General features: G+C 62.0%; 31 protein-coding genes and 1 pseudogene (2 of these 32 only partly in view). 9 read left to right on the forward strand and 23 right to left on the reverse strand.

The window, feature by feature from the left end; all coding sequences use genetic code 11:
- Positions 1 to 344: the 5' end (the start) of a GntP family permease gene (locus tag LKK40_RS01705; RefSeq protein ID WP_304308657.1), read on the reverse strand. 1078 nt of this gene lie to the left of the window's left edge; only the first 344 of its 1422 coding nucleotides appear in the window; its start codon is at positions 342 to 344; its stop codon lies off the left edge, out of view.
- A 163-nt stretch (positions 345 to 507) separates the two neighbouring features.
- Between LKK40_RS01705 and LKK40_RS01710 the strand changes: the two genes are divergently transcribed.
- The gene (locus LKK40_RS01710) at positions 508 to 1269 is read left to right on the forward strand and encodes a FadR/GntR family transcriptional regulator (RefSeq protein ID WP_304308659.1); all 762 of its coding nucleotides are present in this window, start codon (positions 508 to 510) and stop codon (positions 1267 to 1269) included.
- Positions 1270 to 1300: 31 nt separating this feature from the next.
- On the opposite strand, the gene dapB is transcribed toward LKK40_RS01710, so the two are convergent.
- The 5 genes from dapB to LKK40_RS01735 all read right to left on the reverse strand — a co-directional run bounded on the left by dapB (position 1301) and on the right by LKK40_RS01735 (position 13968).
- Positions 1301 to 2053 (reverse strand): 4-hydroxy-tetrahydrodipicolinate reductase, encoded by a 753-nt coding sequence (gene dapB / locus LKK40_RS01715; protein WP_304308661.1) that lies wholly within the window; start codon positions 2051 to 2053, stop codon positions 1301 to 1303.
- 246 nt (positions 2054 to 2299) lie between these two features.
- Complete coding sequence (locus tag LKK40_RS01720; RefSeq protein ID WP_304308943.1) at positions 2300 to 3874, reverse strand: MFS transporter; 1575 nt, start codon at positions 3872 to 3874, stop codon at positions 2300 to 2302.
- A 5-nt stretch (positions 3875 to 3879) separates the two neighbouring features.
- The gene (locus LKK40_RS01725) at positions 3880 to 4788 is read right to left on the reverse strand and encodes a GNAT family N-acetyltransferase (protein ID WP_304308663.1); all 909 of its coding nucleotides are present in this window, start codon (positions 4786 to 4788) and stop codon (positions 3880 to 3882) included.
- Positions 4789 to 4918: 130 nt separating this feature from the next.
- Positions 4919 to 9247 (reverse strand): ATP-dependent DNA helicase, encoded by a 4329-nt coding sequence (locus LKK40_RS01730; protein ID WP_304308664.1) that lies wholly within the window; start codon positions 9245 to 9247, stop codon positions 4919 to 4921.
- Positions 9244 to 13968: a PD-(D/E)XK nuclease family protein gene (locus tag LKK40_RS01735; protein ID WP_304308666.1), complete on the reverse strand. Its 4725-nt coding sequence runs from the start codon at positions 13966 to 13968 to the stop codon at positions 9244 to 9246. Before LKK40_RS01735 ends, LKK40_RS01730 begins: the two co-directional genes overlap by 4 nt.
- 359 nt (positions 13969 to 14327) lie before the next feature.
- Here LKK40_RS01735 and LKK40_RS01740 point away from each other — a divergent pair, with 359 nt between their 5' ends.
- The 5 genes from LKK40_RS01740 (at position 14328) to LKK40_RS01760 (ending at position 28022) form a co-directional block, all read left to right on the forward strand.
- Positions 14328 to 15986 carry a serine/threonine-protein kinase gene (locus tag LKK40_RS01740; protein WP_304308668.1) on the forward strand — a complete coding sequence of 553 codons (1659 nt, stop codon included), beginning with the start codon at positions 14328 to 14330 and terminating at the stop codon, positions 15984 to 15986.
- A gap of 92 nt (positions 15987 to 16078) precedes the next feature.
- A complete protein-coding gene (locus LKK40_RS01745; protein WP_304308670.1) occupies positions 16079 to 22180 on the forward strand; it encodes an Ig-like domain-containing protein in 6102 nt (2033 codons plus the stop codon).
- Complete coding sequence (locus LKK40_RS01750) at positions 22177 to 23550, forward strand: AAA family ATPase (protein WP_304308672.1); 1374 nt, start codon at positions 22177 to 22179, stop codon at positions 23548 to 23550. Before LKK40_RS01745 ends, LKK40_RS01750 begins: the two co-directional genes overlap by 4 nt.
- 249 nt (positions 23551 to 23799) lie before the next feature.
- The gene (locus tag LKK40_RS01755) at positions 23800 to 25158 is read left to right on the forward strand and encodes a DUF58 domain-containing protein (RefSeq protein WP_304308673.1); all 1359 of its coding nucleotides are present in this window, start codon (positions 23800 to 23802) and stop codon (positions 25156 to 25158) included.
- Positions 25155 to 28022, forward strand: a complete 2868-nt coding sequence (locus LKK40_RS01760; protein WP_304308675.1) for a transglutaminase-like domain-containing protein — start codon at positions 25155 to 25157, stop codon at positions 28020 to 28022. Before LKK40_RS01755 ends, LKK40_RS01760 begins: the two co-directional genes overlap by 4 nt.
- Before the next feature lie 112 nt (positions 28023 to 28134).
- Here LKK40_RS01760 and LKK40_RS01765 read toward each other — a convergent pair whose 3' ends face one another.
- The 4 genes from LKK40_RS01765 to LKK40_RS01780 form a co-directional block, all read right to left on the reverse strand.
- The gene (locus tag LKK40_RS01765; RefSeq protein WP_304308677.1) at positions 28135 to 32142 is read right to left on the reverse strand and encodes a DNA-directed RNA polymerase subunit beta'; all 4008 of its coding nucleotides are present in this window, start codon (positions 32140 to 32142) and stop codon (positions 28135 to 28137) included.
- Positions 32143 to 32250: 108 nt separating this feature from the next.
- Positions 32251 to 35802: a DNA-directed RNA polymerase subunit beta gene (gene rpoB, locus LKK40_RS01770; protein WP_304308678.1), complete on the reverse strand. Its 3552-nt coding sequence runs from the start codon at positions 35800 to 35802 to the stop codon at positions 32251 to 32253.
- Between the two features lie 365 nt (positions 35803 to 36167).
- Entirely contained in the window at positions 36168 to 36875 is a 708-nt protein-coding gene (locus LKK40_RS01775) for a hypothetical protein (protein ID WP_304308679.1), read from the reverse strand.
- Positions 36876 to 36950: 75 nt separating this feature from the next.
- Positions 36951 to 37934, reverse strand: a complete 984-nt coding sequence (locus LKK40_RS01780) for an A/G-specific adenine glycosylase (RefSeq protein ID WP_434735022.1) — start codon at positions 37932 to 37934, stop codon at positions 36951 to 36953.
- A gap of 210 nt (positions 37935 to 38144) precedes the next feature.
- On the opposite strand from LKK40_RS01780, the gene LKK40_RS01785 reads away from it, so the two are divergent.
- Positions 38145 to 38813, forward strand: a complete 669-nt coding sequence (locus tag LKK40_RS01785) for a tRNA (cytidine(34)-2'-O)-methyltransferase (protein WP_304308681.1) — start codon at positions 38145 to 38147, stop codon at positions 38811 to 38813.
- Between the two features lie 89 nt (positions 38814 to 38902).
- On the opposite strand, the gene LKK40_RS01790 is transcribed toward LKK40_RS01785, so the two are convergent.
- Both LKK40_RS01790 and LKK40_RS01795 read right to left on the reverse strand, forming a co-directional pair.
- Entirely contained in the window at positions 38903 to 40267 is a 1365-nt protein-coding gene (locus LKK40_RS01790; RefSeq protein WP_273328273.1) for a PFL family protein, read from the reverse strand.
- Positions 40268 to 40289: 22 nt separating this feature from the next.
- The gene (locus LKK40_RS01795; protein ID WP_024462676.1) at positions 40290 to 40562 is read right to left on the reverse strand and encodes an ACT domain-containing protein; all 273 of its coding nucleotides are present in this window, start codon (positions 40560 to 40562) and stop codon (positions 40290 to 40292) included.
- 588 nt (positions 40563 to 41150) lie between these two features.
- Here LKK40_RS01795 and LKK40_RS01800 point away from each other — a divergent pair.
- Positions 41151 to 42362, forward strand: a pseudogene (locus LKK40_RS01800) (DEAD/DEAH box helicase); the annotation flags it as partial.
- A gap of 144 nt (positions 42363 to 42506) precedes the next feature.
- On the opposite strand, the gene LKK40_RS01805 reads toward LKK40_RS01800, so the two are convergent.
- The 8 genes from LKK40_RS01805 to LKK40_RS01840 all read right to left on the reverse strand — a co-directional run bounded on the left by LKK40_RS01805 (position 42507) and on the right by LKK40_RS01840 (position 52265).
- Positions 42507 to 43028 (reverse strand): hypothetical protein, encoded by a 522-nt coding sequence (locus LKK40_RS01805; RefSeq protein WP_304308686.1) that lies wholly within the window; start codon positions 43026 to 43028, stop codon positions 42507 to 42509.
- 713 nt (positions 43029 to 43741) lie between these two features.
- Positions 43742 to 44911, reverse strand: coding sequence for a hydroxymethylglutaryl-CoA synthase (locus LKK40_RS01810; RefSeq protein WP_304308688.1), 1170 nt, complete (start codon positions 44909 to 44911; stop codon positions 43742 to 43744).
- A 116-nt stretch (positions 44912 to 45027) separates the two neighbouring features.
- Entirely contained in the window at positions 45028 to 46542 is a 1515-nt protein-coding gene (locus tag LKK40_RS01815; RefSeq protein WP_304308690.1) for a hypothetical protein, read from the reverse strand.
- On the reverse strand, positions 46539 to 47762 hold the full coding sequence (locus LKK40_RS01820; protein ID WP_304308691.1) for a thiolase family protein: 1224 nt from the start codon (positions 47760 to 47762) through the stop codon (positions 46539 to 46541). The genes LKK40_RS01815 and LKK40_RS01820 overlap by 4 nt, the downstream gene beginning before the upstream one ends.
- A 289-nt stretch (positions 47763 to 48051) precedes the next feature.
- Entirely contained in the window at positions 48052 to 49302 is a 1251-nt protein-coding gene (galK, locus tag LKK40_RS01825; protein WP_304308692.1) for a galactokinase, read from the reverse strand.
- Between the two features lie 70 nt (positions 49303 to 49372).
- Positions 49373 to 50662 (reverse strand): galactose-1-phosphate uridylyltransferase, encoded by a 1290-nt coding sequence (gene galT / locus LKK40_RS01830; protein ID WP_304308694.1) that lies wholly within the window; start codon positions 50660 to 50662, stop codon positions 49373 to 49375.
- A complete protein-coding gene (locus LKK40_RS01835; RefSeq protein ID WP_152581090.1) occupies positions 50659 to 51468 on the reverse strand; it encodes a DeoR/GlpR family DNA-binding transcription regulator in 810 nt (269 codons plus the stop codon). Before LKK40_RS01835 ends, galT begins: the two co-directional genes overlap by 4 nt.
- 92 nt (positions 51469 to 51560) lie before the next feature.
- Positions 51561 to 52265, reverse strand: a complete 705-nt coding sequence (locus tag LKK40_RS01840) for a polyprenol monophosphomannose synthase (RefSeq protein ID WP_304308947.1) — start codon at positions 52263 to 52265, stop codon at positions 51561 to 51563.
- A 431-nt stretch (positions 52266 to 52696) separates the two neighbouring features.
- Between LKK40_RS01840 and LKK40_RS01845 the strand changes: the two genes are divergently transcribed.
- On the forward strand, positions 52697 to 53845 hold the full coding sequence (locus tag LKK40_RS01845) for a quinone-dependent dihydroorotate dehydrogenase (protein WP_304308697.1): 1149 nt from the start codon (positions 52697 to 52699) through the stop codon (positions 53843 to 53845).
- A gap of 162 nt (positions 53846 to 54007) precedes the next feature.
- Here LKK40_RS01845 and LKK40_RS01850 read toward each other — a convergent pair whose 3' ends face one another.
- The 3 genes from LKK40_RS01850 to LKK40_RS01860 all read right to left on the reverse strand — a co-directional run.
- A complete protein-coding gene (locus LKK40_RS01850; protein WP_304308699.1) occupies positions 54008 to 55120 on the reverse strand; it encodes an NADH:flavin oxidoreductase/NADH oxidase in 1113 nt (370 codons plus the stop codon).
- 139 nt (positions 55121 to 55259) lie between these two features.
- Positions 55260 to 57461: a transglycosylase domain-containing protein gene (locus LKK40_RS01855; protein ID WP_304308701.1), complete on the reverse strand. Its 2202-nt coding sequence runs from the start codon at positions 57459 to 57461 to the stop codon at positions 55260 to 55262.
- A gap of 189 nt (positions 57462 to 57650) precedes the next feature.
- Positions 57651 to 57671, reverse strand: partial view of a Crp/Fnr family transcriptional regulator gene (locus tag LKK40_RS01860; RefSeq protein ID WP_304308702.1) — the final stretch only. Its footprint extends 702 nt past the window's final position; only the last 21 of its 723 coding nucleotides appear in the window; its start codon lies beyond the right edge, outside the window — the gene reads right to left on this strand; it ends in the stop codon at positions 57651 to 57653.

The raw sequence follows: 57671 nt of genomic DNA on the forward strand, positions 1-57671 counted from the left end.
ATCATCGCCTTCGAGGAGCGCGATACCAAGGTGTCGACGATGCTGTCGGCCGCCCCGGTGTCCATCAGCACGCGGCCGAGCATTGCACCCAGTCCGATGAGGATGCCGACGCTGGCCATCGTCGAACCGAAGGACGTACTGAAACTGGTGATGGTGTTAACAGGCCCGTATCCCGATCCGATGCCGACGACAAGGCCGGCCAGAATCAAGGATACGAAAGGATGCAGCTTGGCTACGGTGACCAGCAGTATCAGCACGATAATGCTGGCGATCACGCTCACGCCCAGTTGCGTTGTATTCAGATGCGGTGCAGCAGTCACTGCAGCAGCAAGCACAGTATTCATCCGTTACCTCTTCTTCGAGCACTCATGAATAAACGTATTGATATGTTATATACCGGCAAACAACGTTGTTTTGTATGCCATAAGGATAATATATACGCATATTGCATGTTTACGCAACGCGAGACACGCAGTGTTTTCTGTTATCTGCGCCATACTTGAAGGCATGACGGATAGGTACTCGACCGAAGCTGCAGCGGGCAGCCATATCAATGCTTCGTCTGCTGCGCAGGACGAGGCCAGCCTGCACGACCGACTGCTTGAGGAATGGGGATCGGATATCGCCGCAGGGCGCATCGGGGCCGGCGAACGGCTGCCGCAGCCAAGCGCGGAACTCGGCGTGCCGTCACGCACCGTCACCCGCGAGGTGACCCGCGTTTTGGAGTCAAAGGGCATGGTGAACGTCCGGCGCAAAACCGGCGCGATCGTCACTCCATCAGCCCAGTGGAATCCTTATGACCGGCAGATCATCCGCTGGCGACTCAAGGGGCCGGAGCGGCTCGCCACCTTGCACGAGCTGTCGCAGCTGCGTGTGGCGGTGGAGCCGGCCGCGGCATTCCTGGCCGCGCAGAATGCGACTCCGAGCGACTGGGCACGACTCACGCAGGCGACTATGGACATGGTCGCCTATTCGAATCATGCCAACGAATCCGAATATTTGCAGGCCGACATCATGTTCCATCGCACCTTGCTCACGGCAACCGGCAATCGGATGTTCGCGGCGCTGGACGGCATCATCGTCGCCACGCTCGAAGGACGCACCGAGCATCAGCTCATGCCGAGCATTGCAAACGCTGATGCTCTGCGCCGGCACACCGATGTCGCCGCCTTCATCCGCAAGGGCGACGGGATCGCGGCACGCAAGGCTATGGAGGATATCGTCAACGAATCGGATGAGGCCATGACGCAGATGACCGGCGGCGAATGACGGATGTGTCTGTACCTACAGCTGCCGGCATTTAAAGGTCGAGGAAGGTGTCGAGGCCGACGTTCAGCCCCGGGTAGCCGCCATCGCGCAGCTTGCGCACGGCAAGCAGCACGCCCTGCATGAAGGATCCGCGGTCGAAGCTGTCGGCGCGGATGACCAGCTGCTCCCCCGCGTTGCCCAGCAGAATCTCCTCATGCGCGTTCAGGCCGCGCAGACGCACGGCATGCACATGCACTCCGTCGACCACCTGGCCGCGCGAACCGCCGTCAGTCACCGTGCCGTCGGGCATGGGGCCGAGCCCCGCCTCGCGACGGGACGCGGCGATGGCCTGCGCAGTGTGGATGGCGGTGCCCGAAGGCGCGTCGATCTTGTCGGGATGATGCAGCTCGACGACCTCGACCGATTCGAAATACCGCGCGGCCTGTGCAGCAAAGTGGTCGGCCAGCACGGCAGATATCGCGAAATTCGGCGCGATGAACACGGACTGGTCCGCGCGGGGCGCGTTCGCCAAGGCCTGACGCACCTGCTCAAGCTTGTCGTCATCCCAGCCGGTGGTGCCAACCACGACATCGACGCCATGCGCGACCAGTGTCAGCACATTGCCCAGCGAAGCCGAAGGAATGGTGAATTCGACTGCGACATCCGTATTGCCTGAATTGATCTGCGCGGGATCCTGTCCGTGGTCGATGGTGTGCGAAAGCTGCATGTCGCTCGCGTCGTTCACCGCCTGCACCACGCTGGCCCCCATGCGTCCCTTCGCGCCTACCACTGCGACTCTGATCATCCGTTCACACTTTCCACATGCCGTTCGCAGCCGCGAACGCAATTCCTGTAACTACCTACGTACTCTTGTATACTACTGGACCGTATGCCGCTGACGGCTTTCAGCGTACGTTCTATGTCATGCTCACGAGGGCCGTATCGGAAAACGTACGCTGAGCTGACGTTATCGTACGTTTTCCGATTCACAGGGCTGTTTCGATACAGAAAACGTACGCTGAGCGTGAGTCAGCGCTCTTCTTGCACCCGTTCACGCCTGTGCCTTCGCCGCGCGTCGCCGCGCCAGCGTCCAGCCCATAACCGCCAGCACCAAGGTCACGAAGGTCGTGGCGCAGGGCAACAGCATGCCGGTATGGTAATCGGCGACGTCGAGCACGATGCCGCCGAATGTCGACCCCAGCGAAGCGCCGACCTGCCCAGCCGTGGTGATCCACGACAGGCCTTCAGTCAGCGAGCGCGACGGTACGGTGTTCTTGACGATCAAGTTGCCGGTGGCGAACACCGGCGCGACGCACAATCCCGAAAGCACCGACAGGAAGCCGAGCAGGATCAGATTGCCCATGGCGAAGCGGATCAGCACGTATCCAAGCGTGAGCAGGGTCAGAAACTCGACCATATGCCGCCAGTTCGAGCCCTTCAACTCCTTGACGCCGAAAATCAGCCCGCCGACGCACGAGCCGACCGCGAACATGGCCAGCTGCAGGCCGAGCAGCTGCTCCCTGCCCATCGCCTTCATCATGGCCGTCACCGAAACATCGAAGGCGCTGAAGCTCATGTTGAAGGTCACGAACACCAGCAGCAGAGGGAGAATGCCCTGATACAGCAGCACGCTTTTAGGCCTGGGGCCGTGCCGATGCAGCTGGTGGATGCTGAACTCGGCTGATTCGGTGGCGTTCTTTGCTGCGGCGTTTTCCGCAGCAGCGGCCGTTGCGACAGTGCCGTTTGCGACAGTGATTGCCGCAGCGGTGTTGTCAACGTCAGCGTTCCCGACTCCGCCATTGCTCATCGCGTCGCGTACGTCGACGTCATCATGCGAAGCGGCAGTGACCTCGACCATCTCCACGACCGACGGCTGCGTGCCCTTGAGCGAGAAGAACACCGCACCGCCGATTCCACAGGCGAGCGTGGGTACGAAAAGCTGCGAAACCGGGTGCACGGAAGTCGCCAGGAAGGCTGCCAGAATCGGCCCCAAGATGAACACCATCTCGTCGATGGCGGATTCCAGGGCGTAGGCGGTGTTGAGCCTCTTCGCATTGGCTGGCCCGCGCAACGCGTACGCCCAGCGGGTGCGCACCAGCGCGCCGAAGGAGAACTGGGTCAGCCCCATCAGCACAGCCAACGCGAACAGCAGCGCAATCGGCACGCGCAACAAGGCCGCGAATGCGAAGACCAGCATCGCGATAACCTGCAGCACCAGCGCGACACGTCCGACGCGCCGCTGTCCGAAACGGTCGAACAGCCGCGCATAGAGCGGCGTGACGGCTGCGAGCGCCAGAATATAGGCCGCGCTCATCGTGCCGGCAGTCGTCCAGTTGCCATGCAGATGGTTCAGCGCCAGCACGATGCCCAGGCTCATCATGGACATCGGCAGTCGCGCCACGGCACCGGAAAGGCAAAAGGCCTTCGACCCGGGGACAGTGAAAAGCTCGGCGTAGGGCGAGGAACCGCCGGTCGAAGGGTTGCTTGCGGCGGGTTTGCTGGCCGGCCTGCGATGCGAAGACACGCCATCGGCGAATTTGCCATCTGAAGGCTTATCGCGCGAAGCGGCAAATGTCGCCGAGGCCGCAGTTGAACGCCGACGTGCGAGCCGTGGTATTCGGAACATCGCGTTCACCGCGCACCATCCTTTCGTACTGCTGCCGTGTGATTCGAATGCCTGGTGTTATCCGGCTGTGCCGTGTGATCTGCTCGCGATATATGGCTTGTTTCCGTGTGATCTGTTTCAGTGCGGTCCATGTGCTGTACATCGCCTAGGATCTGCTCTGTTTCGCCGGCATAGATGCGTGAGATTTCCGGAGCGAACAACACCAGATCGGTGTCATCGGCATCCGAGATGTTGCGCTGCGCAACACGGGTCATGCGCTGGTGGTCATAGAAGCCCATATCGCAATCGCTATCGGTATGCAGGTGGAAGCGCTGCACGCCTGCACTGGCAAAGTCTTCGAGCATGGCGTGCCATAGACCGCCGCCGACCCCATGCCCACGAGCATCTGCCGCGACGAGGAACAGCTCAAGCTCAGCATCCGAGTCGCGGTCGACGCCTGAATCTTGCTCCATCTGCGTATCGATATCACGTTGGAGCGCCATACCGTGCAAGGCATGCCGGCCGGCGTCACTGAGCGCCAGCTCGCGGTCCAGCTCTCGCAGCTCTTCTTCGGCGCGAGGAAACAGCGGAGTTTGGCCGACTGCCCGCACGAGGGTGACCCCCATGAATCGCCCGTCGAGGCAGGCGGTTCGCGTGCTTGTGCTCGGCGCGAGATAGCGCAGCACGAAACGGCGCGATATCATCTTGGAAAGCTGCGGGCTGTCCGTCGGCTCTGCGCGGCCCCAGGTGCGGTCGAACTCTTGCGTAATCGCCTCGATATCGTCCCAGCTCATGGGTCGGTACTCGACACGGCTGGCGCTGCGCACTCCGTTTGCTGCGCCTTTCCGGTTTGCTGCGTTCCTCTGGTTCGTTACGCTTTGGCTCGTCACGTTCCGGTTCGTCACGTTTTGCTTCGTCACATTCTGCGCGGGCATGGCTATGCCCCTCCTTCGTTGCATCACCATGTATGCCGCCCACACATGAGGCACGAGGGTCGCAGCTCCCCTCCGCAACGGCATTGCGACGCGGTTTCCAGTCGCAGGGCCTTACCGCTCGCGCGGTCGCCTAGTCATTGTCGGATTGCTGGGGGATGCCGGAGCTCAACTCGGCCAGAATCTCCTGTTCTGTTTTCGCGCGAGCATGCAGCTCGCGACTGCCCTCTTCGGGCTCATCCAGATAGTACAGCGTAGCGTCAATGCTGGCCAATGGCACGTCCTCAATCGCCGAGAGCAGAAGACGATACATGTCCAGCTGACGCAATTTGCGCTCGGCATCCTCTGCCGTACGGGGTTTCGCACCCGTCTTCCAGTCGACGATGGTGAAGCGTTTCGGCTCATCATGGCTGTCACGCCCATATTGCCCACCATGCTGGTCAGCCCGCCCATGTTGTTCGTTGGCAGTATCGCTCTGCTCGTCTAGTCCTCCGAAGAAGACCGCATCGAGCTTGCCTACGACGATTTGATCGCCCAGCTGCGGCAGCGCGACGACGATCTGCCGCTCCGCCCAAGCTGGGCGTCGGCGCGCCCATCGCGAATCGGCCAGCCGGCGCTCCCACAACGCAATTCGCCGTTGCTTGGCGTCGCTAGCACCGCGTTCGACGCGTCGTTCTACGATGCTGAGCTCTTCCAGCATTTGCGCCCGAGTCTGGCTGGACGTCTCGGCGGCAATCGTGTTCGTATCCGCATCCCACGCATTGTCGGGCACGTCGTCGCGTCCGAAGGCATTAACGAAGCGCTCAGCCCACGCATGCAGCATCGTGCCCGACTGCGCCGCAGGAGAGGCGACCTGCGGTATCGGGCGAACCAGCGCACGCCAGAACCGCTGCTCTTCACGCGCATTCATGGAGCCGGAACGCGCCTGCAGCGCGGTGACATTCTGCCGCCGATTGGCCAGAATCCGCTTGCCCCGCTCGCGGACGACGTCATTCAATGTGCGGGTCGAAGTCCCATCGCCGCCGGCGGTCCACGGCATGAGGTCCTCGTCCTCGACCAGCAGCTGAGCCCTGAACAGCAAGGATTGCGCAGGGGGCAAAGTACTGTCGGCAGATGCCTTCGCAAGATATGGCATCGTCCGATGAGCTGACGTCGTTTGCGATTGTTGCGGCACGGGAAGATCTGATGCTGGGTTCCGGCGGCGAGCCAGCGCTGTGCGCACTGCGTCGGCGGAGAGACGCAAAGCGCTCGATACGTTCTCGCTCATCGCGCTGGGCCACGGCAGTCCCTCCGGGTCCTCATCGTCCGCCAACTCGGACTGCCAGGCCTCACTGACTACGAGCCGCTGATACCATTGGGCATGCTCGCCAGCGAAGAAGCCCTCAGGCAGCACGGCTTCAGTGGCGGCAAGACTGCGTTCGGCGGCCTGGTCGCTATCGGTCTGCGGCTTGGCGATATCCTCGTGATGGCACAGCGAATCGCGCACTTCAACCCAGAAGTTCGAAGGTTTGGCACGTCGTCCCTTCGCCTCTTCCGGCTCGCGGCCAGTCTCGTTCGTGGCGCTGTAGGTGAGCAGAACCTCCTCGCGCGCACGCGTCAACGCCACATATGCAAGCCGTCGTTCGTCGGCGTGCAAACGTCTGCCGTACTCCTCTCGCTGGGTCAGGTACCATGCCTCGCGATCCTCCTCTCCGACGCCTTCGTTCAAAGGCGCGGCGGCCCGCATATCGCCGAAGATCTCATCGTCGATCTGCTCGACGTCATCAAGAGAGCGCAGGACCTCGATCGGGTCTGCGCCCTGCTGCGCATCATGCGGGAACCGTGGCAGAATACCCGCATCCGCGCGAATCGGCACTGGCACAGCGGCGGGGTCGGTCAGCCAGGTGTTCGCGGTCTGCGCGTATTGCGGGGCGACCCACGCGCCGCCCTGCATGCCGCCGGGATGCTCCTCATCCAGGCTGATGCTCAGATTGTCGCCTTGGCTGCTGGGGAATGTGCGTTCGGCGAGGCCGACCACCGCCACCGAATCCCATTCCAATCCCTTCGCCTGATGGATGGTCATGAGCACGACATCCGCCGATTCATCCGGCGCCGCTGCGGTCTGGTCCTGTATGGCAGCGAGCGCATCAACCCAGGAGACGAAGCCGCGTAGGGTGGCCCGCTGCCCTTCGGCGATCTCCTGCGTGTAGGTGTCGATCAGTTGGACGACCGCGTCCATCGGCGCACGGGCCACCGACGGGGAAACCGGCTTATCCGGGTATGCGAGCGCCTGAGCCACAACGGCATCGATGTCCAGATCCAGCGCCTCGACCGCTGTGCGCACCACTTCGGCCAGCGGATGGTTGAGCACGCGATGCACCTGTCGTATCGCGGCACCGGCACGCGCTATGGTTTGCCGACTGCGCGGCGTCAGCGATGGCATGCGTTCAAGCTGCTGCGGCAAATCGGGATCGACGAGCACATCGCCGAGGAACACCGCATTGGGCACTTCGTCGCGATGCTCACTGACACATTGCGCCCATTGCTCCTGAGGAAGATCGGCGCTTGCCACTCCGGCCTGCACCAGTGCGCGGAAGCGGAATTCGGTATTGCGTCGTTCGGCGGCATCCGCAAGCGCCTGCAGCTCATGCGTCGAAAGCGCATATCTCGGCGTGGCGAGCAGCCGCATCAGCGACGCAGAATCCGTGTGATCGGCGACCACATGCAGCAGCGCAAGCAGGTCGCGCACCTCGGGGCGTTCAAGCAGCGCGGAGTAGCCGACAATCTGCACCGTGAGTCCGGCTTTCTCAAGGCTTTGCGCGAATTGCGGCATCAGCGATTTCGTGCGGAACAGCACGGCCACATGGGGTCCATTGCCTGCGGAGCTGCTGGGAGCATCGGTTCCTGCACTGTCGAGCCCGTCGCCATGCCCGGAGTGTCTGGCAATCGAGGCGAGCGCGAATCTCGCCACGGCATCGATTTCCTGGCCGAGCGTCTCGTATCCCAGGACCCCCAACGTGCCGGTTGGCGCATTGTCCATCGCCTGCAGCCGGTCGACGTCGACTTCATGCATCAGCGAACTGCTGGGGCGCTGCTGCCGCCCAGCCGCACGCAGCGGCGCAGTGAGATTATTCGCCGCCTCGAGCACGATGCGCGCATTGCGACGCGTGACACTGAGCGCGTACGGGCGGCTTGACTCGCCTAGCTCGAAATCGCGCTGGAATATGCGGAACGCGCCCGGGCTGGCACCTCGCCAAGCGTAGATGGACTGGAAGGGGTCGCCGACCGCGCCCACCGCGCTGCCGCCTGTGTCTCTCGTGCTTGCGCTTCCTATGTCTGAGTTTCTTGCATCTGCGCTGGTCGCGTCGGCGTTACCTACACCTGCGTTATCTGCGAATGCGCCCGCATCCATCCTAACGGACTCCCCACGGGAATTGTCGTCCTGTATATGCGATGGCGTGAGATGAGACTGTGCAGGATGAAACTGTGCAGGATGAAACATGGCGGCGAGCAGCGCCGCCTGGGTCGTGGACGTGTCCTGATATTCGTCAAGCAATACGTGCCCGTAGCGCCGACGGTAGCGTTCGCCGATCGAGGGGAATCGCGTGACCAGTTGGAATGCCGCCACGGTGAAATCATTGAATTCCGCCATATTGAGCCGGCGTTTGGCCGCATGGTATTCCTGCACGAGCGTGAGCAGCGTTTCGCGCTGCGCCACGACCTGCCGTAGCTGGCCGCAACGGTAGATGCAGAGCCGTCTGAGCTCGGTCTCATATTCCTCAAGACGTTGCTGGTAGTGCGTATCACTTTCCTTCTTCGTGCGCTTTCTCATCTTCGGCGCAGGTTCGCTCTCGGGCATCGATTCATCACCGATGGCCTTATTCAGCTGTTCTGCGAATCCTGCATCCCATATCCGGATGCGTTCGGTGGCTTCGCCGACACCCGTGCATCCCTCGCCGATCATCGCGCCGGAGATGGCATTGGACAGCGCCAGCACCGCGTTCACGACCGTCGTGAATGCGCCGAAGTCCTGCCCGGACAACAGCTCCATATGCTCGTCGACGACATTGGCCGCCAATTGGTATGCGCCAGCCTCGCTCAGTGGCTGCGTATCCTGGTCGAAGCCGACCAGCAGGCCGTATTGGCGCACAACCGATTGGAAGAAGGCATCGTACGTCAGCACCTCGGGCTTGAGGAACGCCCGGTTCATGGCTTCAAAAGACGCTCCGCTGCCCGCGCCCGCTTGCGTGGGCTGGCTCATCACGGCCTGCGAGACGCGGCCAAGCAGCTCGGATGCCGCCTTGCGGGTGAAGGTCAGGCCGAGGATGCTCTGCGGGGCGACGCCGCGTTCGATCAGCGCGATAATTCGCCGGGTCATCGTGTAGGTTTTGCCGCTGCCTGCGCCCGCGACCACCAGCATATCGTCGTTGATCGGCGCATTGACGGCCAGCGCCTGCTCGGGGCTGTCGGTGATATCGGTCATGCTGCCCGCCCCTTCCTGATCTCGAAAACCGTGTCGCTGCGCCCGGAGCATGCCGGGCACACGGCACGCATGCGGCAATACTTCATATGGCTCTTGCTCGGGTGGGCGATCAAGCTTGCGGAACAGCTCGCCGCAGCCGCATAGAACACTCTGGCAATCATGGTCAGCGCCCACACCGCCTGCGTGCCGCGCAGCGCGACGAACTGCCGCCATGCGGACTCACTCACGCCTTCAGGAACTGCGTCAGAGTCGAGAGCGACCGTATCCGTCAGCTTCTCCAAGCTCGTGTAATGGTATCGCGCAGCGAAGGCCGCATCGTTCAGGTGCCCATCGACGAACAGCGGCGGCTGGAACAGACCTTCGGGAGCATAGCTTTCCGCTGGCAGCTTGCCATTCGCCACGTAGAACAGGTCGCTTTGCTCGATGCGCGGCATGACGCTCAGCGCTGCCGCGCCGCCCGGGCCTTCGACCGGGAACGCCAGGCCAAGCTGGTAGCAGACCAGCTGCAAGTCGCTGAATTGCTGCACGATGTCGGGAACGGCACCAGTCTTATAGTCAATCAGCCGCACGACCATGCTGCCATCCGGCAGGCGTCGCGTCTCTTCACGATCAATCCTGCCGCCTAGCCGGATTGTCATGTCCTCGCGCATCGCCTCGGGCCAGCCGCCCACGAGAGCGCCCATGATGCCGTATAGGTCGCGACGAGACACCGGGTCGACCTCGTCAAGGGCGTTGTACGCCTCAAGAATGTCATCCAGCGAAAACTTGGAAGCAAACGAGCGCTCACATGCGACATCGGTCAGAGTCCCCACGGTTATTTTCTCCGCGTTGCCGCCCAGATATTCCGTGCCATTGGAGGTCACGAAGTATCTGGCGATATTCGCTATCACGGCTTCGGCATCGTTGTCTTTGCGGATGGCGCTGTAGCGGCTTGCCGGGTCATCGATGGACTGCGGATCGTCTCGCAGCTCGCGGTAGATGTTCATCATGCGTTCGGTGAGCGCTGTTATGCGCTCGTCCTCGGGCAACTCCGACAGGAAGTCAGGCATGTCGAAGCCGTTTTCGCTGGCGTTTTGCGCGACCGCGTGAATCAGCGTGCCGAAAGCCGTCGCCGCGCTGCCACGCTGCGGGCCGGCGAAATGGTTTTCGAGCAGCCAGCACACCGGGCACGCCCACAGGCCATCCACGGCGGAAGGATACAAGGAGACCATTGGTCCCGCTGCTGCTTGTTCTGTTTGTTCTACCTGTTCTTCGGGCTCTTGTGTGGAGCTCTCTCGCTGGCGCGAAGCCGATTCTGATTGCAGCGCACTGTCTGATTCCGCCCGCACTGTGGCATTGCCATCGTCGTCCAGTGGCGATGCGCCCTGCGGCTGCGGGTAGGCCCAATTGTCCGGATCGGCCGAGGCGATGCCGTTGCAGGCCAGCAATGCCAAGGATTCGGCGGCATCATGGGCCTCGGAAGTGCCCTGTGCCTGCTGCAGCGCGCGTTTGGACAGCAGCACACGCGCCGAGGCCACCAGTCCGCGCGGGTCGGCGTCCAGTCCTGCGAAGGCATCGCTGCCGCCGACCTCGCTGTAACTGCGGGTCGTGGGGTTGGCCTGGGCATTGCGGTCGAACAACTCGGGAAGATAGCCGTACAGGAAGTCGGACGGGGACAGGTCATCGTTGGCGACCGCGCTGAGCGTCACCTGTTCCTGTCCTCTGGTCAGCGCGGCAAGGAAGCTCTTCTGCTCGCCGCACAATACTGCGGCCAGCTGCGGATCATGCCCCGTCAGGGCAATCTGCCGGTCGTCGGCAAGCCGCCCACGCAGCATGATCTGCGCCAGCTCCTCGCCGCCGAACATCGTGTTGCGAGCCGCGAGATTCGGCCACACACCCTCTTGCATCGCCACAATCCACACTTGCGGCCAATGCTGGCCGTCGGCTCCCGCTGGCGTGGTCACGGTGACTGCCTGGTCGATGGGCGCGACCTTGGCCAGCGAATCGGCCTCAATGCGCATCGAGCGCACCTGTTCGAGAAAGCCCTCGATATCGCGGCTCGCCCCGCTGCCTGCGGCATAATCGAACAGCCGCATCGCGGCATCGAGCCGATCGTTGGCTGCCCGCCCGTCATCAGTGTTGTTCAGCGCTTCGCGCTGCCACCGCTCGGCCACCTTGCAGGAATCCCATGCCAACGCCAACGCATACTGCGGCTCGGTTGATGGCAGTGCAGCCATTCCATCGGCGACTTGCGCCACCAGATCCCACAGGTGGCCGAAAGCCTCGGCGTTGGGCTCGTGTCCGCCAACGGAGCTGATCACATCCACGACGCCATCCGCCGCAAGGTTGTCGAAGCCGTCACAGGCCAGCATCACGTACAGGGCCTCAGGGCCGAGTTCCATGCTGTCGTCATCCTGCGCTTTGTCGCTTTGAGAAACCGTGGAAAACGCCCGGTCATCCACCTGCACCACGTTATCTTCATCGTCGTGCGATTTTCGACTGGCGCGCAGGCTATCGCGCAGACGACTCCATGATTGTTCCAAATCGGCAAGCGCCGAAATGGTAGTGCCCTGTCCTTCCTGCGATGCCGGCTTCGCGGGCATCGTATTCGTTTCGGATGTTCCATCCCGCGCAAGCACTGCATGCAGGGAGCCAAGGGCGTTCATCGCCGATTCCACCGGAGCCAAGCGGGCAGGGAATCCCTCGCCTTGCGTCTGCGAGCCCACAGCAACGAGCGGGCTGTCCATCAGCGTAGCGACTCTCGTGCGCACATAGGCGGCCAACGAGTTCAGTGACGGCGCTCGATTGCGATTCGATGGCAGCACAGGCTCAGCGGCGACTGAGACGGAGCCAGACGCAGCTACGGATTCAACAGCGGCAGCATCAGCTATGGATCCGGCAGACGACTCCATGACCGGCTCAGCGGCTGGTTCGGCAGTCGATTCAATAATCGCCTCAGCGTTCGGTTCAGCAGTTGCCTGAGCTGCGTGTTCACCGAGTGATTCACCGAGTGGATCACCGAGTGCCCCGGCAACGGCACCGGGGCGCGGGCGAGTGGGAATCTGCCCCGCCTTTTCACGCAGCAGGCGCCTGCGCAGCCGCGCCAGCTCGATAAGCGCGAACAGGCCTTGCACAAACGGCTCATCCTTCAGCGGCCGCGTCACCGAGGAATAGCGCACCGGCACCCCGTCACGCCGCAGTCGCTCGCCGAAGGCACGCACCGTGGCGTTATCGTGCGCTATGAGGGCAAGATCGTTCCATTGCCTGCCTTGGGAAAGCCGAGCCTCCTTGACCCGCCAGACGACATCGTCCAATTCCTCGTTCGCCGAGCGATACAATGCCGCATGGACGCTGCCATCATCAATCAGCGCAGCCGATTCGGGCACAGCGGCAATCGGCAGACTTCCCTCATACCGTGGCAGCTTCCATGCCCGACGAGCCGGTGCGGTCGCATCGTCTTCGGGCGAAAGAATCGAGAGCGAAACCCGCGAAGCCACCAGCGAGTGGTAGTCCGGTGCCGAGCCGGCAGCGGCTCCTTCAACCGCGTCTGTACTGTTCAGCTCTCCCCTGTCGGTAATTTCGCCGTCCACGCTGCTCCCGAACTGCCCGCCGCGACTGGGACGCAGCCGCACGACATGCGCAGAGAACGGCGGTTCCAGCATCCGCGCGTACAGGTATTCAGGATACGAGCCGCGGAAGGTCTGCACTGCTTCGTCCGGGTCGCTCACCAGCACCAGACGGGTGCCGGATTGCGACAAAGCCTGCAAAAAAGCGAGTCCGGCCAACGTAAGATCTTGGAAATCATCGACGACCACATAGCGCGGCAGCTCATTCGGCAGCGCATTGCGCACTGCATCCGTGCCCTCGACAAGCAGACGGGAGGAGTCGAGCCGAAACTGAGCGGGATATTCCGTGTCAACCATGCGCGCGTATTCGCGGCGCAGCGCGAACGCGAGCCGCCACTGCACGCGCAGGCGCTCCGTATGCGGGCTCCACGATCCCAAACGGTTGAGAATCTCGGTTTCCCGGCCATACGACGCCCCGAGTTCATCCATGCGGGCGAGCATATCGCGCAGTTGCACGACGAAAGCATCGTTGATACCCCGCGCGAACAACGATTCCGTGGTCGAGAGCGGCGAAGTCGCCGTTGCTAACGATGCTGGCGTTCCATGTGCGCTACGCGCATCCGTGCCCGCTCCGTTCACCACCGCTGCCGAGTCGCCGGCACCGCGCTGACCGGGGAATGAAGCTGGATCGGCGACCATGCTCGACCAATCATCAAAGGCGAAATACTCGCGCAGCATCGCGCACGTCTCGCACGCATCGCCCGAAACCGCATGGTGCACATGCACGGCCAGCACCCGGCGCACCAGGGCATCCTGCTCCGCCCCGTTGAGCAGCTTCGGCAGCGGGGTGCCTGCGCGAACGCGGATGGCGGCGATGATGCGGAACGCGACGGCGGACAGCGTCGTCACCGGCCGCGCCTGCGAGCTGGCCTGCAGCCGACGAACGACCTCGTCGGCGTAGCGGTCAGCCGTTTTACGGTTGGAAACGGTCATCACGGCACCCGTATCGCCAAAAGCGTGCAGCCCCGCCATCAGCGATTCAAGCGCGAATTCGGTTTTCCCCGTGCACGGCGCCCCCGCGACCAGAAGCGTGTTCGTAGGAGCGCCGGAGGCGCTGCCCAGCGAGCCGTCGATCAGTGCCTCGACGGCTTCACGCTCCTGAATCCGGTTGTTCATGTGCATGCCTCCACACTAAGGTCCGCCCTCCCCGAGCCGATTCGAAAGCAGGCTGATTTCACGCTGATTCCATGCCGATTTCAAACAGGCCAATGCATATTTGTCCGCAAAAAGCAAATCGTGCGACACACCCATCTTCGACCTACTCTCAGACTTGGAATTCCAACGTTTTGCGCCTATCGCCCCTGCTCACGGAACAGGTGGAAAATCAGGCCGAAATAGGTCGAAAATCGGGTCGATGCCAAAAGTGTGCATACACGCGGCATAAAGAAAATTCGTCGGCATATTTCCCTAGAAATGTGTCCTACGAACACCGCCATACCCCGTCACTACACACCATGGAAGAAAGGAGCCAGGAGATGAATCAGGAAGCGAGCAGGGCGACAACAGGCAGCGACCCGCGACCACCCACCGTGCCGGGATATGCCTGCACGGGGCGCATCGCCTCAGGATCCAGCGCGGTGGTGTACCGATTGCATCGAACAGGCCGAGCCGAAGCCGGCATTGACCTTCGACTTACGCGAGCCGGCGAGGATATCGCCGTCAAAGTGGGCAAACGACCAGTGCGACACGATAGTACAGATCTGATGCGCCGCGAAGCCCAGTGCCTTGCCGCACTATGCCCGCACCCGAATATTCTCGCCTGGCATGCTGCCGGCGTCACACAGGCAGGTCATGGGTATCTCGTGCTTGATTACGCTGCGCTAGGTTCCTGCCGCAAACGACTGCGCACCAAGGCATTCGAGGCAGACGAGGCGCTCAGCATGGGCATCGCCCTGGCCTGCGCCCTAGCCACCGCGCACCGGGCAGGATATCTGCACCGCGATATCAAACCGAGCAATGTGCTCATCGCCGCTTCCGGAACGCCACTGCTGGCCGACTTCGGCATCTGCACCTCGGTGTACCAGCCAGAGGATTCACCCGGATTCTCGCTGCCTTGGGCACCGCCAGAGGTGGCGAGCCAAGTAAGCCCCGGCAGCGAGGCCGGAGACATCTATTCGCTCGCCGCGACCCTATTTGCGCTGCTGTGCGGCCGATCGCCATACGAATACGACTACCGTCCGCGCTCGCATAGCGAACTTGTCCATGTCATGCTCACCCGCGCCACGCCCGCGCTCGATGCAGAGCATGCGCCACCGGCACTCTCGCGGGCGCTGCTCGTCGCGATGTCGCAGGATCCGGGAGACCGCTTCGCCTCGGCGCTTGACTTCGCCCGCGCCTTGCAGCACGCGCAGTTCACCTGCTTCCACCATGTCACGCCGCTGGCGGTTGACGGGGCAGTGCCCGTTCCTGCCGAGCTGAAATGCTGCATCGATGCTGACAGCCATAGCGCCGCTCGGATGCGCGTGCCTGAGTTAACGCAAGCAGCACCATGCCCATCCATATCGGCGCACTCGTCTACGACGACGCGCCCATCGTCATCGCGCGCCCCTTCGCCCCAACTCGGCACGCGTATGCCGCCGCCCCGCAACCGGCGTACGCGTTCACACCACGCAGTACGGACAGCCATACCACTCGGCGCGGCAATGTTTGTGCTGATTTTCGCCCTTGCCGCCGCACTTGCGCATTATTCCCATGCCCCGCCTCTTGCCTTCCAACGATTTTCCGGGTATTCGCGTGCAGCTTTCCAGCAACCGAATCGGCAGTCTGCGCCCAACGACCTGGCGAAGGACGAAACCAATCTCACCGCGGAAGGCACACCCATCAGCCCGCCCCAGCATGTGACGGGATCAATCAGCGGCGATGCCGCCGTGTTCCGCTGGACCAACCCTGACCCGCACGAAGGCGATGCGTACGCCTGGACGCCTGCCGACCCAGATGATGCGGCCTCGGACAGCGCCGCCCCGGCCACAACCACCCCTAACAGCACTGTTCCCAGCCCCTCCACCATCACGAAGAGCACCATCGTCACACTGCCCCGAGATCCCCAACATCGACGTTGCATCCAGGTGAGCATCATCCGCAGCGGTCATCGGATGTCGCAGCGCTCGCCCATCGCATGTGCACCGCACCCATGACTTGCACAGCCCTCGTGCAGGGTCATGATCTGCGAAGCCAGCAGCCATGCGATCCCATACACACCAACGGCTACCGCTAAAGGAGGCCACCCATGAAACCACCGACAAGGCATACGCATCGCTTGGCCCGTGCCTACGAGGTGCTGCGGCGCATGGCCCTGACCTCGCACGGCAGTCCACGCAGCCGATGGATGAGCATCGGCGTTGCCATCATGATGCCAATCGGCATAGTCGTGCTCGCCCTAATCATGAATTCGGCGACACGCCAGCATGTGCAACTGGACGACGGCACCATCTGGGTGACCTCGTCCGACCGGCGCGCAGCGGCCCGGTTCAACGTACGCACGTCCGAAGCCAACGCCACGGTGCACACCGCGACCGCCGCATTCGACGTGGCGCAGCATGGCAGCAGCACTGTGCTGTACGAAGGCCGGCGGCTCAGCGGCATTGATTCGGTGACTCTGAAACGCTCCGACACAGACATTGCGCAGACGGCGGTCACGCTAATAGGCGGCGAAACCCTGGCTGTGCTTGATCCTGCATCCGGCCGCGTATGGGTGGGTCAGGCAAGCAGACCACAGGACATCCAGCTGACGCGGACGCCGAATATGCGTCTGGGCGCGGGAGGGCGCATCGCCGTGGACCACGACGGGGCAGTCTATGGGCTCCGGCGAAGCGATGGCATGGTGATGTCCATACGCAAATCCAACGCAAGACAGGTGAAGCAGCTCGGGTCGTTGTCTCAGGGCAAGGCGCAGCAGGCGGACGATTTCACTGTGGTCGACGGCGTGCCGGTCGCATCATACGGCGGTCGTCTGGCATGGCCTGATGGCGGCAGCGACACCAAGGCGCGCGGCCCGCTCAAGCTTCAGGCCGCGCCCAGCGACGAGCGTCAACATGGATGGCTCGCTGCCGCAGGCGACGATGCGCTGCTCACGATTGCGCTGAAATCAGGCCGTCAGCACGCCGAACGCATACCGTTCACAGGGCCGGGCGAACCAGCCCAGCCGGTTTCGGTCGGCGGCTGTGTCCACGCCGCATGGGCACGCCCTGAACGCAACTATCTGCGACTGTGCACTGCAAGCTCCACGAAACCGAGCATCAGCACGCTTGAAGGCATAAGCGAGACCTCCGAGTTGCGTTTCCGAGTCAATCACCGCATGGCGATACTCAATGATGTGGGCAGCGGAGGCCTATGGAATCCCGAGAACGGCGTCGAACGCATCTCCGTCCAATGGAGCACGGCAGCAAATGAGCATATCGACAATATCGACGCCAGTGAAACGGCCCCGAGCGACGCGTCGACGTTCGCGGACTCCTGCGCCGAGCAATCCGGCGCGATCACTGCTGTAGCAGACCGCTTCGGCGTGCGCGCAGGGAAACGCCGCGTCATCACTGTTCTGGCCAACGATGAGCAGAGCGACTGTTCAGTACTGCGCATCACTGCGCTGTCGCCGTCACGCGGCTCCCCCATCCGAGTCTCGATCGTTGATTCCGGGCGTTCCGTTCTTGTGGATGCAGGCACCGGGCCGCCTGGCAGCGCCACCTTCGACTACACCATCGACGACGGCAGAGGACAGACTTCCTCGGCTACGGTCACTATCGAAATCGTAGGCGACTCGGCGAACAGTCCGCCGCAGCAGGCAGGCCCAGTTCCGCAGCACGATGTCGAACAGGGCGCGACATTCACCACGAATGCCGTGGCAGCGTTCGACGACAAGGAAGGCGATGCGTTGACGCTGGTCTCAGCGCAGGTGCGCAATAGCAGCGAAGCCTTGGCTCGCGTACGGCCCGACGGCCTGCTGACCCTCGATGCCGGATCGTCGCCCACAGGTCGCGTCAGTGTGGAAGTCGGTGTATCAGATGGCACGCATACCGCCTTGGGGCTCATCCACTTCCTGGTGCGCCCGGCGAACACTGTGGCTGCATTCGCGGACGCCTGCACCGTATCCACCATCGTCAACGTCGCCGCAACCATTGATCTGCGCCCCTATATTCACAGGACTTCGATGCAGGAGCCCACGCTCGCGTCCTTCGACACTCCGGACCATACGCGCATAGCGCGCGGCAGCACGGCGTCGTCGCTGCACTTCACGGCGGATAAGGTCGGCACGTATCATATGGCCTTCACGATGGCGCAGGGCGACATCAAATCTGTGGGACTGGCGCGCATCGAAGTCGTGCCTGTTGGTGGCCAGGACGGCATCAAGCCCGTGGCGGTCAACGATACTGCGGTTCTGGGCGCAGACGGCAATGCGATCATCGAGCCGCTGCTGAACGATATCGACCCTATGGGCGGCGTGCTTGCAGCAAGCTCAGTGCATGCCGAGCCGTCAACGGGCGTCACTGTCACGCTTGTCGATCACCGTCGCGTATATGTCAAGGCGCAGCAAGCCATTTCACGCACCGTCGAAATCATCTATACGGCATCCAACGCCGCTGGCGATTCCCCTGGCACCATCACCTTGCATCCTCCCGCACGCGCGCCAAATACCGCGATGCCGAACGCCGCTGATATCAGCCTCAGCGTGCGTACCGAGGGAACGGTTTCAGCGGATATCCGCGATTATGTCAGCATTCCCTCCGGGGAGTTCACACTCGAAAAGTTGCTGCGCCATGACCAGAAGGATTTCGCCGGGATTCCTGCCGTCTCCGATAGGCGCATACAGTATCTGGCCCCGTCACGGGCCGGGACTCACACGGCGACGTACACGATTCATGACCGGCATGGCAACGCCGCTTCGGGCACGATCACATGGCAGGTCCACGCCTCAGACGCGCAGTCCAAGGCCGCGCCGAAGCCGAAAGACGTCCAGGCTCACGTCGCTGCCGGCCAGGCGGTACCCATCGAGATACCACTCAGCGGCATCGATGAGGATGGCGATGACGATATGCTGCTGGGACTGGGCAATGACGCGCCTCACTTAGGCCGCATAACCCGGGTCGACGCTACGTCCATGACCTATGAGGCTTACCCCGATTCCTCGGGCACGGATTCCTTCTCCTATGCCGTAGAAGACTGGACCGGTCAGCGCGCGCAGGCGAGGATACGGGTCGGCATAACCCGCACGCCCGGGGAACGGCGAGTGCATGCACGTGATGACGAAATCATCATGCGCCCAGGAGTCCGTGCCACCGTGCCAGTCACCGACAATGATCTTTCTTCGGCTGGCAAGAGGCTCGTCGTCTCGGCTGATCTTGTGCTGCAAGGCGTCAGCGACGCAACGGCTGCAGGAGACTCTATCTCCTTCACGGCTCCTGAACGCGACGGAACAGCATACATCGTCTATACAGTCATGGATGATGCCGGGTTAAGCGACACTGCGACGCTGACGATACGCGTTGATGCTACGGCTCCTTGGGAACCGCCTGTCGCCCGCGACTACCGCGTTCCTGCCTCGGCGACGGTCGGCAAACGCACAGTGGAGGTCGATGCCGCCGCGCTGATCGCGAATCCTTCCGGTTCCTATAGCGAGCTGCGCATCGATACGCTCGACAGCAGCAGCGCCAACGTCAAAGCGTCTGAACATGCAACGCTGCCTCGTATCATCACGATTGAGTTGACTCCCCGTGCCCGCATCGTGCCGTATCGGGTGACGAACACCGTGCACAATCTCAGTTCCACGGCCTTCATCCATGTGCCCGCATGCGGCATGTTCCCGCCGGAGCTGCGCCCCAAGGCCCCGCCGCTCACCGTGCACGCCGGCGAGACGCTGACCATCGCCATCGCCGATCATGTGCGCGTCGGTGCCGGCAAAAACGTATCCATTGACGCCACCAGCCCGGTCAGCGCCACCAAAAACGCCAACGACGATCTGCGTGCCGATGCACAGACGCTGCGCTTCACCGCAGTCGATGGCTACTATGGACCGGCATCCATCACCTTCAGTGCAACGGACGGCGGTGTCTCTGCCAAATCAGCTGAATCCAAGGAGCCAAAATCCACGCATGGTGCGAATACCGCGACGCTGACCTTGCCAATCACCATCCTCGCCGATTCCGCCAATCCACCGGTCTTCGCCGCACCTACTGTGGAGATAGCCGCAGGAGACGGCGAGCGTGCAATCGAACTCAACGCGCTGATGCAGCCGCATGGCGATGCCGGCATACCCTACAGCTTCTCGGGCGGCGTGAAGTCTCCGGCGCTCGACGCCGCTGTGTCGTCGAAAGGCAGACTTACGGTGCGCGCACGGCCAGCGGCTCCGATAGGCGCAAGAGTCGTCATCCCGGTTTCCATCGACTACCCCGGCGGCACAATGAAAACCGGAGTGAGCGCATTGGTGGTCGCCTCACGACGCGCGCTGGCACAGGTTCCCGATCGTCAGCTGCGTATCACGGCAGGCTCGAGCGCCAGCATGGACCTGCTTGACGGTGCGTACAACCCGTTCCCTGATACGCCGCTGACTGTGATGAAATGCGTTCCCGAAGACGAGGAATTACGCGTCGACTGCGCTGCGAATGGCCGGCTGCGCATCAGCGCTTCCGCCGCAATCACCGCCGCGAGCCGCACGCTGACAGTCAATGTGCAGGATGCCACGCGGTCGAAGGAACGTCAGGTGAGCGCCATCATCACGATTTCGACGATCGGGCGACCCGATCCGCCGAAACTGTCCTCCGCTTCGGCGCAGGCAGCCGACTCGTCAGTCACCTTGCGCTGGTCCGCAGCGAATGCGAATGGCAGCGCCATCAGCGACTATCGCGTCCTGTGGGATGCAGGCTCCCTGTCATGCGGAGCGGTCACTGTGTGCCGTATAGACGGCCTGACGAACGGCAAGGAATATGCGTTTCGCGTGCAGGCCTTGAACGACGCCGGCTGGTCCGGCCTTTCGGCCCCTGTCACCGCGAAACCGGACAGAGCGCCAAGTACTCCGCGCAATGTTCGCGTGGAAGCCGGATACCGTCAGGCCACTGTGCACTGGGAAGCGCCTGCTTACGAGGGCAGCGCGCCCGAGGCATACATAGTGACGTTGAGCGGCTCCAACGGATGGCGCAAAACCGCCACAGGCACGGCATCGCCAATCACATTCAGCGTCGAGCATGATGCTACGGGCGACGGTGCGGCATTCTCGGCCACTGTCGTTGCCCGAAGTCGCATCGGACAAGGCGCTCCAAGCCCCGCTAGCCCGCAGGCATACGTCTGGTCGGATCCTGACCCACCCAGTATCGCGCTTGAGCAGGAGGGCGACGCAATCATTGCCGCCGTAAGTCCACGCAACCAGCATAACGCCGGCTGCTCCGCCATAACCCTTGAAGGTGACGGATCAGGCAAGACAGGCTGCGGAGCATCGATCATGCATCTGGGCATCACCAGACAACAGTTCTGGAAACCTTTCACAGTCACCGCCGTGCTGCACCCAGGCAAGTCTGGCGCTGCGCAATCCACGGCTTCGGCATCGATAACGCCGCAATACGCCTTGCTTGCGCCCCGAGACGTGTCGTTGCATGGGCAGGGAAAGCAGTGCACAGTCACATGGCGGAATCAGGGCGAGCACGACGGCTTCATCGTCACCGTTTCAGGACTGGGAACCGTACGCGCCGACGAATCGGAGGAGTCTGCCGTATTCGCGCTTGAACCTTGGCAGCGATGCGCGCTGGCCGAGGTCGTGCAGACGCTCAATGGGCGCAGCGGCCCGGCATCGAGCGCGCGCAACGACTACCAATACCAAGTCCCGGCTGTTATCACGCCGCCGATCGTCATGTGGGCGGGGCAAGGCCACGGCCGTCTTACCGTCACCGAAGGCAGCGTCGAGACCTGGGGACAGCCGGCTTCGATACGCCTTGCCGTCACCGCCGGAGCTGTGCGGCGGGAATATCCCTGGCAGCCGGGCATGACGGAAATCGATGTCTCGAATCTGCCTGATGCGAGTGCATACACGTGGAGCATCGTAGTGACATCGTCTGCCGGAGAGGATGGACTGCATGCGTCAAGCCAGCCACAAAGCGTTCAGGGCATTCGCAAACCGCTGGGTTCCCCTATTCCCTCGGCGTTCGATGAACATTCGCCGATACTACTGCGTTCATCCGCACCTTCTGCTCTCCCCCATCTTGCACTCTCTTATCCCGCGCTCTTTCGCTTCGTGCCCTTTCGCCTCGAGTTTGAACGTCCCGCACCCGTTCATTTCGGACCCGCTCATCCCACGCTTTTGGCAACACACGAACCGCCGCACTCCCATGATCAAAGGAGGCAATCATGAGCAGCAACAACTTGCGGACACGCTTGGGCAGCGTCATACGCTTGGGCACCGCCCCCAAGCACGAGGGCGCGCACACGCCCTCTGCACGGCTTCCTGACGAAACGGTATTGTCGAACACTGCACCGTCAAACACCGCACAGCCGGACGCCATGCTGTCAGACGAGACCGCGTTGTCAGACAGGACAGTGTCAAGCCGAACAATGCTGTCAAGCAAAACAGCTTCCGCTGACGAAACTGACGACAACATGGTATCCGACAAGAACGTGGCATCCAACAAGAGCACGGCATGGGAACCGCTTGCCGCACCACATTCTGAACAGCGTCAAGCCCGTGACGTCGGCAAGCCCGGTCTTATCGGCGCGCCAATCCGACTCGAAGACGATTCGCCCTGCAACGTCGAAGGCTTCAACGCTGATATCGCGCGCTTCGAACAACGTTTCGCGACGCTGACGAGAACGGTTTCACGGGTTCTTGCCGGCAAGGCGATGGTCGTCAGGCTCTGTGCCACAGCCTTGCTCGCAGGCGGCCATATCCTGCTTGAAGACAACCCCGGCACCGGGAAGACACAGCTGGCCCGCGCGTTGGCACAAGCCATCCACACCACTTGCCATCGCATCCAGTTCACAGCCGATCTGCTGCCTTCGGATGTGATTGGCGTGACCTATTACGAGCGAAAAACAGGCTCCTTCGTCTTCCGCAAGGGCCCGGTATTCGCATCTGTCGTACTCGCCGACGAAATCAACCGGGCCTCGCCCAAGACGCAATCGGCGCTGCTTGAAGTGATGGAGGAACGCCAGATCACCGTCGATGGAACCGCGCATCAGGCACCTGACCCATTCATCGTCATCGCCACGCAAAATCCGAGCGATCACCTCGGCACCTATATGCTGCCGCAGGCGGAGATGGACCGTTTCCTCATCAGAACTTCGCTCGGGTACCCCGGCCATGATGTCAGCGTGAAACTGCTCAGGCAAAGCCACATCCGTGACCGCTCGCAGCTGATATCACCGGTGCTCACGGGCGGCGACATCCTTGAGCTGCGTAACGTCGCCCAGCAGGTTCACATTGACGACCGCATTCTCGCATACATCATGCGCTTAGTTGAGGCGACGCGTCAGGATGAGCGTCTGGCAATCGGCTCATCGCTGCGGGGCGGCCTCGCGTTGACCCGATGCGCCCAAGTCTGGGCCGCTTCGCAGGGGCGAGCATACGTCATACCTGACGATGTACGCGAGCTTGTCCCCTTCGTGCTCCCCCACCGACTCACGCCTACGCCCGAGACTTCTTTCGCCTCAATCGGCATCGAGCGAATCATCGAGGAGATTCTCGATCAGGTTCCCGTCCCTGCGCTGACAACGCCAGCACCATGACATCACTACTGCGCCGACACCGCCAATACGCTGGCGCTGCCGAACGAATACCAATGAAACGAGGCGAGAACAATGTCGGATTCCTCATTTTCGCGACAACGCGCAAGGCAGCCGAAGACGGCTACGCGACGTGCGCGAACACTATTTGCGCCGGTTTCCGCAGCATACGCTGGCATCTCCGCCATCATCGTGGGGCTCGGTAAGCAACTGCGCGGCCATGTCCGACACCTGCACAGTCATGCTTGGCGGTTGCACAGTCATGTCCGGCAACTGCGCAATCGTGCCCGGCAACTGCGCAATCGTGCCCAGCGGCTGCACAGCAGCGCCTCTCCCAGCAGCGGTTTCGGCCATGTTGCCGACCCCGCCGAACCCACTGGTTTCGCCAGATTCACCGTCGTTGCCGCGTTCATCAGAACCATCCGACTCACTCGGCTCGCTCAGCTCGCCTCGGTACGCCTCTCAACTTTGGGATGGATTATGGTCGCGATCTGCGCAACATGCCTGCTTGCATTCCCGCTTACCGGATGGCACGAATTGCTGGCATGCGGCGTAACGATACTGACGCTGCTGGTGTTCGCCGCATGGTTCTCGACGAAAAGCCCTGATATCGACATGCGCATAGCTCTCGACCGACCTCGCGTCGGAGTGCGCGACCAAGTCACCATAACGCTTGCTGCGCGCAACCCTGGAACCTTGCCGATTCCCGCCCTGCATGGATTCCTGGCAATTGGACAATCCCATGCGAGTGTGAGCATTCCCACGCTGGGAGCGCAACGCAGCGAACGCATCACGCGCGCATATCAGGCTGCAGGCAGGGCGGCAATCCGAATCGGACCGTTCACGACCCGCACCGGCGACCCCTTCGCCCTGATGCGCCGACGCGACGCACTGGCCGAGCCGGTGACCTTGTACGTACATCCGTCAACCGTCGACCTTGGCATGCGAGCGGCGGGAATCGTACGCGATATGGAAGGACGCGCGCACGGCGGCATCGTGGACGACGATCTCGACTTCCACGGCTTACGGCCATATGCTCCCGGCGATGACATCCGTAACGTCCATTGGCTGAGTTCTTCGAAATCAGATGATCTGATGACCCGGCAGTACGAATCCACGCTGCGCACCGGCAGTGCTTTGAGCATCGATCTCGACTCGAGCGACTATCGCAGCCGCGAGGAATTCGAGCTCGCCATCTCGCTTGGTGCCTCGGTGGGCTCGCGCTGCCTGCGCAATGGCGATGCATTGACTGTCTGCAGCGGAGCGTCATGTCAATCTGCGCCAGACGCTACGACGCTGCTTGACTGGTGCAGCACGCTTGAGCCGGACGCCCAGCATACGGGCATCCAGCACCAGAATGCCTGGCACCCGCAGGATTGCGCAAAGGCAGCGCTGTATCAATCACAGGCCTCGGTACGGTATCTCGCAGTCGGCTCGCTTGCCGATGTGGCCGCCATACGACGCGCATCCCTCGCGCTTCATACGCATGCGCGCGTTGTAGTGTTGCAAGCCGATGTTGGTGCCGCCATGCAGCTCAAACATCTGCATGGTTTCACGTTGGCGCGCTTCGGCAATCTGCATGAGCTTGCCACGGCAGGAGGTGCGCTATGACCACGGCAACTCAGATATATTCACAGCGAGTAACGTCAGTTTCAGCAACCGGCATTCATACTCATGCGCATACGCACACTCATACGCAATCGAAGCGCCATCGCAGCAGCGACGCGAGCGCCTGGTTGCAAGCAGAGCAGAATGCGGACCCGTGCAGTCTGCTGCTGCCGGTCGACAGCCATGCTCCACTGCATGGCAGCGCAAGCAAGCTGGAGGGACTTGCAAGCAGAGCCGACGCCCTTGCGCACGCGCGTGCGCAAGGGCGCGTATATCAGCGGCATGCAATCAATCTCGGCGTCGTCATCATGGTCAATCTTCTGGCCTCATCCAGCTTGGTCACCGTCTACGGCTCGTTGACACTTTGGCTCAGCGTTGCGCTTCCCGCAGCGCTGATTGGCGCATTCGCCGGGCTGCTCGCTTCCAGCACCGGCGCGCGGGCGCTGTGGAGCATACCCACGCTGTTGGCCGGGCAATGCGTCATCGGCCCGACGATTGCCCTGCGCTATACGACCGCATTCGGGATTATCCCAACATGGCAGACCATCGCAAAAGGACTCACATCCACCATCGGCTCATTCAAATACGTGCTGGTGCTTCCCGTGCCTATAGGGATTGACGAAGGCGACCGCATGGCGCAGAATATTGCGGCGCAGAGTCTTATGGCACAGAGTCTTATGGCACTGTGGACGCCCATGCTGTGGTGCGCTTTCCTCGCTGCAATCGCAGCAGTATCTTTCAAGCGTCATCGCGCAGTGCTGGCCTCCATCCCCGTCGGTGTGAACCTCGCTGCTGCGGCGTATCTCGGCACCAGCGCAAATGGCGGTGACAATCCCACGGTCATCGTGCGCGGAGCCGCCATTGCCGTCATACTCGTGCTGTGGCTTTCCTGGCGGAACCGCACATGGGCTAGTCGCGATTGGTCTACGATTGCCATCTCCTGCCTATGCGCCAGTGCCATCGCAGCTACGGCCTGTCTCGCACTGCCACGCGAACGGCTCATCGGTCGCGATCACTACGAGCCGCCCATCGATGCGCTTAATCAGACCAGCCCGCTCAGCGGCATGCGCTGGTATATCACGAACCATAAGGACGACGTGCTGCTCACCGTGCGCGGGCTTGCGCCGCACACGCCGATACGGCTGGCGGTTATGGACCGTTTTGACGGCAATGTCTGGAATCTGTCGGATGCAAACGCTACCGGCAGCTCATCGGATTTCCGCCTCATCGGCACGACCGCTGACGATGATCAGCGGCAAGGACCGCACTTCGACGCGACTTTTCTCGTCAAGGCCAATCTGCCAGATCGTTGGCTGCCGAGCGCAGGGGCCGCCACGAATATCATCATGCGCCCAGACACGCCAAACGCAGCAGTCTCGCATGGTCCAGCCGTTTCCCATAGTTCAGGTGGTTCACATGATTCAGATAGCGCACATGACGACGCACACGACTCCTTGGGCGCAGAAAACAGCACTCAGCCTGCGCAATCCGTGTATTACAACCGCAGCACCCACACCGCGCTGCTTCCCGAGCCCATCCGAGCCGGCACGCGCTACACTGTGTCCGCAACGGCGTCACCTAACGTCTCCGAGGCACGCATCGACGCGGCGCAAACGCCCGAAACAAGACATTCTCTGCCGCAATCCGAACACGTTCCCGATTCCGTGGGCGCTGTGGCACGCTCGATGGCGGGCGGCAGCACTGGCGGAAAGGCTGCGCACGCACTGGCGCGCGGCCTGCGCGAAGGCGGCTGGTTCTCGCATGGCCTAGGCGGGGATTATCCCTCTCCGGCTGGGCACGGAAGCTACCGCATCAATCTGCTGCTGTCAGGCCCGGCAATGGTCGGCGACAGCGAGCAATATGCTTCGGCTATGGCGTTGATGGCACGGGAGCTTGGTCTTCGATCGCGCGTGGTGTTGGGTTTTGCGCCAACGAAGAGTAATCCGCCGGGCAATCGCGAGCAATCCTTCACCGGTAACGATATCGAGGCGTGGGTGGAGGTTGAACTGTCCGGCCTGGGCTGGGTTGCCTTCCATCCGACACCCGAAAAAACCAAGATACCGAATGACGACATCATGGCTACGCCGCCCGACCCGCAGACGCTGCGCCGACAGCCTCCGCCACCGCTGGCCGATCCGCTCTACGACGACCGACCCGAGCATATCGACTCAGCTACGGGAGGCCGCGATGCCGAGCGACCGAAACCGGATTCGGCTCTGCGCGCCGTGCAACGCATCGCAGCTCGCTTGGCCCTGTACAGCCTTCCGCTGTGGTTCGCGCTGCTGCTTGGCATGTCGCTTATGCTGACGAACGCACGGCAACTGGCTCGGTTGCGTCGTCGCGGCCCGCCTAGCAGGCGCGTCGAATCCGCCTGGGAATCGGTATGCTTGCTGGTCAAGCGAAGCGGGATGCAGTCTGCTCGAACCCAACTTGCGTGCGCCCGCCCTGTCTGCACACGCCGCATGCAGGCAGCAGCCATCGCAGCCGGAATCCCCGGCATCGACAAGCCACTGCTGATGCGGCTCTGCGAGCAGGCCGACCGGGCTACCTTCTCCAATCAGCCAACAGCTGAGCACACCGCTCAAACCTGCTGGCGGGACGCCGATCGTCTCCGTGCCGCAATGCTGCGCCAGCAGCCGCGTCTGCGACGATTGCGCACGCGGCTAACCTTCCGATGCACACAGTCAATCCGGAAGCACCCGCAAACCCGGAAGCGTCCACAAACGCAAAGTGCGCTGTGGCGCATACGCATCCGCGTATATCGTCACAGCGCACTCGCTGAATACAAGACCCACAGATCACAATCCGTAGGTCAAGACCACACTCAAGGACCACAGCTCAACCAGACCACAGCTCAAGGCCCATAGCTTAAGCTCAAGGCTCGCAAACCGCAACCAGCCAAAACCACAAGCTACAATCCACAGCCCTGCTCTGTATCCCTACAACCTGCAATCCTTACAATCCGCAGCCCTGTAATCCTTACATATCCAAGTCGCCCTGGCCACCCTGATCGTCGAGGAAGTCATCGGGGTTGAAGTCGTCGCCGAGCTTCAGATCGCCGAAGTCGATGTTGGAGAAGTCCACATCGCTCGCCTCGGAATCGGAGTAGCCGCTGCCCAGCTCGTCGCCGCCCAGCCCGAAGTTCGGGTAGATGGTGTCGCGGATGGCCTTGTCGGGCTCCACGACTGCGTTGCGGTAGCGGGCCAGACCGGTGCCGGCCGGAATGAGCTTGCCGATGATGACGTTCTCCTTGAGACCCTTGAGCTCGTCCTCACGCTGACCAAGCGCAGCTTCGGTGAGCACGCGCGTCGTCTCCTGGAAGGAGGCGGCGGACAGCCACGAGTCGGTGGCCAGCGAAGCCTTCGTGATGCCCATGAGCTCGGGGCGGCCGACGGCAGGCTTGCCGCCGTTCTTGACCGCGGCGATATTGGCCTCGCGGAAGCGCGCCTGGTCGACCAGCTCGCCGGGCAGCAGCACGGTGTCGCCGGAGTCGATGACGGTGACGCGGCGCAGCATCTGGTGCACGATGACCTCGATGTGCTTGTCGTGGATGTCCACGCCTTGGGAGCGGTACACGTTGTGCACCTCTTCCACGATGTTGACCTGGGCAGCACGGGGTCCGAGGATGCGCAGGATCTTCTTGGGATCCACAGAACCCTCGATGAGCTGCGTGCCGGACTCGACGTGATCGCCGTCCTTGACCAGCATCGGCGCGCGACGGGTCACCGGGTAGGTGATCGGCTCGATGCTCGTATCGTCCGGAGTCAGCGTGACCTGACGGCCGCGATCGGTGTCCTCCACCTTGATGGTGCCCGGGAATTCGACGATCGGCGCCTCGCCCTTAGGCGTACGCGCCTCGAAGAGCTCGGTGACACGGGGAAGACCCTGAGTGATATCGGACGCCGAAGCCACGCCGCCGGAGTGGAAGGAACGCAGGGTCAGCTGCGTGCCTGGCTCGCCGATGGACTGTGCCGCGACGATGCCGACGGCCTCGCCGACATCCACCAGCTTGCTGGTGGCCAGCGACCAGCCATAGCACTTGGCGCACACGCCGCGCTTGGACTCGCAGGTGAGCACAGAGCGTACCTTGACCTCTTCGACGCCATGCGCCACGAGATCGCGCAGCACATCCATCGAAAGGCCGTCGTCGCGCTTGTAGAGCACGGTCGTGCCGTCGGCCGGGTCGATCACGTCAGCGGAAAGCAGACGGGAGTAAGGACCGCCGTCAGCCGCCTTGACGAGCACGAGATTGCCGTCCTCGTCGCGTTCGGCGACTTTCATCGCCAGCCCACGCTTGGTGCCGCAATCCTCCTCGCGCACGATGACCTCCTGGGCCACGTCGACGAGTCGACGGGTCAGGTAGCCCGATTCCGCGGTACGCAGTGCGGTGTCGGCCAGACCCTTGCGCGCGCCGTGCTGCGAGATGAAGTACTCGAGCACAGACAGGCCCTCGCGGTAGTTCGACTTGACCGGTCGGGGGATGATCTCGCCCTTCGGGTTGGCCACAAGGCCTCGCATGCCGGCGATCTGGCGAATCTGCATCCAGTTGCCGCGCGCCCCGGACTGCACCATGATGTTCACGTTGTTGTCATCATGGAAGTTGTCGCGCATGGCGTTGGCGACCTTGTCGGTGCATTCGGTCCACAGGTTGATGAGCTCCTGGCGGCGCTCCTCCTCGGTCAGCAGGCCCATGTCGTACTGCGAGTTGACCTTGTCGGCCTGACCCTCGTAGTCGGCGATGATCGCGTCGCCTTCCGGAGGATCGACGATGTCGGAGAAGGACATGGTGACGCCGGACCACGGGGCCCGGGTGAAGCCCAGATCCTTGAGCGCATCAAGGGTCGCGGCCACCTGCTCGGTGGAGTAGCGCGTCGCGATCTCGTCGACGATCCTGGAAAGCCTGCCCTTGGCCACCTGCTCGTTGACGAAGGGATAGTCGGTCGGCAGCGTCTCGTTGAACAGGATGCGGCCGTAGGACGTCGCGAACAGCACGGAGCCGTCCTTGAAGCGCTCCTCCTTGACCACGTCCGGGCTGCCCGGCTCGGGGTCGACGACCTTGAGCTCAGCGGGCTCCCAGTCTTTGGAGAGCACAAAGTCCTTCGGCAGTCGGATGAGCACCTTGGCCTGCGTGTCGATATCGCCACGATCCACGGCCATGATCGTCTCTTCAAGCGAGGAGAACACGCGGCCCTGGCCCTTGGCACCGTCCACGACAGTGGACAGATAGTACAGACCCAGAATCATATCCTGCGACGGCATGGTCACGGTGTGACCGTCAGCCGGCTTCAGAATGTTGTCGGAGGCCATCATCAGCGAGCGGGCCTCGGCCTGCGCTTCGACGCTCAGCGGCAGATGGACTGCCATCTGGTCGCCGTCGAAGTCCGCGTTGAACGCGGCGCAGGCGAGCGGCGGCAGGTGGATGGCCTTGCCTTCGACCAGAATCGGCTCGAAGGCCTGAATTCCCAAGCGGTGCAGCGTAGGAGCGCGGTTGAGCAGCACGGGATGCTCGGAGATGACCTCTTCGAGCACGCCCCACACCTCGGCGTCGCCGCGGTCGACCAGTCGCTTGGCGCTCTTCATGTTCTGCGCATAGTTGAGGTCCACAAGGCGCTTGATGACGAAGGGCTTGAACAGCTCCAGCGCCATCGGCTTGGGCAGACCGCACTGGTGCATGCGCAGTGAGGGGCCGACCACAATCACGGAACGGCCGGAGTAGTCCACGCGCTTGCCCAGCAGGTTCTGGCGGAAGCGGCCCTGCTTGCCCTTGAGCATATCGGACAAGGACTTGAGCGGGCGGTTCGAAGCGCCGGTGACCGGGCGGCCGCGGCGGCCGTTGTCGAACAGCGAGTCGACGGCCTCCTGCAGCATGCGCTTCTCGTTGTTGAGCATGATCTCAGGCGCGCCCAGCTCGATGAGTCGCTTCAAGCGGTTGTTGCGGTTGATGACGCGACGGTACAGATCATTGAGATCCGAGGTAGCGAAACGGCCGCCGTCCAGCTGCACCATAGGGCGCAGTTCGGGCGGGATGACCGGGATGGCCTCAAGCACCATGGCCTCAGGCTTGTTGCCGGTGGTCAGGAAGGCGTTGACGACCTTGAGGCGCTTCAAGGCGCGGGCCTTGCGCTGGCCGGAGCCGGTTGCGATCTCTTCGCGCAGCTCCTTGGAAGCGGCTTCCAGATCGAAGTCCTGCAGACGCTTCTTGATGGCCTCAGCACCCATGCAGCCCTCGAAGTAGTCGCCGTAGCGATCCTCCATCTCACGCCACAGGTCGACGTCGCCTTCCATATCGCCAGCTTTAAGCGCCTTGAAACGATCGAAGACCGCGTTCAGCCGCTGCACCTGCTCGTCGTAGCGCTGGCGGATGGACGCCATATCGCGCTCGGCGCCGTTGCGCAGCTTGGACTTCGCGCTGCCCTTGGCCTCGCCGTCGGCTTCGAGCGCCGCCAGATCGGACTCGACCTTCTGGGCGCGGGTTTCGATCTCGTTGTCGCGACGCCTGAGCAGGTTCGCGATTTCGGTGTCGAATTCGTCCTGCAGGTCAGGCAAATCCTGATGGCGCTGCTCCTCGTCGACCTTGGTGACCATGTAGGCCGCGAAGTAGATGACCTTCTCCAGATCCTTCGGCGCGATGTCGAGCAGATATCCCAAACGGCTCGGCACGCCCTTGAAGAACCAGATATGCGTGACCGGAGCTGCCAGCTCGATGTGGCCCATGCGCTCGCGGCGCACGCGAGAGCGGGTGACTTCCACACCGCAGCGTTCGCACACGATGCCCTTGAAGCGCACGCGCTTGTACTTGCCGCAGGCGCACTCCCAGTCGCGGGTCGGCCCGAAGATCTGCTCGCCGAAGAGGCCGTCCTTCTCCGGCTTCAAGGTACGGTAGTTGATCGTCTCGGGCTTCTTGACCTCGCCATAGCTCCACTTGTGGATGTCCTCGGTGGTGGCCAGTCCGATTCTCATTTTGTCAAATGCGTTGACGTCCTGCACTCTTATGTCCTGTCTCTACGTTCATAAATACTGCGCGTTTATCAATACTGCACTGCGCGTTTATAAATCTGTGTTGTCTCGGTTGTCTAGTACTGCGTTAGTCGCCTATCAGCGGTATTCGGGCTCTGGCGCGGCCTGCTCCTCCTTGGCGGAGGCGTCGGGCCTGGCGCCGATGTTGAAGCCGAGATCCTCGGAGGAGGACACGATGTCATCATCGTCCTCATCGCTCATGTCGATCGCCACGCCTTCGGCGTTGAGCACTTCGACGTTGAGCGAAAGCGACTGCATCTCCTTCAGGAGCACCTTGAAGGACTCCGGGATGCCTGCCGGCGGCAGGTTCTCGCCCTTCACGATGGAGCCGTAGGCGCGCACGCGGCCGTCGACGTCATCGGACTTGGTGGTCATCATCTCATGCAGCGTGTAGGCGGCGCCGTAGGCTTCGAGGGCCCACACCTCCATCTCGCCGAAGCGCTGGCCGCCGAACTGGGCCTTGCCGCCCAGCGGTTGCTGGGTGATCATCGAGTACGGACCGGTGGAGCGGGCATGAATCTTGTCGTCCACGAGGTGGTGCAGCTTGAGCATGTACATGTAGCCAACCGAGATCGGCTTGGGGAAGGGCTCGCCGGTGCGGCCGTCGAAGAGCACGGCCTTGCCGCTGTCGCGCACGAGGCGGTCGCCATCGCGGTCGGCCAAGGTGGTCGAGAGCAGGCCGCGCAGCGTATCGGGACGCACGCCGTCGAACACCGGAGTGGCGACCGGAGTGCCCGGCTCGCCCTTTTCAGCGCCGTTGGGCACGAACTTCTTCCATTCGGCTTCCATATCGGGGTCGAGCGAAATGTCCCAGCCAGCATGGGCGATCCAGCCCAAATGCAGCTCGAGCACCTGGCCCAGGTTCATACGCGAAGGCACGCCCAAGGGGTTGAGCATGATGTCGATCGGAGTGCCGTCCTCAAGGAAGGGCATGTCCTCTTCGGGCAGGATGCGCGAGATGCAGCCCTTGTTGCCGTGGCGGCCGGAGAGCTTGTCGCCCACCGTGATCTTGCGATGCTGGGCGATGTAGACGCGAATCATCTGGTTCACGCCGTTCGGCAGCTCGTCGCCGTCCTCCTCGGCGTCCTCGCGCGTGACCTCCTTGACCGAGATCACCGTGCCGGTTTCGCCGTGGGGCACGCGCAGCGAAGTGTCACGCACCTCGCGGCTCTTCTCGCCGAAAATGGCGCGCAGCAGACGCTCCTCCGGGGTCAGCTCGGTCTCGCCCTTCGGCGTGACCTTGCCCACGAGGATATCGCCGGCCTCGACTTCGGCACCGATGCGGATGATGCCGCGCTCGTCGAGGTTCGCCACCGCGTCCTCGCCGACATTCGGCAGGTCGCGGGTAATCTCCTCGGCGCCAAGCTTGGTCTCACGCGCGTCGATTTCGTACTCTTCGATGTGGATGGAGCTCAGGGTGTCGTCCTGCACGAGACGCTGCGAGATGATCACGGCGTCCTCGTAGTTGTAGCCGTTCCAAGGCATGAAGGCGACGAGCAGGTTCTTGCCCAGCGCCATCTCGCCCTTTTCGGTCGCCGGACCGTCGGCCAGCACAGTGCCCTTTTCGATGCGCTCGCCGTCCTTGACCAGCGGCACCTGGTTGTAGCAGGTGGTCTGGTTGGAGCGCTGGAACTTGGCCAGCTTGTAGCTGGACTGCGTGCCGTCGTCGTTCATCACGCGGATGATATCGGCGGAGACGTAGATAGCCACGCCCGGCTTCTCAGCCAGGATGGTGTCGCCCGAATCGTAGGCGGAACGCCATTCGGAGCCGGTGCCCACCAGCGGACGCTCGGACTTGACCAGCGGCACGGCCTGACGCTGCATGTTGGTGCCCATTAGCGCGCGGTGGCCCTCGTCATGCTCGAGGAACGGAATCAGGGATGCGCCCACCGACACCATCTGGCGCGGCGAGACGTCCATGTAGTCGACCGTTTCGATCGGGACATCGTCAGCCTCACTGGCGGCGTCTCGCACAAGAGCGGTCTTCGCCACGAAGTTGCCCTTGCCGTCGATCTCCTGGTTGGCCTGCGCGATGACGTGCTCGGCCTCCTGATCGGCGGTCATGTAGACGACCTCGTTGGTGACGTGGCCGTTGTCGACCTTGCGGTACGGAGTCTCGATGAAGCCGAAGGGGTTGACGCGGCCGAAGGTAGCCAGCGAGCCGATCAGGCCGATGTTCGGGCCTTCAGGGGACTCGATCGGGCACATGCGGCCGAAGTGGCTGGGGTGCACATCGCGCACCTCCATCGAGGCGCGGTCGCGCGACAGGCCGCCGGGGCCCAGGGCCGAGAGGCGGCGCTTGTTGGTCACGCCGGACAGCGGGTTGTTCTGATCCATGAACTGGCTCAGCTGCGAGGTGCCGAAGAACTCCTTGATGGTGGCGTTCACCGGGCGGATGTTGATCAGCGACTGCGGGGTGATGGCCTCGGCGTCCTGCGTGGTCATGCGTTCGCGCACGACGCGCTCCATACGGCTCAGACCCGTGCGCAGCTGGTTCTCGATCAGCTCGCCGACCTGACGGATGCGGCGGTTGCCGAAGTGGTCGATATCGTCCACATCGACGCGCAGCTCCACGTCCTCGCCATTGCGCTTGCCAGGGAAGGTCTTGTCGCCGGCATGCAGGGAGACGAGGTACTTGATCGTGGCGATGATATCATCCACGCTCAGGCTGCGGTCATTGATGTCTGTCTCCAAGCCGAGCTTGCGGTCGATCTTGTAGCGGCCCACGCGCGCCAGATCGTAGCGCTTGGTGTTGAAGTAGAAGGAGTCCAGCAGGTTGCGTCCGGCGTCGGGGGTCGGGGTGTCGGCCGGGCGGATTTTGCGGTACAGATCGGTCAGGGCGTCGTCCTGGGTCTCGATCGTCTCCTTTTCGAGGGCGTCCATGACCAGCGGGTAGTCCTTGAAGGACGCGCCGATCTCGGCCTTGGTCATGCCGATGGCCATGAGGAAGACGATGGCCGACTGCTTGCGTCTGCGGTCCACGCGCACGCCGAGCACGTCGCGCTTGTCGATCTCGAATTCGAGCCATGCGCCACGGCTCGGGATGATCTTCGCGCCGAAGACCTCCTTGTCGGAGGTACGGTCGCGCGAGCGGTCGAAGTAGACGCCCGGGGAGCGCACGAGCTGCGAGACGATGACGCGCTCGGTGCCGCCGATGATGAAGGTGCCGTGCGGGGTCTGCAGCGGGAAGTCGCCCATGAAGACGGTCTGGCTCTTGATCTCGCCGGTGTCGCCGTTCTCGAATTCGGCGTTGACGTAGAGCGGAGCCGAATAGGTGTAGTCCTTCTCCTTGCACTCCTGGACCGTGTGGCGCGGCTCTTCGAAGTACGGGTCGGAGAAGGTCAGGCTCATGGTCTGGGCGAAGTTCTCAATCGGGGAGATCTCCTGGAAGACCTCATCGAGGCCGGATGCGTGAGGGACGGTGTTGGTGCCGTTGGCCTCGTCCTCCTCCACGCGCTTCTTCCAACGCTCGTTGCCGATGAGCCAATCAAAGCTGTCGGTCTGCACGCCCAGCAGGTAGGGCACATCGATAGGTTCCTTGATGGAACCGAAGTTCACGCGGTCCGATGCCAGATGTCGTGCAATGTCCTGCTCGTCGGCGCGTGCGTTGACTGTTGTGGTATTCGTCATAGCTTGTTCGTCAGCCAAAAGACGTTCCTTATCGCTCGCTTGTTCGTTACGATCTGTTCGATCGATGCTGTACGGATCAGCACTGTGCAGCTGCTTAAAGTAGCTACTATCAGCACTGTATGGCTAGCGAAACGCCCGGATGCAGCCGCACTGTGCAAGCTCGTATATCCCTACTAATAAGCTGCACAACGCAAACCGCCGTATGCCTAAGCTGCGGGCGCCTCGTTGTCTTGTTGGCATGCCCGCTATATGACATACTTCACGTAGAGTCAAGAGCATAGCACGCTGGAATTGGTTGCGCAAGCTGGCGTGTCTGGGCGTAATCCCTACTGCACTGCCGTATCTACCCTACTGCACTATCGCCTCTACTGCACGATAACCGGCACCGCATCGCTCACTGCTTTGGCATCGTTCTTCAGGCTCAGTTTGGCCATATACGTCCCGGGATTGACTCTGGGGAGGCTGGCGTCGTCGACGCATTGCGAACCCGTGCTGTCCGTGTTCCATGTCAGCGTGTCTACGCGCTTGTCGCCCTTGGACATAAGCAGCCTATGCGGGTCGGCCGGGCACGCGTCCGACCTCCATATCGTGTCGCTGCCCGAGGTGATCGTCAGGATCCGCGAAGCATTCGACACGTCAATCAGGCAGCTGCTCGTGCCCTCATAGGCGATCGTCATCGTGAAATCCAAAGAACCGCCCACCGGCACGGTCTGCGACTGTGCGCTCAATTCCAATTTCACGTCACCGGCTGTGCAATCGTGGACGCCACTGGTCTGCTTCACGCCTGGAACCTCATTGCGCGTCAGCGCCGTGAGATCGTCATGCCGGATGACGCCGGAAACCGCCGCGACCCCCCTGCCGAGGCTGTAGACGCAGAACACGAGGAACGCAAGCACCAGTACCAAGGCCACAGCCGCCACAATGCGCCGACGGCGAAAGATCCGCTGCTGCTCCCTGCTTGGTTTTCTGCGCTGGCCGCGCTGCTGACGCCCGCCAGATGTGCCCGATGCGCCCGATGCGCCGCGTCCGGTAGAGGATTTGCGCGTGTTGGGAGAATGCGGTGTACTGGCCATACCCACGAGTCTAAACCGACTGCCCAACCGGGATGACTTACGGCAGACACGAACCGAATCTGCGAGCCCGCGCAGCTACTGCGGCAGCCGCAGCGACCCGTCAGGGAGAATCTCGATCAGGCCGTCCTCATCCAGCGAAGCGATGCACAAGTCCAGCTGCACATGGTCGCCCCATAGCGCCTCGACCTGATTGCGCGGCAGCGATGTGACTGCTGCACTCCCCGCCTCCGCTGTCGTTTCCTTCGTTATTTCCTTTGCTCTTTTCCCAGCCGCTTCATCTGAGGCATCCCCAGTACCAAGGCTGCGCAAGGCATTCAGTATCATGCCGCGCACCTGTCGGTTCGTGCCTTGGAAGCGCTGGCGAGGCCGGGTGCGCTGCTCCCCCAGCCCCGGACGCCCCGCTGCAAGAAATGCGCACGAATCGGCCAGCGGGCACTGCTCGCACAGCGGATTCTTAGCCGTACAGACTGTGGCGCCAAGCTCCATGACGGACTGGTTCCACACCACGCTGACCTTGGCATCTTTAGGCAGCACCCGTTCTGCCAGCTCGCGTTCCTGCTTCGTCGCCGCACCGCCATGCGACTCCACTCCCAGAAACACGCGGGAGAGCACCCTGCGGATATTCGTGTCGATGACCGCGATGCGGCCCCCGAAGGCGAAGTTCATCACCGCCGAGGCCGTGTAATCGCCGATTCCCGGCAGCGCAAGCAGCTCATCGTATGTGCGCGGCAGCTCGTTATCGTATTGCTGCGCGACCACGCGCGCGCATTCCTGCAAGCGCAGCGCACGACGCGGGTAGCCGAGCCTCCCCCACGCGGTGATCACCTCAGCCGTGCTCGCGCCGGCCAATGACGCCGCGTCGGGCCACACCTCCATCCATGCGAGCCAATACGGCACCACGCGACTCATCTGCGTCTGCTGGCTCATGACCTCGGATATGAGCACGCCCCACGGCGTCGTCCGCCCGAAACGCCACGGCAAATCGCGCGCATTCCGATCCCACCACGCGAACAGCTCATTTTCGATGAGTTCCTTCATCGCCTGATCAGAATCGGTCATGTCGTCAGCCGCCGTCGCGGCATTGTTCCCTGCATACTGCACGGCCACCATTGTGCTCCACACGGGATACACCAGCGCCCACTTCACCACCGGGTACGGGCCGTTCTAAGCTCATTCATGCATGGTGATGGATGATGTTTACGGCCTCAGTTCGATTCGCACACAGCCAAAGCATTATCACGAAGGAAATTAGAGAATCAGGACAGTGACATGGGCGAAAGCGCGCAGAACAATACGACTGTAAAGAAAACAACTGACCCCGAGTCGCGCGTGGACGGCATGTACGAGTATGGGTATCGCAAGTCGAATTACGGCCCGGACGAGCTGGTGACCGACGCGCACGGCAACCCGATCAGCGTGGTCGACGCGATGATGAGCGCGCGCGAGGCCAGCGAGACCGAAACCGTCACGCCGCACCTGTGCTACTACTCGCCGCGCATCCCGGGCAATACCGGCTCCGCGATCCGCCTGTGCGCGGTGACCGGCAGCATTCTGCACTTGGTCGAGCCGCTGGGCTTCAACCTGCACGACACCAAGCTGCGCCGCGCCGGGCTCGACTACCACGATATGGCGCATGTGGTGCTGCATCCGGATTTCGACGATCTGGTCACGTCGATGCCGAACTCGCGCATCATCGCCTTCACCGCCCATGCCACGAAGCTGTACACCGAAGTCGACTACAAGCCTTCGGATATTCTGCTGTTCGGCCCCGAACCCGGCGATATCCCCGACCCGATGGACATCATGGCCGGCCCGCATGTCGCCGAGCAGGTCCGCCTGCCCATGCGCCCCAGCCTGCGCTCGCTCAACCTGACCAACTGCGCCTCCATCGCCCTCTACGAGGCGTGGCGGCAGCTGGAATTTAAAGGCGGGGAGTAACGCAATCGTCAGCTTGCATTTTCATGGGAAAATATGAAACCTGAGTAGTCACATACCAAAAATGGTGCGCCTACTCAGGTTTTCAAGGCTCAGTTCTTAAAGCTATGGATTGGCGCAGGAATTCGCCCGCCGCGCGTCACGAAGGGCTCGCACGATGAGGTGTTGACACGCATGATGGGCGCGTAGCCCATCAGGCCGCCGAAGTTGGCCATATCGCCCACTCCTTTGCCGTACACCGGAATGAGCCGCACGGCGGTCGTCTTCTGGTTGACCATGCCGATGGCGGCTTCGTCGGCGATGATGCCGGAGATGGTCGAATCCGGCGTGTCGCCCGGAATCGCAATCATATCGAGACCGACCGAGCACACGCAGGTCATCGCTTCGAGCTTCTCCAAGGTGAGGCAGCCGGCCGCTGCGGCGTCGATCATATTCTTGTCTTCGGAGACCGGGATGAACGCGCCCGAAAGCCCGCCGACATACGACGAGGCCATGATGCCGCCCTTTTTGACCTGATCGTTGAGCATGGCGAGCGCCGCTGTGGTGCCTGGGCCGCCGACCTGAGCAAGTCCGATCTTCTCAAGCACTTCGCCCACGGAATCGCCCACTGCCGGAGTCGGCGCGAGCGAAAGGTCGATGATGCCGAAAGGCACGCCGAGCCTGCGCGACGCCTCTTGCGCGACCAGTTGGCCGACGCGGGTGATCTTGAACGCGGTGCGCTTGATTGTCTCGCACAGGAATTCGAAGTCCTTGCCCACGGCGGCGTCCAAGGATCGCGAAACCACACCCGGACCCGACACGCCGACGTTGATGACCGCGTCGCCTTCGGTCACGCCGTGGAATCCACCCGCCATGAAGGGGTTGTCGTCCGGTGCGTTGCAGAAGGCGACGAATTTCACGCAGCCGTAGCTGTCCGTGTCGCGGGTCGCGTAGGCGATGTCCTTGACGATATGCCCAAGCAGCTCGACCGCATCCATATCGATGCCGGTTTTCGTCGAGCCGACGTTCACCGAGGAGCACACGATGTCGGTTTCGGACAAGGCCTGCGGCAGCGAGCGGATAAGCAGCTCGTCGGCCTTGGTCATCGATTTGGACACCAGCGCGGTATACCCGCCGATGAGATCGACGCCGACCTCTTTGGCCGCCCTGTCAAGCGCGTGGGCGATGGCGACGAAATCTTCGGACGTCTTGCACGCCCCGCCGCCGACCAGCGAGATCGGCGTGACGGTGATGCGCTTGTTGACGATCGGTATGCCGTAATCGCGTTCGATGGCCTCGCCGGTAGCTACCAAATCCTTGGCGAGCCGGGTGATCTTGCGATAGATGTTCTCGCACAGCTGGTCCACATCGTCGCTCGCGCAATCGAGCAGCGAAATGCCCATCGTAATCGTGCGCACATCGAGCTTCTCCTGCTCGATCATCTGGTTGGTCTCGTGGACCTCCATGATATTCAGCATGGTCTTCTCCCTTTCAGCCGGCTCAGACGCGATGCATCTTGGTGAAGATCTCCTCGCGCTGGCAGCGGATGCGCACACCGATCTCCTCCCCCAGCGAGTCCAGATCGGTGACGATGGTGCCGAATTCCTTGTCGGAATCGGCGTAGTCGACAATCATCATCATGTTGAAGAATCCGTCGATGATGGTCTGCGAGATGTCGAGCACATTGACGCGATGCTGCGACAGGTACGTGCACACGCGTGCGATGATGCCGACGGTGTCCTGCCCGACGACGGTGATGATGGCCTTGTTCATGCTTCCTCCGGTGCTTCGCGTTGCCGACGCGGGCAGCATGGGCATTGCGGCTAGTGCCGGCCCGTGTCGATGCGGCATTCGCCGTGCCGAATCGACACATTGCCTAAACGCCGAATTCTAGCGCCGTAGCGCCGCCGAATGCGCGCAATCCACATGCCCCGCGTCAATCGTTCCTCAGTATAAGGAAGGCACCAGCCAAGCCGGCGTTAGCCGTCGCGGCATCGTCCGCCGCAACCGAAAGTAGCGACCCTCGCGTATAGTGTTGCAACAGTCCGGGGTAAGGACAAGAAAGATCCCCGGCGTCGCTGAAAAATGCTTAAGTATTTCGGGATAGACGATGAGTCGGCTGCATACAGGCCGCAGGAGTGAATCGCGAATTCCATAAGGTACACGGCTCACTTACTTGCGATTCATCAGGCGCGCCAACCGGCGCAGACCCTATGCAGACACTTTCTTCACATCCCGAAAGGTACCCATTTGTCTTATTCAGACACAACCGATATGACATCCGCAGCAACGCTTACCGCTGATTCCGCTGATAGCAACGCTTCCGTCGAGTCCGCCAACACTGCTGAAGCTGCCAACACTATGGCCGACGCCGCAAACGATGCCAGCAATGCTGACAACAGCATCGCTGATCAGCACTCCGACGCGCCGACCTTCGCCGAACTGGGCGTTCCCTCGACTCTGGTGAAGGGCCTGGCCCGCGACGGCAAGACCACCGCTTTCCCCATTCAGGCCGAAACGCTCCCTGATTCGCTGCAGGGCCGCGACATCCTGGGCCGCGGAGCTACTGGCTCAGGCAAGACGCTCGCCTACTCGATTCCGCTGCTCGCCCGCCTCGAAGGCCGCGCCCAGCCCAACCGCCCGCGCGGCCTAGTGCTGGCACCGACCCGCGAGCTCGCCAACCAGATCAACGACGTGCTGCGCCCGCTGGCCAGCGACTGCAACCTGACCACGACCACCATCTACGGCGGCGTGCGCCAAAGCGTGCAGACCCGCGATTTGCGTCGCGGCGTCGACATCGTCGTGGCCTGCCCCGGCCGCCTCAAGGACCTCATCGATCAGGGCCGCCTGACGCTGGATGACGTAGCGATCACCGTGCTTGACGAGGCCGACGAGATGGCCGACATGGGCTTCCTGCCCGACGTGAGCGAACTGCTCGGCATGACTCCGGCCAACGGCCAGCGCCTGCTGTTCTCCGCCACGCTCGACCACGGCGTCGACACGCTGGTGCGCCGCTTCCTCAATGACCCGAAGGTGCACGAAATCGATTCGGCCACCGCGCAGGTCTCGACCATGACTCAGCACATCTTCCAGGTGAGCGCCGCCGACAAGCCGCAGATCATCAACGAACTCGCCTCCGGCATGGGCAAGCGCATCCTGTTCACCAAGACCAAGATTCAGGCCGAGGAGCTCGCCGCATCGCTTATCGAGCGCGGCATTCCGACCGCCGAACTGCACGGCAATCTTTCGCAATCGCAGCGCGACCGCAACCTCAAGGCCTTCAGCTCCGACGAAGTGCGCGTGATGGTCGCCACCGACGTGGCTGCTCGTGGCATGGATATCAGCGGCGTCGAACTGGTCGCTCAGCTCGACCCGCCGCAGGACCCCAAGTCCTTCCTGCACCGCTCGGGCCGCACCGCGCGCGCCGGTCAGGATGGCGATGTCGTCACACTCGTGCTGCCCCGGCAGAAGCGCCGCGCCATGCAGATGCTGCACCGCGCCGGGCTTCAGGGCCATGTCGTGCGCGTGGACGAGGATTCTGACGCTCTGCTCGATCTCGTCGGCGAAACCGCGCCGCTGGTCGAAGGCTAGTCGCTGGAGGACTTCACGAGGCGCAATCGCAAGACTTCGCGCGATTCACGTGATTCACGCCGAGGCGGCTACGGCCACCGCGGATACGGTTCGCGTGACAATCGCGATGGTTCGGATCGCCGTCATTCAGGGCGGGGCAACCGCTTCCGCCGTTCCGACCGCTTCGAGCATGCCGATCGTTTTGATCGTTCGGATGATGCCGAGCGTTCCAATGGATTCGACCGCTCTGATCGCTCTGACTATCGCGACGACCGCCGTGGCGGACATCGCGATGGCGATTTCAATCGTGGACCGCGTTCGCACGACTCGCACCGCAACTTCCGCAACGATTCCAAATTCGACTCGCGCAGGGACTTCCACGATCACGCCGAATCCCGTCATACTGACGCCGACAACGACGATTGGTCGAAGCCCTTCGACGGCCGCAGCGACAAGCGCCGCAACCACGCCGAGTCCTATGACAGGCGCGAAGACCAGTCGCATCGCGGCTCCGGCGACTATCGCCACTCCGACAACCGCCGTCACTCCTCCTATGACGACCGTGGCCGCCGCGACTATCACCGCGACGCCCAGCGCACCAGCGACCGCTGAAGCGCAGTCGTCGAGCGATAGGTCAGTGGAAGTAAACCGCTGAACCGACTCGCACATGCGATGTTTGAACAGATGCCCTGCACAAGCCAAATGCTTGTGCGGGGCATCATCATATGAGATTGGACGTCTCTGCATCTTCGCAACAACGCTGCCTGTTTCCCCGCGCCTATGCAGACTCGCGCATTCCCAACGACAGCATTCCCAACAACCCTTACTTGATAATGCTGTCGATCTTGCGCCGCTGCCAACTGTCTGCTTTATCGCTGTTTACCGTCGTGCTCATTATTTATTAAGCACTTTACCAACTGAAACCGCATGCGAAAGACTTCCCTAGACATTGCCTTTTCCGAGGAATGGCGGAATTCCAAGGATCCCAAAACAGTACATTGGGCTTGTACTTCGCTGAGGTGCTTAATAGACGAAAAAAGTGCTTAATACGTGTCTATGAAGGCAATAATGGCCTGCCGAGCAGAAATTATCTGCCCGAACAAGACAAGACAAGACAAGCTAAACCAAACGAAGTACCGTGCAGAATCACCGTTAGCATCATTGATTAAGCACATTTTTCGTCTATTAAGCACTCTGCCAAGTAGCCTCGAAAACCAGCCCGCAACGGAATGGCGGAATGCCGCCATTCTTAGCCTATGACGCATTGGCACTACAACGCTTGCAGCACCGTGATTCACCACAATCTGCTTAGTACGTGCGACCGAACTGTCGACCGCCTGCTCATTACAAGCTCTGAGGGCAGGCAAATGCGCAGCTACATCTCACCGATAGAAGCGTTCGTGGCCTTCCATACAAATCAGGGCATGCGGAGCGGCCGGGTCACCATCGGCTATGTCTTGCCGCGAACCGTCAGTGACCAGCGAGGCGCTGAAAATCGCCTCGTATTCATCCATCGAAAGCCGTTGGCGAGCTGCGAGCAGCGCCTCGTGGCCTGTGCAATTGAGTCGATCGCGATAGCCGGGCTGCAACGTGCCGAAAAACAGCTCGGCCACAGAACCCGAACCGTAGGAGAACAGCCCGATGCGGTCGCCGGCGCACAGACTCTCGTCCTGTTCAAGCAGGGAAATCAGGCTCAGGTAGAGCGACGCAGTATACAGATTGCCGACCTCTTGACCGTACATAATCCCCTTCTCGAAGCGCGCAGTCAGCCGCTCGTAGTCTGCTGCGGGAATTATGGGTTCCAGCGAGCGCAGCCCTTTGCGGCCCATCTTCGAGAAGGGAATATGGAAGAGTAGCGCCTGCAGACCGCTCACCTGCGTCAGCCCAAGCGACTCGGCCTCGCGCCAGTCCTCGGCGAACATCTCGAGATACACCTGCTCCGAGTATTTGCCTTTCGCGAAGGCTTCGGCGGAATAGTTCGGCCGCCAGAAGTCATCGGTGCTGCGGCTGCGCATCACCGAGCGCTCCTCAAGCGCGAGAATATGCGGATTCTCGCCCACCAGCATCGCCACTGCGCCGGCGCCTTGCGTCACCTCGCCGCCAGTGTTCAGGCCATATCGGGCAATATCGGCCGCAATCACCAGCGCTTTGGTACCGGGATGCGCGCGCACGAAATCCGCAGCAAGCTGCAAGCCGGCCGTGCCGCCATAGCAAGCCTCTTTGATCTCAATGGCACGTATCGAGGTCGGCAACCCAAGCAGGTCGTGCACGAATAGCGCCGAGGCCTTGGACTGGTCTACGCCGCTTTCAGTGGCGACAATCAGCAAGCCAATCGACGCTCTTGCCGCATCATCGAGGTTTTCCAGTATTCCCTCTGCCGCATTGGCACCCATTGCCACGATGTCCTGGCTGAGCGTCGGCACAGCCATCTTACGCTGACCAATGCCAATCAAATACTTGTTGGGGTCGGCTCCGCGAGCATGCGCCAGATCCACCAGATCCAGATAGCGATTCGGCGTGGAAAACTCGATCCTGTCGATGCCGACCTTCATGTGCTGCTCCTTATATATGCATATATGTTCTCGTTTTACGTTGCAGGCTCAGTGGCACGCGCGCACATGCATTATCATCACGTCTGCGCATTGCCAGCTTTCGATTGCCACGCTGATTACTCTCCGCGCAGCCGCCGCAGCTGTTCCTGCGCGGCGGCGAGGCTCGCTTGACGCGGGTTCGCGCGGAGCCAGCGAATCAGTTCTTCTGCCTCGTTGCCTTGCGCGCCGGCCATCATAGCCAGACTCTGCAATTGCAGATTCATATGCCCCGCCTGAATGCCCCGAGTCACCAGCGCCCGCATCGCCGAGAGATTCGAGGCAAGACCGACGCTGGCGATGATGCCCATCAGCGTCTCTGCCGAGGGTTGGCGTAGCAGCCGCATGGTGAGCTTTGCCATCGGCAGCGTGGAAATCGCGCCGCCTACCGAGCCTATAGGCATCGGCATGTCGATTTCGCCAATGAGCCGCTCGCCATCGAAGCGCCAGTCCGTCCAAGTGCGATGCCGCTCGCTCAAATCGGCATATGCGGCGGCGTTCACATTGCGCGTGTCGTTGCCGCTCGCCAGCACGACCGCGTTAATGCCATTCATGATGCCCTTGTTATGCGTGGCATCTCTCAGCTCCGACATCTGCGCGAACCGCGATGCAGCCGCAATCCGCTCCGCCACTTGAGTTCCGGGCATATCCTTGGTCGCCAGCAGCTCAGCATCGATACATGCGCGGGCCCTTGCCCGCTGCTGCGGCGCGCAATTGGACAAGATAGCCATCAGCAGCTCGTATTGCGGCAGCTGATCTGCCAGATAGCGCGACACCGCCTCCGCAATCGTGTTAACGGTGTTCGCGCCCATCGCCGCGCCCGAATCGATAAGCAGGTCGAATTCGATGAACTCGCCTGTGCATGTCCTTGCGTATGCCCCTGCGCTGTTCACCGCAGCGCTCTTCGCATTATTTTCTGCACAGTTTCCTGCCTGGTTCAGCATGCCACCATGCATTGTGCCGTGCTCAACAGCGCCGATATCGCCCGTCCACCGCACGCTCACTGACCGCAGCCCTCCCCCATGACTCGCCAGCGTTGGGTGGGCCTGCTGCGCAATCTCGCTGATTCGCGCGATATGCGCGTGCAGAAAATCGCGCCACGGATTCTTCGTCTGTTGTGAATCGGCAGCGCTACCAGCCACATTCATCTCGGCAAGGATGGCTGAGGAAGAAATATCGCCATTGGCACCGCCATGGGTTGCATCAGCTCCATCAGCATCTTCGTCAATCGCGTCAACGCTGTCACCCGATCGACCACTCCGGAACACGATCTGTGCGGTGATACCGCCACGCGTCGAATCCGTATGGAATCCGCCGCTGCGGGCGATTCGCTGCGCCGCGTTGCCCGCGGCTGCGATAACCGACGGCTCCTCAGTAGCCATCGGAATGAGATACTGCTCGCCGTCGATGAGGAAATGCTCAGCAAGACCCAGTGGCACCGGAAAATCACCGATATGGTTTTCGACCATCCGCGAAGCGATATCAGCATTCAGCCCACCATCGCGCAGCAAAACGGTGTCAGATTCGCTTAGCAGCCCATCAGCGACCAGCTGGTCCAGCCGTTCAGCCGTGCTCAGCTCATAGAATTTCGTCATGCCTGACCCTCAAGTTTTTCGCTACTGCCCAGATTCTCGACTTCCATCGCGATGGCCTGCCCGCCACCGATGCACAGCGCTGCGATGCCTATGCGCGCCCCGGTGCGTCGCAGATTGTGAATCAGCGTCGTCAGAATCCGTGTGCCCGACGACCCCAGCGCATGCCCCAGTGCCAAAGCGCCGCCGGAGATATTATAGATATCCGGGTCGATGCCGAGCTCCTGCCGCACCACGATAGCCTGGCTGGCGAAGGCCTCATTCACCTCGAACAAATCGATGTCCCCGATGTTCTGCCCACAGCGGTCCAGCAGCCGGCGAATTGCCAGAATCGGCGTGTAGCCCATCAGCCCGGGCTGGTAGCCTGCCTCGCAATAGCCAGTGATGCGCACCAGCGGCGTCAGCCCTAGTTCCGACGCCGTGCGCGCCGTGGTCACGGCCACCATGCTCGCACCGTCGTTCAGCGGCGCCGCATTGCCCGCGGTCACCATGCCGTCCTGCTGATAGACCGGGGGCAGACCGGACAGTATTTCCAAGGTCGAATTCGGCCGCAACGACTCGTCTCGCAGCAGCCCATTGATCGGCAGTACTTCGTCGTCAAACCAGCCGACCTGCCACGCCTGCGCCGCCTTACGCTGCGAATCGAGCGCGTATTCGTCAAGCTGAGCGCGGCGAAGATGGAACATCCGGTTGAGGTTCTCGGCCGTGACCCCCATCGCATAGTCCTCGAAGGCGTCGTTGAGCCCATCGTTGAACAGCGTGTCACGCCAGTCATCAGTATCGAATGCCTTCTTGCCGGTTCTTGGCGCAAAAGCCGGCGCTCCCGACATGCTTTCGACGCCGCCCGCAATCGCCACGCGCGCGTCGCCGAGCAGCACGGCCGACTGGGCGAGCCGGACCGCCTTGAGGCCGGAGCCGCAGACCTGATTCACAGTCATCGCCGTGCCGTCGACCGACAGCCCGGCATTGATCTGAACCTGCCGCGCGACATTCTGCCCCAGTCCGGCAGACAGGACATTGCCCAAAATCATCTGATCGACGCATTTGGAGACGATATGATCGCGTTCAAGCGCCGAAGACACCAGCCGGGACGCCATATCCACGGCGTTGACATCGCTCAGGCTCCCGCGAAACTTGCCGGTCGGCGTGCGGTACGCGGAGGTGATGACGACATCGCTGCCGTCAAGCGCAGCCGCATCCGCCACCGTTTGAGCCTGAGTCATACACCCTCCATAGTCATCCGGACACGCCGTCACCTTCATCAACCCTTAAGCAGACTACCGGCAACAACGTGAACGTCCTATGAAGACAAGCGCTCTGCAACGATTTCTTCACCCTCGGCGCAGCATTATGGCTCGCCACCGCGCAGCTCCCCACAGATAATGCCCCTTTCGTGACGCTAATACCACGTTATAGTCACGAAAGGGGCATAACTCTTGTCATAGTGCCCTTTTTGTGACGCTAACCCGTGATAAGCGTCACGAAAGGGGCATAGTGTGCAAACCCTCGGTTTCAGCCTTCGCAACGAGCGCTGTCAGCGGCCACGGCGGCGAGTGCGCGGGGCGCGTGGAATCCGCGCACGGCGAATTCGTCGGCGATCTGCTGCGCGATTCCCTGGCTGCGGCTCCGATCCACCAGCGCGATGATGGAGCCGCCGAAGCCGCCACCGGTCATGCGCGCACCGTAGGCACCGGCCCGCCGCGCCACGTCCACGGCTACATCCAGCTCGGGCACGGTGACTTCGTAATCGGAGGCCAGCGAATCATGCGAAGCGTTGAACAGCCGCCCGGCAGCCACGATATCGTGCTGCGCGAAGGCATGCACGAAGGAGCGCACGCGCTCGATTTCGGTGACGACGTGGCGCACGCGCTTCTTCATCGTCTCGTCCGGCAGCGCGTCCAGCGTCTCCTTGAGCGCCTGGAAGGAATCGCCCGCCTTCACGATGCCATCGGCGCTGACCCGCAGGCTGGTGACGCCGAGGATGCGCGCGGCCTCTTCGCAGGTAGCGCGGCGCTGCGCATACTGCCCGTCGTTGAGCTGGTGCGGCGCCTGGGTATCGACCACAAGCAGCTCAAGCCCAAGCGAGTCAAGATCGAAGGGCTGCTGAGAGACGTTTTCGAGCGGCGTAAGCTCCGGGCGGCAGTCGAGCAGCAGGGCGTGCCCGGCCGTGCAGCGCATCGAGGCGTTCTGGTCAAGCCCGCCGGTGGACGCGCCGGCCATGTCGTTCTCGGAGGCCATCGCCGCGTTGATCAGCGTCACACGCCCCGCATCGGACGCGCCGTAGCCCAAGCCGTATACGTCATCCAGAGCCAGCGCAGTGGAGCAGGTCATCGCCGCCGACGAGCTCAGGCCCGAGCCGAGCGGCACGCAGGATGTGAAGGCGGCATCAAAGCCCTGCACCTGCGCGAACCCGGCTTCACGCAGCGCCCAGGCCACGCCGATCGGGTAGGCGGCCCAGCCATCCACACCGCCAGCTTGCAGGCCATCAAGATTGGCTTGTGTGACTTTGCCCGGCGAAATATCCGAAACAACCCGCGCCGTCGTGTCGTTTCGGGCTTTGAGCGCGATGAAGGTGCGGTGCGGCAGGGCGATAGGCAGGCACAGACCGGCGTTGTAATCGGTGTGCTCACCGATCAGATTGACCCGCCCCGGAGCGGACCATACGCCATCAGGCTGCTCGCCATAAGCCTGGGTAAACAATTGGGTGGCTCGCTCAACACCCTCGTCATGCGTCAGTGCGTCAATGAACTGAACGGTTTTCATAGGTACTCCTTTGTATATATGCATATATTGTCTGCTGTTGCAGCTGCTGTTTGTGCAGCTGCAACAGCAGCTAGTCATCGATGTCAACGTCACCGATCTCAACGTCACCGATCTCATGGAAGCGCTGCGCGATCAGCTCCGGCGTGGTGTCGGAAACCCAGGCAGCCATGCCTGATTCCGACCCGGCCAGGTACTTGATCTTGTTCGTCGCACGCCGGAAGGAGAAGAACTGCAAGTTCAACCGGTAGTGCGCGCGACGCTCGTCGTGAATCGGCGCCTGATGCCAGGCGGCGATGTACGGCAGGTCCATGCCCTTGCCGTCGCCCGTATCGAAGAAGGCATTGCCGCGCCTGAGCAGCGTGGAATACATCTGAGCCAAGTCCCAGCGCTCCTGATCGTCCAGCTCATCCAAGGTCAGCACGTCGCGCAGCGGGGCGACATGCACTTCGAGCGGCCAGCGCGCAGCGGCCGGCACGTAGGCCACCCAGCTGTGGTTGCGCATCACGATGCGCTCCCCTGCCTCGATCTCGCTGCGCATGATGTCGTGCAGCAGATTGCCGCCGGTGCGCTCGTAATAGGCCTGCGTTTGCACCAGTTCCTTTTCCAGCTTCGGCGCGATGAAGGGATAGCAGTACACCTGCCCGTGCGGGTGCGCAAGCGAAACGCCAATCTCCTGACCGTGATTCTCGAAGGGGAATATCTGCTCGATCCCCTCCATATGCGAAATCTCGGCGGTTCGAAACGCCCACGCCTCGACCACAGTACGCAGCCTAGATACCGGCAGATCAGCTGGCAGTCCGTTTTCGTTGGGGTCGAAGCAGATGACTTCGCAGCGCCCCGCGGCAAGCTCCTGTTCCCACAGCGGGTTGTTGTTGACGTAGCCGACTTCAGTGGAAGCCCCTGGCACGCGCGCCATCGAGGGGAAACGGTTCTCGAAGATCACGACGTTATAATCACTGTCCGGCACTTCGCCGTCCTGATAGGGATCGCCGGGTTTGCGCGCGGCGAGCGGATTGCCCTTCGCCGTGGCCCCCGGGCCGGTGTTGATCGGCCGGTTCATGCGTGCGGTCGCCATGGGAATCCAGTCGCCGGTAAGCGGGTCGCGGCGCATCTGCGGGGCGGCGTACGGCACTTCATTGCCATCGGCGTCGAGGTGCGGCGCGAAACGGTACGCCAACGGGCGAGGGTCGTGCAGCTCACGCGTCTTACGCCCGGAGACATACTCCGGGTCATCGTCCATATAGAAGAACTCGCGCCCGTCCGCAAGCATCGTGGGCGTGATGCGAATATGCTGCGCCGCATATGTTCCCGGCGTGTAATGGTCGAATTGGGCCGTCGTTGCCGCTGTTTGTGCCGTCATTGCCGCTCGCCTTCCTGCGCGTTCTCGTTCTGATGGACCAGCACCAGCTCCTTGACCAGCTCCTTGGTCCTAGCCGTCGAATCAGGGTCGAGCCCGTCATCGGCGATGACCGTGTCCACCTGGTCGAAACGCGCGAACAGCGAAAGCGACGTGGAGCTCCATTTGGTGTGATCGGTGAGAATGATCGTGCGGTCGGCGATGTCCATCATCGCCATATCCGTGGCAGCCTCAAGCGAGTTCGGCATGAGGAAGCCGCGCGGAATCGACACGGAATGCGAACCGAGGAACACCGTGTTGACGCGCAGCGATTCGATGACCTTGTCCGCAATCGGCCCGACCAGCGAATTCGACCGGGTGATGACGCCGCCGGTGACAATGACCTCAATGTCCTTGGATTCCAAGGCCTGCACCAGTTCGGCGACCGGAATCGAATTGGTCAGAATCGTGATGCCCGACGACTGCTGCGATTCGAGCAGGTGCTGCGCGAAGACGTAGGCCGTAGTGCCGCCACCGATGGCGATCACATCCCCGGGCGCCACATATTTGACCGCCTCCTGCGCGATGGCATCCTTGAGACCGATGTCCAGCTGCGATTTTACGGAGAACAGCGGCTCGCTCAGCAGCGTGCTGGTGGTCACTGCCCCGCCGTGGACGCGCTTGAGCAGTCCTTTATCGGCGAGATCGGCGATATCGCGCCGAATGGTCATTGCGGACACGCCGAGTTCCTTGGACAGCGCAGTGATGCGCACGGCTCCACGGGTGCGCAGCCGGCTCAGTATGAGATGCTGACGTTGTGACGAAATCATATGAACATTATCGCACATATTTTCCAGAAAGTCAAACAAAACATACTTTTAACCGAACATGACTTCACATCGCTGAGCCTTATCAGTTCTGGTCAGCTCCGGCCGAACAGCCGCCGCAACCCCCATCCGGTCACGCGTCGCATCGCCTCAACCACGATGCCAATGCCCATCTTCGAGCGCCCATGCACTCGCTCCGGAAAGACGATCGGCACCTCGACGATGCTTCCGCCTGCCGCCGCCACACGCCGGGTCATATCGATCTGGAAGACGTAGCCGTTCGCCTCAACCGAGCGCAGGCCCGACGCGCGTAGAATCCGGGCGCGGTAGGCGCGCAGGCCCGACGTCATATCGCGTACGCCAAGGCCGAGCATCGTGCGCGCATACCACGAGCCGGCGCTCGAAATCCAGTTGCGGTGCCGCGACCAGCCTTCAGTGCGCCCGCCCGGAATGCGGCGCGAACCAATCACCAGGTCGACATGCGGATTATCGGCTATGACCCGCAGCATCGCATGCAGATCCTGCGCGCGATGCGAGCCGTCCATATCCATCGAGCACAGCGTGGCATAGCCACGTTTCAGCGCCCAATTGAAACCCGCCAGATATGCCGGCCCCAGCCCGTTCTTGCCCTCCCGGTGCAGCACATGCAGGCGCGGCTCGCCGGCCGCTATGGCTTCGGCTGCTTCGCCGGTCCCATCCGGCGAAGCGTCGTCGACGACCAGCACGTGCACCTGCGGATTCCACTCGAACAGCGCAGCCAGCGTAGGCCCGATATTCTCACGCTCGTTGTACGTCGGCATGATGACGCATATCTCGCCGCCGCCTGCGGTGTTGTCATCCACGGCATCATCACCCAATGCATCACTATGCACCGCGTCATTGCCCAACGCTTCATCGTCTACAGCATCGTTATTCACATCTTCATCATGCACAGCGCCATCATGCGCCAAGTCGCCAGCCACCGCAGCAGCAGCAGCAGCGGCATCGTTCGCCGCGCTCCCACTGCTCGTTCGCCCATCGCGTGGCTGCGCAGCCGCCGCGTCCGCGTCCTGTCTGATTCTCACGGCTTCACTGTACAAGCGTCGCCGCCTCATTGTCCACAGCCGCGTCACTTTGCAGCTCTTGCCGGCAGCGTAAATCATGCGGCCTCGCACCTCCTTTGCCGCAGCGCAGAAAGGTACACAGCATCCGCCTGGGTGTCGTTCTCTCGCACCAGTGGCACAATGTGGTCATGGGTTATGTTTCGACGAATTACTGGCACGACGCACTGAACAAGGCTGCGACCGACATGGTCACCTTCGGGTACAAGCATGTCGTCAAGCCGCATTTCGTGTTCAACCACGCCCCGGACGAGGCGCATGAGAACATGGTCGACTTCTGCCGCCTGACCAAAGGCATCACGCCGCTCATGTGGCTGCTGCGCGAGACGATCGACTACACCGATCCGATTCTGGAAACCGAAGCTCTTGGCCTCGATTTCGCCAATCCTTTCGGACTGTCGGCCGGGCTTGACAAAAACTGCGATATGCCCGTGCTTATGGACAATGCCGGCTTCGGCTTCGAAACGGTCGGCTCCATCACTTCCCGCCCCTGCCTGGGCAATGCGAAGCCCTGGTTCCACCGGCTGCCTGAATACGATTCGATGATCGTGCATGTCGGCCTCGCCAATGAGGGCAGCGCGAAAATCATCGGGCGCGTCGAGCAGGCCGAACGCGCGGCGAAGACAATGCGCATGTCCATCTCCATCGCCCGCACCAACGATGACCTTGTCGGCGATATCGACGAAGGCATCGAAGACTACCGGCTCTCGCTCGAGCAGGCCTCAGGCCGCAGCTCGATGGTGGAAATCAACATCTCCTGCCCCAACACCCATGTGGGCGAGCCCTTTGTCGAAGAGCCGGACAGCCTCGACAGGCTGTTCACCGTCTTGGACAACGTCTCGCATCCGCAACCGCTGCTGGTTAAGATGCCGCAGGACACCGGCTGGCCGCATTTCCGCGAACTGCTGGAAGTGCTCGCCGAGCATGACGTGCAGGGAGTCACCATTGCCAATCTGCGCAAGGACCGCACGGGCTTGAGCATTCCGCGCGACTGGGTGGGCGGCCTGTCGGGCGGCCCGGCGTACCAGTCCAGCAACGAACTGATTCGCAACACCTATCGTGAATTCGGTGACCGCTTCACCATCGCCGGCGTCGGCGGCGTGTTCACCCCAAAGCAGGCTTATGCCAAGATTCGCTCCGGTTCAAGCCTGGTCATGTTCATCACTTCGCTGATGTACCGCGGCCCGCAGCAGATTACTGTGCTCAAACGCGGCCTAGCCGAACTGCTGCGCGCCGACGGCTTCGAGCATGTATCGGACGCGGTCGGCATCGACGCCTGAACCAGCTCAGTCTCCTGGCATTGCCTCCTGAAAAAAAATGACTGGTGCATCATATGCGACGAGTTAATCGCATATGATGCACCAGTCATGCAAACCGAGTCATGAAGGCCGTGACTGGTTCAGCGACTCAACAGCCCAGCATCTCCCAGCCGCCGAACCCGCCTAGTCGCCAAACGCCCCGCGCACATACTGCTGCGGGTAGGGAATCTGATCGGCGCTCAGGCCCAGCTTATCGGCAGCTCGCAGCGGCCAGTACGGGTCGCGCAACGAAGCCCGGCCGATTTCGATGGCGTCGGCCTTGCCGGAGCGCAATATCTTCTCCGCCTGCTTCGGCTTGGTGATAAGCCCTACGGCCGTCACCGGCACATCGGCATCGCGGCGAATCGCATCGGCGAAAGGCACCTGATAGTTCGGCTTGACGGGAATGGAAACGCCGGCGACGATGCCTCCAGTCGATACGTCGACCAGGTCGACGCCATGTTCCTTAAGCACGCGGGCGGTTTCGGTCGTCTCCTCAAGATCCCAGCCGTTCGTCGCCCAATCGGTAGCTGAAATGCGAACCGTCAGCGGCATGGTCTCGGGGATGACGCCGCGAATCGCATCGACTATCTCGATGAGGAAGCGCATGCGGTTGACCAGCTCGCCGCCATATTCGTCATGCCGGTTGTTGGACAGCGGATCGAGGAACTGCGAAATCAAATATCCATGCGCCGCATGAATCTGAATCATCTGGAAGCCGGCAGCCACCGCGCGGCCGGCAGCGTTGCGGAATTCGTCCACGATGCCGTGAATCTCATCGACGCTCAGTTCGCGAGGCTCAGCATAGTCGCCAAAGGGAATCGCGCTCGGCGCGACAGTCTGCCAGCCGCCCTGACCCTGCGGCACCGAAGCGTTTTCATACCCGATGCCCGCACACCCTGTCGAGGCCTTGCGCCCGGCATGGTTGAGCTGCACGCCGAAAGCCGCGCCCGCAGCCTCGACGCCTTCGACAATCCAGCGCCATGCATCGATCTGGTCATCGTTCCACAGTCCCACATCACATGGCGAAATGCGCCCGTCCGGACTCACTGCACTCGCCTCGGCGATGATCATGCCGAAGCCGCCCAGTGCGCGCGAGACGTAATGCTGATAGTGGAATGGGGTCGGCTTGCCGTCACGATCAGGCACGGAATACATGCACATCGGCGGCATCCACACACGGTTGCGCATGGTCAGGCCGCGCAAAGTCAGCGGCTCGAACAGCTTCGGCGTCTCTGGTTTCGTGGCTTTGCTCATAGCAGTCATCCTTTGCTTGCTTTCAGTGCGATTCGTCTCCCGCACAGTTCAATGCTCAATTCCCAATTCTCCCACGACCCGTTTTCCGCGTTACCTGGCATTGCCAGAACGGCCGACGAGCCGGACGAGCATGCCGCGCCTACCGTCGCTGCGGTGTGCTTTGCTGCGGCGTGCTCTGCTGCGTGCGCGGAGCCGCAGCCGGAGCGGACATGTACTGCGGAGCCGGATTGCCGTAATTATTGTCTGGCGGGATTCCGGCCGAGTTCAGATAGTTGTTCATGAACTCCTTCCAAGCCGGGGTCGCGATGTACATGCCGTACCAGCTGCCCATCGAACGCCCGTTGATCGTCATGCCAGTGAAGCTCTTCGGGACCTCCATATTGCCCACGCTCACGAACGCCGCCACCTGACCGGGGGTGAACCCGGCAGTGGTCATGTAGGTGTCCTCGTTCGTTCCGGTTTTGGAGAAGGTCTTGCGCCCGTTGTCAAGCTGGGTCGTGGCCGCCTCGCCACCGGGCGTCACCACGCCCTGATTCAGCGCGTAGGCCGTGGTCTGGGCGATTTCAGGGGATATGGCCTGATGGCAGTTGGCTTTGGGGACCGGGACATTCTTGCCCGTCCTGTCAGTAACCTTCTTGATTGCGATAGGCGTGCATTCCACGCCGTTGGCACCAAGGGTCGCGTAGACGTTGGCCATCGTAAGCGGCGAGGCCTGTACCGCGCCGATAGTCATTGGCGGGTTCAGCGAATTGAGGTCGTAGACATCCTCATGCCCAAGCGGCGAATTCTCATAGCCCAGCGTCTTCGCCGCATCCGCTATCGAGCACAGCCCGATCTGCGCCGCCATCGAAGCCTGGGTCGTGTTGTGCGAACGGACAAGGCCCTGCAGCGGCGATTCCGGGCTGGTAGTGCCGCCGCCTGAATTCTGCACGGACCATACGCCTATGCCGCCGTAGCGGCTGCAGTTGAAGGAGCTGTTGCTGTAGCGCGTCGAGGTGACGAGCGGCGTGTTGATTGATTTGCCCGCAAGCATCCAGGCCACCATGTTGATCGGCTTCCATGTGGATCCGACGCCAGCGCCGTATCCCCCGCCATCCTTCTGGTCGACGGCGTAGTTGATGGCGGTGTGCGTCGGATCGCTTTTCGCCGCGTCCGTGGCGTCATAGATGCGGTTGCTGCCGAAGGCGAGCACTTCACCGGTGCCCGGCTTGATTGCGGCGATGGACACCTCGAAGCCGCTGGGATCATCCACCGGGATGGTGTCGCGCGCCGCCTGCATGGCTGCCGCGTTGGCGTGCACATCCATCGTCGTGTAGATATCCAGCCCGCCCTCGGTGAGCATCTTCTGCCGATCTGCCTCGGTTTTGCCGAATTCGGGGGAATTCAGTATCTGCTTGGTCACGTAATCGCAGAAGAATCCGGCATCGCCTGCGGCCTGGCAACCCACGTTGGTCACATTGTCCTGGATGTTCAGCGTGTCCTTGAGCGGCGTATTGCGCGCCTTGTCATGCTCTCCCTTGGTGATGTAGCCCTGCTGGTACATCAAATCGAGCACGATGTTGCGCTGGTTCTGAGCCTCGGGCTGGTTCTGCTCAATCGAGGGGTCGAAGGCGGCCGGGTTCTTGGTGATGGCGGCTATGGTCGCGGCCTGCACGATGGTCAGGTCCTTGGCGGAGGTGTTGAAGTAGCGCCGCGCCGCAGTCTCGACGCCGTAGAGGTTGTCAGTGCCGAACTGCGCGATGTTGAGGTAGCCCTGCAGAATCTCCATCTTGGAGTATTTCTTCTCCATCTGCACGGCTATGAGCATTTCGCGTATCTTGCGCGCAATCGTATCCTCCGAGGCATGGTATTCGCCGATCGGATCGTTGTTCTCGCGAGCCTTGATGAGCAGCACGTTCTTCACATACTGCTGGGTCAGCGACGAACCGCCTTGGGTGTCGCCCTTCTTGACGAAGGTCTGGATGAAGGCGCGCAGCACGCCCTGCACGTCCACGCCGGAGTGCTCGAAGAAACGGCGGTCCTCGCGGGCGACCACAGCCTGCCGCATCGGTTCGGAGATGTCCTTGATCGGCACGACCGTGCGGTTCTGCGCATAGAACGACGCCAGCACGGTTTTGCCGTCGGAGGCGTAGAGCCGCGATTTCTGCGGCAGCGATGTCACATCGAAGTCGATGCCCTCCACCTTGAGCGACGGCACGACGGCTTTGGTAAGTCTGTTCATCCCCAGTACGCCAGGCGCAAGGAATAAGCTCGCCACCACGCCACCGGCGACGCACAGCGTCACGTAGGCGAGAATCAGCGCAAGCACGCGCCGGACGATGAGGGGTTTCTTCTTCGGCATGGTGACCATTCTAGGGGGGCGTCTCTACCGCATCGCCGCCGTCGCGAAGTCGTAACGAAGCCCTCACGTTGCGATGCCGAAGCTGTACGAACGCCGATAATTCGCTGGATTCGCCAATGAGGGCAGCGAAGGGATGCACCAGCACGCAATGGTGATGCAGCGCATCACGAGATACGTTTCGCGCGGATTTCAGCGCCGGGAGCGGCGAAT

The organism is Bifidobacterium tibiigranuli (assembly GCF_022655035.1).
Taxonomy (GTDB): Bacteria; Actinomycetota; Actinomycetes; order Actinomycetales; family Bifidobacteriaceae; genus Bifidobacterium; species Bifidobacterium tibiigranuli_A.

Excerpts from the sequence above, each read along its gene's own strand:
- LKK40_RS01710 (WP_304308659.1), top strand. The coding sequence starts at position 508 with ATGACGGATAGGTACTCGACCGAAGCTGCAGCGGGCAGCCATATCAAT.
- dapB (WP_304308661.1), bottom strand. The coding sequence starts at position 2,053 with ATGATCAGAGTCGCAGTGGTAGGCGCGAAGGGACGCATGGGGGCCAGC.
- LKK40_RS01720 (WP_304308943.1), bottom strand. The coding sequence starts at position 3,874 with ATGTTCCGAATACCACGGCTCGCACGTCGGCGTTCAACTGCGGCCTCG.
- LKK40_RS01725 (WP_304308663.1), bottom strand. The coding sequence starts at position 4,788 with ATGCCCGCGCAGAATGTGACGAAGCAAAACGTGACGAACCGGAACGTG.
- LKK40_RS01730 (WP_304308664.1), bottom strand. The coding sequence starts at position 9,247 with ATGACCGATATCACCGACAGCCCCGAGCAGGCGCTGGCCGTCAATGCG.
- LKK40_RS01735 (WP_304308666.1), bottom strand. The coding sequence starts at position 13,968 with ATGAACAACCGGATTCAGGAGCGTGAAGCCGTCGAGGCACTGATCGAC.
- LKK40_RS01740 (WP_304308668.1), top strand. The coding sequence starts at position 14,328 with ATGAATCAGGAAGCGAGCAGGGCGACAACAGGCAGCGACCCGCGACCA.
- LKK40_RS01745 (WP_304308670.1), top strand. The coding sequence starts at position 16,079 with ATGAAACCACCGACAAGGCATACGCATCGCTTGGCCCGTGCCTACGAG.
- LKK40_RS01750 (WP_304308672.1), top strand. The coding sequence starts at position 22,177 with ATGAGCAGCAACAACTTGCGGACACGCTTGGGCAGCGTCATACGCTTG.
- LKK40_RS01760 (WP_304308675.1), top strand. The coding sequence starts at position 25,155 with ATGACCACGGCAACTCAGATATATTCACAGCGAGTAACGTCAGTTTCA.
- rpoB (WP_304308678.1), bottom strand. The coding sequence starts at position 35,802 with ATGACGAATACCACAACAGTCAACGCACGCGCCGACGAGCAGGACATT.
- LKK40_RS01775 (WP_304308679.1), bottom strand. The coding sequence starts at position 36,875 with ATGGCCAGTACACCGCATTCTCCCAACACGCGCAAATCCTCTACCGGA.
- LKK40_RS01780 (WP_434735022.1), bottom strand. The coding sequence starts at position 37,934 with ATGACCGATTCTGATCAGGCGATGAAGGAACTCATCGAAAATGAGCTG.
- LKK40_RS01785 (WP_304308681.1), top strand. The coding sequence starts at position 38,145 with ATGGGCGAAAGCGCGCAGAACAATACGACTGTAAAGAAAACAACTGAC.
- LKK40_RS01790 (WP_273328273.1), bottom strand. The coding sequence starts at position 40,267 with ATGCTGAATATCATGGAGGTCCACGAGACCAACCAGATGATCGAGCAG.
- LKK40_RS01795 (WP_024462676.1), bottom strand. The coding sequence starts at position 40,562 with ATGAACAAGGCCATCATCACCGTCGTCGGGCAGGACACCGTCGGCATC.
- LKK40_RS01805 (WP_304308686.1), bottom strand. The coding sequence starts at position 43,028 with ATGTGCGAGTCGGTTCAGCGGTTTACTTCCACTGACCTATCGCTCGAC.
- LKK40_RS01810 (WP_304308688.1), bottom strand. The coding sequence starts at position 44,911 with ATGAAGGTCGGCATCGACAGGATCGAGTTTTCCACGCCGAATCGCTAT.
- LKK40_RS01815 (WP_304308690.1), bottom strand. The coding sequence starts at position 46,542 with ATGACGAAATTCTATGAGCTGAGCACGGCTGAACGGCTGGACCAGCTG.
- LKK40_RS01820 (WP_304308691.1), bottom strand. The coding sequence starts at position 47,762 with ATGACTCAGGCTCAAACGGTGGCGGATGCGGCTGCGCTTGACGGCAGC.
- galK (WP_304308692.1), bottom strand. The coding sequence starts at position 49,302 with ATGAAAACCGTTCAGTTCATTGACGCACTGACGCATGACGAGGGTGTT.
- galT (WP_304308694.1), bottom strand. The coding sequence starts at position 50,662 with ATGACGGCACAAACAGCGGCAACGACGGCCCAATTCGACCATTACACG.
- LKK40_RS01835 (WP_152581090.1), bottom strand. The coding sequence starts at position 51,468 with ATGATTTCGTCACAACGTCAGCATCTCATACTGAGCCGGCTGCGCACC.
- LKK40_RS01840 (WP_304308947.1), bottom strand. The coding sequence starts at position 52,265 with ATGCCGACGTACAACGAGCGTGAGAATATCGGGCCTACGCTGGCTGCG.
- LKK40_RS01845 (WP_304308697.1), top strand. The coding sequence starts at position 52,697 with ATGGGTTATGTTTCGACGAATTACTGGCACGACGCACTGAACAAGGCT.
- LKK40_RS01850 (WP_304308699.1), bottom strand. The coding sequence starts at position 55,120 with ATGAGCAAAGCCACGAAACCAGAGACGCCGAAGCTGTTCGAGCCGCTG.
- LKK40_RS01855 (WP_304308701.1), bottom strand. The coding sequence starts at position 57,461 with ATGCCGAAGAAGAAACCCCTCATCGTCCGGCGCGTGCTTGCGCTGATT.